This window comes from Thiomicrorhabdus sediminis, from assembly GCF_005885815.1.
Lineage (GTDB): Bacteria > Pseudomonadota > Gammaproteobacteria > Thiomicrospirales > Thiomicrospiraceae > Thiomicrorhabdus > Thiomicrorhabdus sediminis.
On the sequence record NZ_CP040602.1, the window covers coordinates 2,249,188 to 2,306,858 of the forward strand.

Genomic DNA, 57,671 nt, shown 5'->3' on the forward strand with positions numbered 1-57,671 from the left:
CGAAAATCGCTCTATAACCTTTACCATATTCTCAATCACTTCAACCTGTTTGGCGGTCACTACGAGCATCAGGCACTCAACAGCATCAAGCAACTATTGGCGCAATGCAGCACTTGATGGCGTTGTTTCGGCGGCAAACTTTGATGGCGCCTGGAAAACACGTATAATGGCGCCAATTTAATAATTTTATTGAAATATCCGCCAATTTAATTGGCGAATCGAACAGGAATTTTGCTATGAAACTGATTCTATTAGGCGCGCCAGGTGCCGGTAAAGGGACTCAAGCCCAGTTTTTAACCAAACACTACAATATCCCGCAAATCTCTACCGGTGATATGCTGCGTGCGGCGATCAAAGCCGGGACAGAACTAGGTAAGCAGGCTAAGGCGGCGATTGATGCCGGCCAATTGGTTACCGATGAAATCATTATCGGCATGGTCAAAGAGCGCATTGCTCAAGAAGACTGCGCAAACGGTTTTCTACTAGACGGTTTTCCGCGTACCGTTCCTCAAGCCGACGCGGTGACTGAAGCCGGGATTGAAATCGATGCGGTGATCGAAATCGATGTGGCTGACGATGTTATCGTTGAGCGTATGTCAGGACGTCGTTGTCACGTCGCATCCGGTCGTACTTACCACGTGGTTTATAACCCGCCTAAAGAAGAAGGTAAGGATGATGAAACCGGCGAAGATTTGATTCTACGTGATGACGATAAGCCGGAAGTGGTTAAAGACCGTCTGGATGTTTATCACAAACAAACAGCACCGCTTATCGATTACTACACTGATGTTGCCGCGAAAAACGACAAGGTGAAATACATCAAGGTTGACGGAACCCTACCAATCGACCAGGTTGAAAAAGCGATTGTTGAAGGCTTGGCTTAAGCCAGATAGCGGCTGAATACAGCCAATAAAAAACCCTTACTTACTGCCCGAACAGGTAGCTGAATTAAGGGTTTTTTATTGCTTAAAATATTACGGGCAAGTATCAGCCTTTAGCACTCAAGAATTTCTCTTCCATAACCTCTGCCAGCACCGGTCTACTGAATCCATAACCCTGATACTCATCACAACTGTTCTGCTGCAAGAACTCTAACTGAGCATCGGTTTCCACCCCTTCGGCAATCGTTGAATAGCCAAGACTTTCTGCCATCTGAATAATCGCCGACACAATCGCTCTGTCATCGTCATTGGTAGCAATATCTCGCACAAACGACTGGTCGATTTTCAGTTTATGGATATTGAACTGTTTGAGATAACTCAATGAAGAATAGCCGGTACCGAAATCATCAATCGCCAATCGAATGCCTTTAGCATGCAGCTTATTCAAGGCTGTAATCGCCCGTGTCGGGTTTTCCATCATCATCGATTCGGTCAACTCCAACTCTAGATACTCCGGTGGAATCTCATACTTTTTCAACAAAGCTTCAATTGATTTATCCAACCCTTCATTCTTAAACTGTAACGCTGATAGGTTAACCGCCATAACAACTGGCTGAAACCCTTTATCGAGCCAGCTGCGCAACTGTTTAAGCGCGGTCTCCAAGACCCACTCACCAAGCGGCAGAATCAAGCCATTGCTTTCCGCTTGAGGAATAAAATCCAGTGGCGGAATAATTCCCATTTCGGGGTGCTTCCAGCGAATTAATGCCTCCACCCCTTTCAAACGTTTAGTTTGTATATCAACTTGCGGCTGATATTCGAGATAAAACTGTTTCTGAGTCAAAGCTTCATGCATTGCCGAATCAATTTTAAGGATACGGCTGACATTAAGCTGCATCTCATTATCAAAGAATAGATAGGTGTCGATGCCAATCTGTTTGGCTCTTGCCAAGGCGGTGTCCGAACTCTGAAATAACAGCGAAAAGTCATTGCCATTTTCCGGATACATGGCAATCCCCATCGATGCGGTCATTAACACCTGTTCGGATTTGACCACAAAGTTATGTTTGAGCACTTCCTTTACTTTATTCACCAGTTGAATAATTTGCTGAGTATTGGTTGACGGCATTAAGATGGCAAACTCATCACCCCCCAATCTGGCAAGTGTATCTTTTGCCGAAATGGTCGATTTCAAACGTCTGGCAAACTCAACCAACACCTCATCACCGGCAGAGTGCCCTAGAGAATCATTCAGGTTTTTAAAACGGTCCAAACCAATTAACAGTAAACCGACCTGAAGTTTGAGTTGTCTGGCATTATCTAAAACATAATTGGCACGTTCCACCAGCAGTTGCCGGTTTGGCAATTCCGTCAAAATATCGTAATGCATCAATTTTTCTATGCGCGTTTGCGAAGCAAGTTTTTCTGTCAAATCGACAATAGATGCCAAGACATAGTTCTCTTCACTGCCTTTGATTGGTGTCAAACTGACTTCGACGCGGAATTCCTCACCGTTTTGACGTTTGGCAAACAACATTCGGTTTGCCGCCATCTCACGCTGCTGCATATTTTGCATATAGCCATCAACTAAAGACGAATGCTGCTCATGCATCGAATTAGGCACCAAAATTTCAATCGGCTGTGTAAGCAGTTCTTCATCCTTATAACCAAACAGAAGATTGGCTTTCTTGTTGGCCAGAACGATGCAGCCTTGTTTGTCTACCATTATCATTGCATTTGGCGAAGCTTGCAAAGCGGATCGAAACCGTTCATGCTCGATACGGCGATGAGTCACATCGGTGTGGGTACCAATAACCTCAACAATGTTACCGAATTTATCGCGTCCTTCTTTGCCTCGCGAATAAATCCAACGATAATCGCCATTTTTATGTTTGAAGCGCACCTCGACTTCAAACAACTCATTTTTTCCAAGTGTTTGCTTGTGAGATTGTATGGCCTCTTCAAATATGGCCTTATCATCAGGATGAAGCAGGCTTTGCAATGCAGAGAAGCTGTTTGCCAGCTCATGATCGTTATAACCGAGCTGGCGCTTGAGAATCGGTGACAAATAGACATAATCGCCACCCAAAGGCCAACGCCAAAGCCCGGTATCCGTTGAAGTTACCGCCAAATCCAGCGTTTCTTGCGATTCCTTAAGTCGATTAAAGGGGATATCGATGGCTTCGACAACTATCGCTCTATAGATCATAAAATAAGCGACTACCTTATAGAGGTGCCCCATAATGTTATAAACGCCGGTCATGGTCGAATACCAGGTGAAATAAAGCTCACTCATCGCTGTAACCAGCACCGCACCGATTAACAGCGGAACATGAAGGCTGCGAGGTCGGTTTAATTGTGTTAGCAATATTAAAGCGGTGAGCACATTCATACCGATAATGACATATTCGAGATTTTTCTTAAGATCCGTTAAGCCCTGTCCCTCAACAAACCAAACCGGCATTAAATCAATTCGGTAAATGACCAGCCATAAAAATACCAAGGTAAAGGTTAATGAAGCGATAAAAATTGCGGTTCGATTTAAATGCAACTCAATTTTACTGACCAGATAGATCGCCAATAACAACAGACCAAAAGCACTGATAAAACGTGCCGCCATCCAGAAATTCAAATGTTTTTGTACGTCGTTATGACTGAGAAAATCCGGCATGCCACCATAGGAAACGGCATGGAAATAATCGAAAATGCCGACATTAAAAAAGATTAATGAAAGCAACAACAAGCTGCTTGGCAGTTTATGGTTCGCCACATTCCAGCCAACAATAAAAACCATCAATGAGATAAATACCGAGACCATTTCCATAGCCAAATGTAGCGATAGATACGACGCCACATAGGTGTATTGCTCAGTTATATCAATAACACCTAAAATCAATTGAATTGAGGCTAAGACAGCAATAATCATTGCTACGCCCCAGAAGCTCGTCTGGTAGGCAGGATGCAAAGTTAAAAACGTTTTCGGCTGGAGAGCCAATTCCGTGTTGGGCATTTTTAATAATCCAATTTTCAAGTCCGTCACTGTCTGCTTAATTGATTTTGCACCGAATCATCATAAGGTCTTTACCATTCGATTGGCCGCAGTGTTACTTGAAGCTAGAAAGGGAGACAGATTTTAGGCAAATATCTCTATGTTATCAGTTATATCACAAATCACAGCAACCGGCATCGAGGGCAAGCATATAATCTCGTTACAGTACTCTATCACGCGACCTTGCGACTCAGACCTAAACTAATCAACCGTTTGATATCTATCATCTTTTTGAGCAATTATTGCCTAGCATTTGTCATTTACCCAAAAAAAAATGTTTTAATAAGACTATGCATACCATCTATAGAGCAGAACTGCAAAATGCAAACAAATGGGGAAACAAAACTTCTCAATCGACGTGCCTTCTGCTCTATCTAAGGTATTTGGCCAATTACTTACAGCCACTTGTTGATGAGAGATTATGCACAAAAGTGATGGCGGGCAGAGAGGGTTAACTCTTCATTCTGATAAAGCCTATAGCTATTAAACAATTACCGGTAATTTGACCGATGCTAGAGGCCAGAACGCCAATTTCAGGCATCATCGAGGAAGTATGTTGGAAAGCAGTTTTTTGGAATTCAGCGCCTTATTAGGCATTTCAGCAGTAATGGGGCTGTTAGCGTTACAATTGCGCCAACCCTTGATTGTTGCCTTTATCGCTGTAGGTATACTGGTTGGCCCCTCTGTTCTCGGCCTAGTCCAAAGCAATGAAAAACTTGAGCTGCTTGCCCACTTGGGTATTGCCATCCTACTGTTTGTAGTGGGCTTGAAACTAGATCTACAAATTATCCGAAGTTTAGGTTTGGTTGCTTTATTAACCGGCTTGGGACAAGTGTTTTTTACCTCTGTTGTTGGTTTTTTTATTGCTCTGGCTATGGGCATTAGCCCTATTGGCGCGCTATATATTGCAGTCGCGCTAACCTTTTCCAGCACCATTATTATCGTCAAGTTATTGTCCGATAAACGGGAACTCGATTCTTTACATGGGCGTATCGCCATTGGTTTTTTGATTGTGCAGGATATCATTGTCATTATAGCGATGATTACCTTAACAGCCATAGGCCAGTCTTCTCAGAGTGGCAATATTTCTTATGAAGTATTTTCTACCATACTTAAGGGGCTTGTAATGCTATTTGTGGTAGCCATTTTAATGCGTTACTTCATTCCGGGCTTATTAAACCGTTTAGCACATTCACCTGAGCTACTCATTTTATTTGCGATATCGTGGGCTGTACTGGGCGCGTCCGCAGGTTACCTGCTTGGATTTAGTCAAGAAGTAGGAGCATTCCTCGCGGGGGTTTCTCTGGCTTCTACCCATTACCGTGAATTAATAGGCGCGCGCTTGGTGAGTTTACGGGATTTTTTGTTACTGTTCTTTTTTATCAATCTAGGTGCCAATTTGGATATCAGCAATTTAGGTTTGCAAATTATCCCTGCCATCATGTTATCTGTGTTTGTATTGATCGGTAACCCCCTTATTGTAATGGTCATTATGGGCTACATAGGATACCGAAAACGTACTGGTTTTTTAGCAGGACTGACCGTCGCGCAAATTAGTGAATTCTCATTGATACTTGCGGCTCTCGGTTATAACCTAGGACATATTGATGAACAAGCGGTGGCTTTAATCACCCTAGTAGGACTGATTACAATCTCCGCATCGACCTATATGATAATCTACTCACAGAAACTTTATGAAAAGCTCGCTCCCTATTTAGGCATTTTTGAACGTTCAGAACCATTCAGGGAACTCGAACTTGACCAACAGCCCTCTCACAAGAAGACAGATGTCATTGTATTTGGCTTGGGACGTTTAGGCATGAAAATAGCGCAGAGTCTGCAAAACGAGGGTTTGAACGTGTTAGCCGTCGACTTCAATCCTGAACTGTTAAAATCCTCCTCGCAACATGGCGTTCCCACTAGGTACGGCGATGCAGAAGATCCGGAATTCATTCTCAATTTACCTTTATCTGAAACAAAATGGCTTATCAGTACTTTACCCGACAAGTCTATAAATATAGGCATATTGAAATGCTTGAAAGAATCCGGCTATCAAGGAAGGACAGCCGTAGCAGCCTATCGGCAATCGGACAGTGATGTCTTAATCAATCAAGGTGCCGATATGACTCTTATTCCTTACCAAGATGCTGCTATAGAGGCGGTAACTCGGATTTTAAACGCATCAGGAGGTAAATAGATTATGGACACTTTAAAGACAATCCTTTTTGTATCTGAAAAGGGTTTGCAACAAGAGCAGAATTTATTTTCATGGACTCTTGAGTTGGCGGCAAGACATAATGCGGTATTAAAGGTGCTTCGCGTTTTGCCAGCCGTATCGTCTAGTTTTGCCTCTTGGCTAGAAAACAGCACCCCGGAAAGTATGCAAAAACAGCAACAAGCAATGCAGATAGACGATATCAAGTCTTGGTTACAACAGGCTGAACAGCTAAAGGTTAAGACCACACTAGACGTCCAATTTGGGAAATTGTTCTTTAAGGTTATTGAACAAGTGCTGACAACTGATGCGGATTTAGTGGTTAAACTGTCTGATGATACCGACAGTATCGACAATACCTTATTTGGCAGTCAGGATCTCCACCTACTGCGTAAATGCCCCTGCGCCGTACTACTTCATAAAAACGGAAACAAACTGCCCTATAAAAACGTCGTAGCAAGTATTGACGTGGAGACCGATTTTCTGAGTGATGATTATGCTAAAAGCCCCCGTCCAACTCTGGACCCACAGCGCTTAAATTCACGTATTATGAATTGGGCGACACAACTTTATCCAGAAACTAACCTGAGAGTGATTCATGCATGGATGCCAGAAGGAGAGGAGTTGATCTATCATTGGAATACAGATTGGTCTGAGGAAGATATCTACGCATTTAATGAAAAGGAGCGTCATTTACACCAAAAGGCAATGGATCTGGAAGTGGAACCCTATTACCAAAAAGACCCTAATCTACAAACGGTATTGACCAAAGGGTTGCCACAAAAGGTCATTTCTGATTGGCTGACTCAGCACCCATGCGACCTTTTAGTCATGGGAACGGTTGCTCGTGTCGGTATTGCAGGATGGTTTATAGGCAATACCGCGGAAGAAATTCTACAACAGGTAAATTGCTCGGTTTTGGCCGTTAAACCTAAAGAATTTGTCACACCAATCAAGCTATAGAGAAAAGAATTGTTGCTGAACTAAATCCACAAAACCGATGCCAATGACCGAACAAAAATGCTACCCGTTTGGCCACAAAAAATAAAATTAACATATTTCAAAAATAATATTTGACAGTTCCCCCCCCCCCTCTATAAAATACGCCCCATCTGATTTAGGCCTGATAGCTCAGTCGGTAGAGCAAGGGATTGAAAACCCTTTTAGAGCCAATAATATTAAAATAAATAAAAATACAGATTATTATCAAAGCCCGTTTTTACGGGCTTTTTTGTACATAAAATAAAAATACAATCGTATCAAATTAAGCATGTTAATATTTTATACATTTTATTAACCAATACTTTTTGATACGCTATATGGAGAAAAGGACTAAACATCTGTAGGCAAATTCATGCGATTTAAAACCAACTCTCATGACAAAAATTGAGCAACTTTTACAGCACTTCTCTGAATCTGATAAGAGGCTGTTTCATCCTGTTATAGAAAAATTCACAGGTGGCAAAAACCCTCTTATTGCCCCAACACTTTCGCAGCTCCACAAAACCTCTCGAACACTTCTTCAGATTGCCCATGAAGAAAACGTAATACACTTCGATGAAACTGAACTAAACTTCATCAAAGCATTAAACAGCAAAAATACTGACTTGCTTTATGCCTTTGGGGAAAGAGGTGACACAAAGAAACAACACGCAATAGATCTCCGAAAATACCCGACCTACTATGCGTTAAACGCTCTGCACGAAAAAAGCCCTTTACTATTTCATGCCGTAACAAAAATCCTAGTCTGGAATTACGCGAATAATAACGAACTCATCCAGAGTAGAACCTCTTATCTCGTGGACACTCTGTTCAACCAAGAGCACCAAATCACTAACACGCTGTCCGAACTGATTAAAAGCCTTACTGAAAACAATGAGAACGCTGATCTTATTTTGATTGCTTCAAAAATCAGAAATGAAGCATTCCGAATGGCGCATGAACTTGATGATAACGAAAACAAGATTGCAGAAACCCTTGTCTACTTAATTGATCAGGCATTTTCGTCTCATCAAGCACAAAACCCAGATTTGCTTGAACCAGCCACCATTACTGAGAACGATACTCAAGATTCGCCTATCATTTTCAATCCTGCCCACTCTCAAGAAGACAGCACTGAGATTGAAGACATTTCAATTGAAATAGTTCCAAAAGATGTTGCGGAAAAGTCCACGTACTATCAACGTGGATATGCACAACAAACACAACTGAAGAACGCCAAGCGTGCTCAGTTTCTCGACAATGCCTCGGAAGTACTTACCAAGATTGAAAAAGAACACTTAATTTCCCTGGCGTTAGACGAAAATAGTGATGTGGCTTTTGCTGTTTTGTTTTCTCTGGCAACCCATGCAGAGCCGAGTTTTTGGTGGGACTGGCCTATTGGTTCGATTGATAAATCGCCAAGCACTGAGTGCATAATCGATATTGATAAATTCCTGTGGAGACATCCTGTTTCACTTGGAAAACGCTTTTGGAAGCCGACCGAAGAACAAAAACCTTTCGTGCACCCTAGCCAACAATACATCACCCTTCCTTTAGCAACAGAACTGTGTGATTTTATCGCTAAACGAAGTAACTCAAATCAAACCCTAGGCCAAATCCTTCATCTATCCAAAGATCAGATTAACGAGTCGTGTGATGTTTGGCTAAGGAAGAATATCGATTTTGGCCGCCGCATCACCATCTCCAAGGTTCGAAATTTCCTCTACTGGCAAATCATGATTAACCGTTTTGACGAAACGGCCGCCAGTTTCATCTGTGCACAACCTATTTTACAAACGCCACAAGGCAATACCTACACAAGCATTCAACAGACAGAACTTCAACGCATTTATACAGAAGCATTGCCACAACTGTCTTTTGGCATTGTACACACAGAATCTGACCCACTTATTGGAAGCAACTTGTTAGCAAAGGAATCATACCTGAAAGAGGTATTTAACCAGCTTGCCAACACCTCAACTGAAAAGGTCATTTCTGCCAATACAAACCCCTCGCTATCCAATCTGATAGACGCTCATAATGCACTCACAAGCTACTGCATTATGTTTGGACTTCTGGTGACTGCTCACCGTCCAAACATAGATCCATTTGCCCGTTATGCCGACATAATATGGGACATTCACAGCATAATGATTAGTGATAAAATCGTGAATGAAGGACATGCTACCAGAGTGGCTATTTTTTCCAGCTCTTTTAAAATCCAGTTAAAACGATATACAAAGCATCTTGTCGAACTTGCTGAAAGACTCCAGGCTTTTGACTATGTCGATGAAGCCAATCAGGTGATGGATCTTCTATGCGTTACTACGCCCAAACACCTCCCATTTTTCTTCTACCTGTCATGCGGTGACGAACAACTAACATTTCAAAGCGTATCAGAAAAAACGTTAACTGAGTACATCCCTGACTTTCAACTTCCTTTCAATTTTGGTCGACACTTTTTGTCATCCGTTTTACGCGATAAAAACATACCAGCTGAATTCATCAACTATCAGCTAGGACACCAAGGGCCAGGTGAAGAACCCTACAGTTCATCATCGCCATTATGCGCAGAAATGGTTTCTAAAGTTTTATTGTCCGTACTTGATGAAATCTGTGAACAACTAGAAATCAGAGCCATCCACGGCATTCAGACTAGCCAATCCGTTAAGCCCAAGGACACATCGAAAGCCAAAAAAGAGATTACCTTTGACTCAACTCATGAACTGGGCCCTATAAAACGAATCAAAGCATTTCGTGACTTAAAAAAAGCATCCCGAAAACTGGTAGCCACCGTGTTTCAAAATTACATTACCAGTCAAGAACACGACCTCCTCGAAGACAACCAAACCGTGATTCTCTCGGAAGCGGTTGACCGAATAGTTCAAGGCTCAAAAAACTATCTGGCTCAAAACCTGAAAGTATTTTCTTATCTACTAAAGCGCCATGCCAAAAAACACAATTTGAAAATCACCTTGCCAAACAAACTCCTCCAAATCAAAAACGAGGAGTCTCCTTTTGACTATTTGAGGTTACCGCTATGGCATAAAATGCGACTTGCCCGAGAAACATTTGTTAAATCGCTAGAAAGTACGGATTTTGAAAAGATTAGCAATACGGCCTTATGGGGCTACTTTTTCCTATCACTCATTCTGTTTTCGAGATTTACTCACAAACAGCGTTACCCTTTGATTGTTAACGCCATTCTAAGTGATGACCTGTGGGGACATGAAGAAAAGCTTTATCTAGACTTAACAACGCGTGAAAACCAAGTACAAAGAATCGCCCTGGAACCCGTCACCGCGCTGCTGGCAATCAAATTAATTGAGAGACGAAATTGTTCACCCCTCAAGCCCCTTTCGCTTTTACAGGTTCAAAAGACCATCGAAAAAACCTTAAGATCCGTTGTGCATGATGAATCGATGACATTTAACGAGCTTATTACCGGCGCAGAAATGGATTGTAAACTCTTTATGCCGGGGATTTTGGCGGCTGTGCAATCCGGTGAAAGAAAGACCGCATCTCTCAACAAAGAGAGTTTTTTACGCGTGGTCACGGACACGCGTCTTAACCTATATGAAGAAAAACAAAAGCACGCACCAGAGTCTAAACCTAATCTTGAATTACTGTCGCTATTACCGGTTATTTCAAAACTGCCCTCTTCTCATCAGGATTATCAAACGCTGGAAAAGATGTTAAAAGGGTTCCGCAAATATTTGAACGAGCCCGGACGACTTAATCGAAAAGAACTCACCACTAAAATTAGCTATGAGCTACACAGATTAAATACATTTGAAACGCCTCCACCACAAATCGTTTACTTAATCGGTATGTGGGCGGCAGAACGTTTAAATTCACCCGGGGAAAAAAAGGAATCACTCAGCTTCAGCACCGTATACGATTATTTTTTAATTCTGGATAGACGACTACTTGAACACTTCATGCATCGTGACGTACTCAGTGAAGAACTAGACAGCCTTATCGAGACCTATAACGCCATTATTCTTTCACATACTGACGAAGATCAGTCTTTGGCTGCCGCTCAGATTATCAATTTCCATAATCTGGTCTGCTCAAAATACTTAGGGCTTTCTGAAATCAGAAAAGACGAATTGGAATTCGCGAGCAGTCATCAAGAGGAAAGCATTGATGCAAACTTCATAACGATTGCTGAAAAAACCAAAATTGACAACTACTTAACCGCTAAAGACAGATACTCTCATGATCTAGGGTTACAGTTTTCTTTGATTCTAACCTGCTATGCCAAGCTGGGGTTTCGCGCCAATGAACTCTTCAAATTAGAATCTCGAGATGTGATTCACGCCAACCATGGATACAAAGGCTACTTCACCTGTAGACATAATCGCCACGGCAGACAAAAAAATGCCAACAGTCATCGCAATGTTTTTTCAACGGGGAAACTGACACCAACCGAAAGTGATGTGCTGCAAAAATGGATAACCATCAGAGCACCCCAATCTGCGGACCATTTTTGGATTTATGATTCCGATACCAAAGAACAAAATAAACTCGCTTTTCAACGCACCTTAACAGAAGCGGTTCGCATCATCACCGGAGATATTTCTTTATCTATCCGAAACTTGCGCCATACCGCAGCCACGCTTGAGTTTTTGGGATACTTTCAATATCTGAATGATTTTTTGAATAACCCAATTGATGACGTGTGTCATTCATTCCAGATAGATTCCTGGTATGAACAAGATGTTGCCAATTACATTAATGACCGATTTAAAAACACATACCCGTCAAGACGCTTTGCCTATCGCATCGCCCAGTTGTTAGGGCATGGCTCACCCTATACCACGCTAAAAAATTACTCTCATTTTTATGAGTTTGTCATACCGATGTTCCAACATCGTGGATTATCTGAGGTCACAAACCAAGCCATTGTGAATCTCACCCCTGTTTATAAGATTGAGAATCTTCGCAATATAAAAAGCCGCATCGGCAAAAAAACCACATCAAACAAACCTGATATCCTCGCAAAGCAAGTGCTAAATGACGTGGCGCGAAAAGCCCTCTCGGGCTATCAAAATATTCACTCGGCAATCACTCCACTTCGTGCCAGAGGCAAACTGCCTCGGCCCGAGCCAGCTAATCGCCAACCCGATTTAAGCATTATTCAAATTTACGAAATACTTTGTCTACTTGCGCGCAATAATATCGATGACCTATTAATTGCAGAGCGATTTAACCTCAGCCAACAACAGCTTACTCAACTCAAGGCGGACTGCCTCGAACTTTTTGAGCGTACCGGCCTGAATCCGGGAGATTGGCAAGGCGAAGATTTTGAAAGCCCGATGTCTTCAGAAGAGGGTGAGCCATTACCGAACGCGATGCCTTTGAAAGACTCTTTAAACCTGTTAAGCAAAATCAATACGTTGGCATGTGAAAAAGATGAGGAATTTACAACGCTCATACAACTGTGGGAACAGTACGTTCAGCCACAGAAAAACTTTTGGTTTTTCGAAAAACGCTTTCAGCAAACAGAGATGATTCGATTACTCAACGAAGTAATCGATATACCGTGTGATTTGATTGTACTGACATCCGATGCCGAAGCGTTAAAAACAGTGAAAGAGGAACAATTTGAAGACAGCATTCGCATTCGTTATGCAAAACGGGGCACGTCCTTACCTATCGCTCGCTTGCGTCAACCCCACTTGAACAAGAAAATCAAAGGCGTTGCCATCATCAACCAGAATGACACGCGCTTTTTAAACAGTGAACTTAACCAAGTGTTTTTCTTAGCTCGCTTGAGACTCGATTGGCTCTAAAAAAAGATCCGACTGAGGATCATTGTTATGATTTAGGTTCGCCTCATAGATCTCCATTGCCTCGCCCTTACCAAAAGAGAAAAACACCTCTTTGGGGGTAATCTTTCGATTTTTGCCATTACCAGCATTCAACTGCTCCAAGTTGGAGAAAGAAATGTCAAATGGGCGGCTCGCAAGCAAATGGGCACAAAACATCGCACTATGATTTTTGTTGCCAAAGGATAAAGGTATCAATAACTTTCTGGTGTACCCATTGGTATCTTCAATTTCAATTTCGGCTGTGCTTTTTTGAATACCGATAATATTTGCCTTATAGCATTCTTGATAGAAATCAAAACTGGCGATTTGCGAAATTTGCTTTATTCTGCTGCTCGTCAAATTGGTTATCAAAGGCTGGTCTGTATTGGGCGCACAAAGACCAAGGCTTTCAATTTTCTTTAAACTTGCTTCATCCCGAATCAAGCAGCTTTTACTCTTGATTTCTTCGAGCTTTTCATTCATCTCTAAAGCAGCCCCATCTGAACTGCTTTCAGCATCAAATTCATTGGCGATTTTCGCCACCTCTTCCATCAATTGAAACTCGAGATCCTTCAAATCTTGGTACTGCTCTTCTACCGATCCCCAAAGATCTCCTTGAAATTTAAGTACCTGAAATTCGACGTCTGCAATACTGGTTTGCGTGTCGATAAATGCAACAATTTTTCCCTTCTGAAAAGCTTTACCATCATTAGGGTCTGGCAACTTCATAGCTTCTATGAGTTTCAAAAAGAGATGTTTCATCTGCCTGACTTCCTGATTAGAAATGGCATCCATCTCCTTAACACTCATCACGTAAAGAACCTTTCCATCGTCTGCAGGCATAAAATCGGTGGGCACCGAAATCTTCTCTAAGACCCTATATGAAACTGTATTTTCCACGTATCGAATCACCTTATAATTGAATTAAACTTTTAGATTACCCAGTCAGATTTTTTGCAATCAACTTGACTTGAGCACCCGACTAACATGTGAATTTCTAACACCGTTTGCCCATACGAACTTAGGCCTAAACATAAGTCGGTATACAGCAAGCAGCATAAAAAAGATCAAGCCAATAAACATCTCCCCGAGACTCCATAACTTTAATTTTTCCGTCGCATCCGTCAAATTCAACTGTGATTTTTTCTGATCAAAAACACTTTGATCACAAGATATCGTATTGGCATAAGGAATGAGCGCAGAACCATATTTTTCGAGATAATGAAGAACTCCCAGATAGCATTCGACTTTGTCTACGCGTTGTTCATCGACGGGGACGTTATATGTCTTCTGAATCCAGGCAGAAAATTCCGCTTGGTGCTGATAGTAATTTGTATAAAGACTGTGAACAAAAATGCCTAGCATCAACCCAACAAACAACAAAACGCCTAAAAAGATTTTCGACAATAGGCTTTGATTGTAAATTTGTTCGAATTCTTCTCGATCTGGAATATTGCCGCCTTGTTCACGTTGCAGCAACGCTCTTCTCTGTAATTCAGCTTGAAGAGTGATTACAGCCGTAAAAAGAATGAGCACAAAGATAAAAAGTCCTAAAAACTGAATCAGAAATACATTCATTCAAACCTCCCCATACAACACGAAACCACTTGAATCATAACTGAAACCGAGGCATTTATAAATAAAAAAATAAAACTGTAACCACTTGTTTTAAATACAGTTTCTCAACGCGAGCCCAGATTTATTTTAATTCTCAGTGAGAGTGATTTTTAGATGTTATTAAAAGGTGTTTTTTACTGCAAACCGACGGTTTTAAGAGACAGTAATTCATGGAAAAGGGCACTGGGTGCTTGTGCTACTGCTAACAATTAATTGGATGTTTTAACAGGAGCATTGTCGTTTTGTGCATATTCTTGTATCAAGTAACCACTAATTATCGACGCAAATTCCCCTCTCATTGGCGATAACAATCCAGTTATTGCCGTTACTTGTTCTCCACTGGTTGCCATTTCAAATTCCCAACTTAAGGCCATAAAAAAGCCACTCAGTTGAAAGTGGCTTTAAAGAAGTAAAACTTATTTTTTTCTTAACTTTCGCATTGACTCTCCTTTGAATTCAATGCGATATGAACCTCCTGTTATCCTATCTAAAATTGCGTCAGCAGCGGTTGGATTACCAGAAGATAAATAGTCGTGCCATTTACTCATAGGTAACTGGCTGGTGACAATTGTCGATTTAGTTGTTGATCGGCTATCGATAATTTCTAGCAAATCTCCTCGTCCTTGGGTATTAATTGGTGAAACACCGAGATCATCAAGAATCAGTAAATCGACCTTGGTTAACTTTGCCAATTTTGAATGGAAAGTTCCGTCCACATGAGCTAATTTGAATTCCTCAAGTAAAATTGGAAGTCTCTGAAAGCTAACTTTCAATCCTTCTCGACAAGCTTTTTCACCAAGAGCACAAGCTTTCCATGTCTTCTCTGTACCAGCGGGTCCTGTCAGAACAAGATCAATTCCATGCTTTAGCCATTCAAGATCTTTTAATCCTTCCACCATTGGGCAAATAAAAGAGACACCTTGTAAGGCTATATCCTGCTTTAATGACGTCACCAACAATAAAAGCCGTTTCAATTGGCAAAACCTAATTTGAATAAAAGTCCGTGCGTGTCATCAACTAAGCCATCAGAGACATCAATGCGACCAGCGACATGGCTTGAATCATCGTTGCTCAACATCCACTGCGTTGAGCATCCCCGAGTAAATTCAACACTGAGATAAGGCAAAGTTTGGGAAAAATTATGAACAATCAACGATTCATTATTGATTTTTTAAACTGCCACAAAGTAATAAATAGCTCACATTTGATGAATACACTTTTCATAGTCTGCTTCTATTTACACTTTGAGACAGTTATTTCATCACTTCAATTAAAAATTCTTTACTCATCTTGAATGAGGCATATCCCTTTCATCCATCATTTGGCCTTGACTGTGAGGCATATTTCCTTCATCCATCATTTGGCCTTGGTCACGAGGCATATTTCGTTCATTCATCATATGCTCTTGTCCAGGAGGCATTCCTCTTAAAGGCACTCCCCTCTGCTTTGCCCGCTCTTCCATTCTCATATGATTTAAACGTAAAATTTCCTCTCGTTCTTCAGGAGTTTTAGCGTGCTCCATTTTATGCTGATGCTCCCTCTTTTCTTCAGGGGTCATTAAATGCCAGCCAATTATATGGTCACCATCCATGGACTGAATAGCATGTGTCCGTGGATATGCATGATCCGATGCTAATGCATTACCGCTTAGTAAGCCTAAGCTTCCAGAGACAACTAGAATAATTAAATTTTGTTTCAACATAACATTATCCTCATAAACAGGTTGCTTTAGACATCTAAAATTGACCAACACAACCCTTAATCGGTCACTAAAAATAGTTTTAGATGGATCAAAACTTTGATATAAACCTCCTTTATTGATAACTACATTTATTAAATCTTTACTCTTTTTAACCTTAATGCATTGGCGATTACAGATACAGAACTAAAACTCATCGCTGCCGCTGCAATTATTGGTGAAAGCAGCAAACCAAAGAAGGGGTAAAAAACTCCAGCAGCAATCGGAACACCAGAAGCGTTATAGATAAAAGCAAAGAATAAATTTTGGCGGATATTCTTCATCGTAGCGCGGCTCAATTTATGCGCTCTTACAATGCCATTTAAATCACCTTTAACCAACGTTATAGTGGCGCTCTCCATTGCTACATCGGTTCCCGTTCCCATAGCGATACCTACTTGTGCTTGGGCTAAGGCCGGCGCATCATTCACACCATCCCCTGCCATGGCAACAACATACCCCTCATCCTGAAAACGTTTTATCCAATTCGCTTTATCCTCTGGTAACACCTCCGCTTCAATTTGGTCGATGTTGAGCTTACGACCCACTGCATTTGCCGTGTCTTGGTTATCTCCGGTCAACATCACAACCTTTATACCTTCCGCATGAAGTGAATTTATCGCCTCTTGCGTTGTGTTTTTGATCGGGTCAGCCACAATCAACATTCCGGCAAACACTTCATCAATTGCAACAAACATCACGGTTTGACCTTGTGATCGATAATCCAAAATAGCTTTACTTAAATGACCGAGTTCAATATTGATGGATTCCATAAATTTTTGATTACCAATCGCTACAGTCTGACCATTAACATTGCCCGATACCCCTTTACCTGTAACAGATGAAAAATCTGAGACTGGACTGAGCTTTATTGCTTCCTGCTCTGCTGAATCTACAATTGCTTCTGCCAATGGGTGCTCACTTGCTCTTTCCAAACTAGCCGCAAAATGCAAAACCTCCTTTCTTTGATAGCTTGATTCCACTTCCACCGCAACCAACTTGGGTTTTCCCTCTGTAAGGGTGCCCGTTTTGTCCACAACCAATAAGTTAACCTTTTCCATCATCTCTAAGGCTTCTGCATTTTTGATGAGTACTCCGTACTGTGCACCAAGTCCAGTACCCACCATAATAGACACAGGGGTAGCTAACCCCAGAGCACAAGGACAAGCAACAATCAATACTGTAACCGCACTCACTAATGCATAGGCCAAACTCGGATCTGGACCAAACGCCCACCAAGCAAAGAAAGCAACAATTGCAATGATTACAACAACAGGAACAAAATAAGAGGAAACGATATCCGCTAAATTTTGGATAGGGGCTCTAGAGCGCTGTGCATTAGCGACCATCTCAACTATTTGAGAGAGCAGAGTATCCTTCCCCACTTTTTCAGCCTTCATTAACAAGCTACCGGAGCCATTAATCGTCGCACCAATCAAATTATCATTAACGGACTTTTCAACGGGAATGGGTTCCCCACTGACCATCGACTCATCTACGAAACTCTTTCCTTGAGTCACAAAGCCATCTACGGGCACTTTATCTCCCGGTTTGACTCTTAAAATGTCACCAACTTTGATCTCAGTTAATGCCACTTCTTTTTCAGTTCCATCCTGCTCTAATCGCCAGGTCGTATTGGGCGCTAAACCTAATAACTTTTGGATTGCTTGATTGGTTTTTGATCGAGCTTGCAATTCGAGAACCTGCCCTAACAGAACCAATGCGGTAATCACCGCTGCCGCTTCGAAATAAACATGTACCAAACCAGCTTGAGACTGCATATCAGACGGGAAAACATGAGGAAGAAGTAGCGCAACCACGCTATAGGACCATGCAACGCCCACGCCAATCGAGATTAACGTGAACATATTTAGGTTCCAGGTTTTTATAGAATTCCATCCCCTAACAAAAAAAGAAAGCCCTCCCCAGATCACTACAGGAGTAGCTAAAATGAACTGAACCCACTGAATCTGACGAACATTTAAACTAGCAGGTAAGGTTTCAGGAAATAAATCCATCCACATTGCCAGAATAAATACGGGAACAGAAAATAAAGTACTAACCCAAAAACGACGTTTCATATCTTTGAGTTCAGAAGCCTCCCCTGTACTTTCAGACAAACCAGTCAGGATGGGCTCTAGCGCCATTCCGCATATCGGGCAGTTACCTGGATGATCTTGCACAATTTCATGATGCATTGGGCAGGTATAGCTCACCGGACTGCTATTGGAAATACTTGCTGATATCCTTTGTTCAGAAAGGTATTTTTCTGGATGATGAATAAACTTTTGTTGGCAGCTCTCACCACAGAAATAAAATGTCTGTCCTTGAAAATTATGAGAATACTTATCATCACGAACCCTCATTTCACATACAGGATCAATGAATGTTTTTTTTGTACTTGATCGCTGAGACGTCATCATAATTTTCCCCTCATCTATCTGTGCTAACTGGTTTTAAATCACGCATTACTTCTAAGCAATTAAGAGAGAAGTGTTTTTTTCTGCTCCTCAAACTCTTCTTTTGTAATCTCTCCTTTTGCATAGCGCTTTTTTAATATTTCAAGAGCCGATTCTGAATCACCACGTTGCTGAAAAATCACCTTGAGGCCTATAAGTACTAATACAATTAAAATTAACCAGAATATCCACATATGCCCTCCCATAAAGTTCAGCATAGACTCGTCATAAAATTCCATAAAGCAACTCCCCATAGTTGATACATTTAAGCTATTGACCTACACCACAATAAATTGCCCCATCATTCCCGCATCTTCATGTTCCAAAATATGGCAATGGTACATATAAGCATCAGATGAACTTGAATATGGGCCTGTTGGCAACAAAATTTTTACCGTTTCATCCTTATGAACGGTTACAGTATCTTTTAATCCCAATTCCCATGAAAGTGGAGGCTTTCCATTTCTTTCAAGCACTTTGAATTGTGTGTTATGTACATGAAAAGGATGGTGCATCATGGAAGGGTTTTGCAGTTCCCAGATTTCAAAGGTGTTTACTTTGAGTGTTTCGTTAACGACATTCATATCCCAGCTTTGCCCATTGATAGAGAAACCGCCGTTACCAAACATCATTTGAGGACCCATTTGCATTTCTAAATTCATTTTTCGAGTTTGGGCGACTGCTTGATTAGACCAATCTGGAAGTGGAACAAGCTGGCTAAGAGTTTTAGCTTTAACCCGTTCCGAGTGTCTAGGATCGATATGCATTAAATCGAATGTTTGATCTAAGTTTCCACGATCCATGCCTCTCATCATACCCATTGATAGGTTTCCGTAACCTTTAATTGTACGCAGAGATATGGACTTTCGATCAGATAAATCAACAATGATTTCCGCTCGTTCAGATGGTGCCAAACGCACTCTATTAGTCGTGATGGCTTGGCTCAAAAGGCCGCCATCAGTGGCAATTAATTCAAATGGTCTTAAATCAGAAAAAACCAGGTCATAAAATCTCGCATTAGACGCATTGTGTAGGCGGAGGCGAATGCGGGTTTTCTCTGGTTCCAGTACAGAGTTAGCAACTCCATTAACTAGCATTACGTTACCATGCATTCCTTGCATTTTATTCATGCGCTGATTGTTGTAGTAGAATTCTCCTGCTTCATCAAATGAACGATCCATTATGATGACAGGATAATCATCAACGCCATATTCATGCGGTAGGTTTAATGCTTTATCACGTTCCTCATCAATAATTTGCATTTGTCCGCCAAGGCCCTTCCAGACTTGCACACCGGTTTTATGGTGAGTATGAGAGTGATAAAAAAGAGTGGATGGTTCATTAATCACTTTCCATTCAGCATTCCAAGTTTTGTTAGGTGCAATTTCTTGATGCGGGCCTCCGTCCTCACTAGCCGGCAGAATCATCCCGTGCCAATGCAATGCAACAGGTTCATTGAGTTGATTATTGACTTGCATTTGTATGGTTTGCCCTTTTTTCATTTGAAGGACGGGGGCAAGGAATGGTTGGTTGATACCTAATGTCTGAGTTGTCGTGTCAGGCAGGATGCGAGTTTCACCCTGCTGTATTTTTAATTTAAAGACCTGTTTGCCATGATCACTTTCGCCTCTTTCAACAGGTGGTAAATTGAATGTACGCAATGGAAATTTTGCGGTTAAAAATTCTGTGTCGGCAGAAGGTTGAGCACTTATTCCAGAACTATTTAAGCCTGTTAAAATGCCTGCTGCTGTAGCAAAGCTCTTAGTAATAAAGTCACGTCTTTTCATAGTGTTCTCCTTACTTTAGGCCGCCACGGCTCAGCCAAGCCTGATAAATTTCGTCTGACCAAAAATTTTGGAAATAAGCAATCGCTTGCAATCGCTCTGTTTGCGATAATTTATCTTTGAATCCCGGCATAGTGCCTCCCAAAGGAATGCCACCATAGACAATGGTACGATTGAGAATTTTTAAAGGGTGATGCCAAGCGTGCGCGGAACCATTTAAAGGTGGTGCTGGGTATTTGCCATTATCCAGAGTTTGTTTCCAATCTTTCACCAGACCTTGTGCCTGATCTCCGTGGCATGCTGCACAATTGGCTAAGAATACTTTTTTACCCATTTGTACATCTGTAGTTGAATACCATCGTTTTGTTGTTTCTTTTTCAGAATAAACGGTACTGTTATTAGCACTACTAGTATCATTTTCGGATGATTTCGATTGTGTGTTTGTATCTGTACAAGCAGACAATAAAGAAGTACTTAAAAGAATAAACAAGTATTTCATACAATTTCCTTAGACTTGTATAAGTTAAGGAAGCTTTAGTTTTTACAGCCTCCTTAACCGAATAAAAAATTAGAACCAGAAACGAACCCCAGCGACTAAGCTGGTTTCTTGTTCCTTACCGCCTTCAGCCTTGACATAGTCTGCTGTTGTGCCAAAGAATTGGTTGTAGGTCAAACCAATATAAGGCGCAAATTTACGGGTGATTTCGTAACGCAGACGTAAGCCTATATTTAGGTTGGATAACCCCGAACCTGTGCCCATTTTTTCGTTATCAAAAGAATATGCACTTAGCGCAATACTAGGCGTTAAAATCAGCTTTTGAGTGAATAACGCCTCATATTCCGATTCTAAACGAATCCCCAGGCCATCAGAGTTTGCCAATAAAAGCGCATTGGTTTCAAAGAAGTAGGGAGCAAGACCTTGCAGACCAATAGCAGCCCAGGTTTGGTTGGCTTCAGGTGCCGTGTCATAAGCCAATCCCAGTTGTAAATCCCAAAACTTTTCTACGGGTGTTGAATACAGCAGTTGGTTTTCAGATTCGTTCTGCCCTTGAACGCTTTCACCTTCGGACTTGAGGTATAGCTTATGCCAGTCTTTACCTACCCATGCGCTTGCCGCCCAACCTGTCGGGTTGTTTTCCTGATTGCTTATTTCCAGGTTATCCACGATTAAAGAGGCCAGTAATGGATCTCTTTCGCCGCCCGCTTGGGCAATCCCTGTTATCAAAGTTGTTGCAAAAAATGCTTGAATCAAAATAGAAACTGGTTTTTGAATTAGATTTTTCATGATTTCATCCCTTTTATTTCACCGGTTATCGAATTTGTACGCGTCTAAACATGCCCATCATGTGATAGAGCATGTGGCAGTGGAATGCCCAATCGCCTCGCGCATCCATCGTCACGCGGTAACTTATTTTCGCGCCCGGTTGTACGACTATCGTATGTTTTCTCGGAATATGATTTTCATCCCCGGTTTCTAAATCACTCCAGACACCATGAAGGTGCATAGGGTGATTCATCATCGTATCGTTAATAAATGTGATACGAATTCGTTCACCGTATTGGAACTTTAACGGCGGTGCTTCATCAAAAGGAATACCATCAATCGACCACATATAACGCTCCATATTCCCTGTTAGGTGCAGAACGAGTTCTTTGCTTGGTTTTGGTTCATGACGGGTCGGGTAGAGGTTTTTAAGGTCGGCATAGGTCAGAACCCTGCGACCGTTATTACGCAACCCTACGCCGGGATCATCCAAACGATACTTGGCCCCCATAGCACGCATATCAATTTGTGGCCCCTCTTTTCTAGGCACCTCTATTTGTGGAAGTTGAGGATTCATATCCATTGGAATCACAGCTGAATCCAAATCAACATTCATTGCCTGTGCATTGTGAGAGTGTTTGGAGTGGTCAACGTCACTTACATCCATGCCCATTTTCATTTTTTCCATCGCTAACGCGTGGCTGTAATCAGGGGTTTCATGTGCCATTGGCGCATTATGATCGGAATGACCATCAGAGTGATTATTCATCGAATTCATGTCGTGTCCCGAGTGATCCATGGTGTTATTATTCATTGAACTCATATCGTGACCGGAGTGATCCATAGAACTGTTGTTCATTGACTCCATATCGTGACCGGAGTGATCCATGCTGTTGTTGTTCATTGAACCCATATCGTGACCGGAGTGATCCATCCCCATATCGGTCATGGTTAGAATCGGTAACGGATCCATTTCGGGTGTCTCAGCAATCTGATTAGCATCCGTAGTTAATGAACCGATGGCATAACCTGTACGGTCAATGGATTGTGCAAAAATGGCATAAGCTGTTTGTTTTGAATCCGGTTCGACGATTACGTCATAGGTTTCTGCCACACCGATTCTGAATTCATCCACCTCTACAGGTTGAATGAGGTTCCCATCGGCAGCAATGACCGTCATTTTTATCCCAGGAATGCGAACATCAAAAAATGTCATCGCGGCGGCATTAATAAAACGTAGACGAACTTTTTTGCCAGCCTCAATTTGTGCACGCCAGTGAGCGTTAGGAGATAAGCCGTTCATCAGATAGGTGTAGGTTGCACCGGAAACGTCAGATATATCGCGATCTGTCATTTTCATGGTGTTCCACATTTTTCTATTTTCCCAAGCTTTGGCAAAGCCAATTTCGCTGACTTCGTTAAAAAAGTCACCAACGGTTCTCTGACCAATATTGTAGAAATCTCCCATTTTTTTCAGGTTGGCATAGATGGTCTCTGGTGCAGTATCAGACCAATCAGAAAGCTGTACAATGTAGTCATAATCCGATTGCACAGGTTCACTTTCTTTGGGAAGGATGACAATTGCACCGTATACGCCAGTCTGTTCCTGGTATGCGGAGTGGCTGTGATACCAGTAGGTACCCGTTTGCTGAATCGTAAATTGATAGGTATAGGTCTCGCCTGGTTTTATGCCATCAAAACTGAATCCAGGAACACCGTCCATATTGGTTGGCAAGATGAGACCATGCCAGTGAATAGACGAATCCACATCCAATTCGTTTTTTACTCTTAAGGTGACGGTATCGCCTTCTCTGAATACCAATGTAGGGGCTGGAAGTGAGCCGTTGACCAAGGTTGCCACACGTGTTTTACCGGTGATATTGACACGTTTTTCTGCAATGGTTAAGTCAAACTCGGTCCCACTTAAAAGAGATTGTCTTGGGTAAAATTTCTCTGTGTTGTTTGAGATAAACTCATTGTTGGCTAGAGCTCGGGGAATTTGAGCCCCCAGAGCAGCCGCTGTCGAGGCTAAGGTAACGCCTTTCACAAATTGACGACGTGATAGTTGATTATTTTGAATATTAGTCTTCATGACCTAACTCCTTAAAAACAAAAGTAAAAAATTACAATTCAATGTTTTAAGGCGAAAGCAGAGTTTTTGCTAAACGATATTTAGGTATACGTTTAGGTTAATCTTAGGTTTCTCGCCTTGTTAGGCGATAGAGGAAGGTGGAGGGGTTTCAGGTTTAGTGAAACGTGTATTGAATTCGAATACTTGCGGTTCAACGTTAGAAACAACAGTAGTTTCATTAAGCCCAGCAGGATTAAGATTATTTAGATAAATTGTTGAGCTGTGAAGAGAGAGACACAAAACATCGACACAAGAATCTGTGCAGCAACTCTGAACATGCGTCACGTCACTATTAAAATGCATACATCCAACGTCTTTAGGCATATCTTGCATATTTGTATGCATCATTTGCATTTGCATTTTTTCCGCGCCATTAATCATGGACATATCTATCCCAGCCCATGCTGAACCAGCAAGGCTTTGAATGAGAAATAACATGATTAGGAACTTTTTAAACATGATGTCATCTGAGTTATATGTTTATTATTAAATTCTAATACTACTCTTTTTGATTTAATAATCAAGAGCTTTAAACGTAGCATTCTGCAACAGGGCTCTTTTAGTTTTGTTAAAGTCTAATAGTACTAGGCTCCTAATCATAGTTGAACATGAACAGCCTGTTTATGCCGAGTAAAACCAACAATATCGATCAGTTATATAAAATTGCTCAGAAATCTCACGTCCGTAATCCCCTATATTTTTATTTACAGATGAGAGCTAATTGAGTTCAAAGTGTAACCAAATAAATAGCAATAGGTGGGGAAATTAAAACAGCAAACTCTGGATACCTCAATGCAGCAATACTATGTGCCTTTAAACGCTAATACTCAGTTTTGGACAAAAGAGTATAAAATACGTGAAAGTGCTTCAGTTTGAGGTCTTATTTATCAGATGAGGCATTCATCCGCCAGAAATGGTTCCTAGCACGGTTTGGGAATTAAAGAGATTACTCAAGTCTTCTAAAAAGCACTTAGCCAGTATTGGCAAGGGCTTTTTCTTTTTTGACTGAATCTTTTGAATCGCAGTTTCAAGTAATAACTGCAATTTTCTAAATTATGCTGCAAGTAAATCTACTTGCAGCCCCATAAATAATTCATTAGGTGTCTTACCACCTCGAGTTTTTCGAGGTCGGTTGTTTAATCGTTCCATGACCATTTGAGCTTGCTCTATTGTGACATCTCGCAAGTCTGTTCCCTTTGGAAAATACTGATGTATCAGTCCATTGGTGTTTTCGTTAATCCCTCTTTCCCAAGAAGCATATAGATGGGCAAAATAAATATCAGCTTCCTGTGCTTTGGCCATCTGTTCATGTTCTGCGAACTCTTTGCAATTGTCGTAGGTTACGGTCAATACTCGTTCTTTCAAGGGGCTTAACACCTCAATCGCTGCCTGTTTAAGTTGCTCGGCGTTTTTACCTTTTAGTGGCACAATCACCGTGTAGAGTGTCTTGCACTCCACTAGTGTCAGTAGTGCGCCTTTATGACCCTTACCGATAATCGTATCGCCTTCCCAATCACCAATACGCGATTTTTGTTCCACGATTTTAGGACGCTCGTCAATCGATACTCGATTCACAATCTGACCTCTTCGGTCATACTTACCATAACGCTTACGGTAGGGCTTATTCGCGATGCGTAAGTATGTATGCAAGGTGCCATTATTGGCTTTATCTCGGTAGAAGTATTGTTACATCGTTTCGTGATGAAGTTTCAAACCACGATGCCTTTCGAGATAATTTGAAACCTGTTCAGGGCTTAAATCCTGCTCTATCAATGTTCCTATCCAGTTTTGTACTTCTGTTGTCAGCTTGATATGTTTCTTAGCGGTACATCGACGTTCTTCTGCCAACCTATGAGCCTGCTGATGTCGATAACCTCTCATTCCTTTATTGCGTTTTAACTCGCGACTGATGGTTGAGGGATGTCGATCAAGGTTACGTGCAATAGCTTTTTGTGTAAAACCTTCTTTCAAAAGTCCATAAATCTGGTATCGTTCACCTTCAGTCAATTGGGTATATTTCATGTGCTAATCTCTTGGTCGGGAAAAGCCAATGAGTTTACCTCAACTGGCTTTCCTTTCTAGATTGCACTTATTATCCGAAACTGCGAATTAAATTTGGCAGATAAAATGCTTCTAGTGTTATCAGGCCTTACCAGAAATTGATTGGCTATCTAGGGCGACTCCAATAAAAATTTTTATTTTTTAAAAAATTGCTGTTATAATCCTGAATTGAATAGACAAATGATATTTATTGCGTCATGTTGAAAATTAATTCAAATACAAAAAAATTAATTGCCTTAATCTTAGCTACGCAGCTATTATTGGCGATGTTTTTTGCCAATTTTCATCTAGGCATGACAGAACATGAGTTTGGCGAAAAATCGCATTACCATCTTTCACTAAACGACCATAATCATCACCAAGATACTGATTATTTCAATGCTATAGCAGAATCATTCTCACATGAACACCATCATGCAGGTGAAATACACATTCATCTTAATCTTATTGCATCAACCAGTTCAGTTCTAACTCCTCTAATCCCGCCTAGCTCGGAAGTAATCCCTTTATTGACTTCTGAAATCGGTTCATTTAGCCATCAACCTCTTTTGCCACCTCCAAACGCCTGATTTCATAACAAAACACACCCTTGCCAAGACTGAATAGTTTTAGGTTATAGCGTTTATAACTTAATTAATCAGCATTTCATTCAAGAGCACAACAGAGCTTTGCTATTTGTCAAAATAACGACAATCAAGGCGGCTTAATGCTCATGGCAAAAAATACTAATTGTTAATTATGAGGCCGTTATGAAAACGAGTTCGTTTAGACCCACGTTATGGAAAATAACTGTGGTCTTATCTGTTTGCTTATGCTCAAAATCAGCTCTAGCGATTGAACCTTTAAGCGATATAACACTTAAGCAAGCTATAAAAAATACTTTAGACAATAATCCGGAGTTAAAAGAATATCCCTTTAAAATTCGCTACCAGAAAGCGCTTTCTAGACAAGCGGAAATTAAGCCTACCCCCCAAATTTCTCTAGAAATAGAAAATATTTTGGGCACTCAAAACTATTCACTAGGTGAACAAAGTGAAATAACGCTAACTTTGAGCCAAAACTTTGAGTTGGGCGAGAAGCTTTTCCATCGTTTAGCTCTTTCTCAGTCGAAGGAAGATAGCAATCACCTTGAATTTGAGCTTGCCAAGCTAGATATAGCTGCAGAAACAAGTCGACGTTTCTATGAAGTCGTCTATCTTCAACAATTATCGAGACTAATCAACGAGAATCTTTCTAAACAAAAGTTACTTTACAAAAAAATAAATAGATTGGCCCAAGAAGGCATTGCAGATCCCGTAGATCAAAGCAGGATTAAATTACTGCTTAAACAATCTAATCACCATTTATTGTCAATCTCTAAACAAAATGACTTAGCCAAAATTCGTTTAAGTGCCATGTGGCAGAGTGATATTGACTTTGATAACGCTGTTGGTCTTTTTGATAGCAACTTTCATACACCTTCGAAAGCAGGTTTACTCAATAAAATTGAAACCTCACCTTCTCAGCTCCATTATTTAGCACTTCAACGGATGGCTGATAACAACCTAAAGCTTGAGAAGGCAAAAGGGGTTCAAGACATAACTTTTGGAGTTGGCATAAAACACAAAAATTCTGATGCAGCGCAAACTATTAACTTTGGCATGTCTATGCCTCTTGCATTCAACAATCCTAATCAGGGCCGTATAGAAGCGGCAAAAATTAAGTTACAAGAAAGTCGTACTCTGCAAAAAGAAAGTACACAAAAACTTAAATTAAAAATAACTGAATACTGGATGTCCCTGAAAAATATAGAGGCCTCGTTACAAGACATCGATAGCCAGTTGGTACCAGAATCTGAAAAGTTACTCACAACAAGTTTGGCCGCTTATCAACGCGGTACTACCTCACTATTACAGGTAATGGAAGCACAACAAATTTTGTTTGAGCTTAGAACAAAACAGCTTGATCTCAATAAGCAAAGACAACTTGTACTGCTTGAAATTGAACGGCTTGTTGGTACGCAACCTATTGCGCAATAGAAAGGAATTAATATGAATTTAAAATCGATACTACTAGCAATCTCTTTTGCTACCGCTGGCGCAACGGGATATGCGTTATATTCACAACTTCAGCATCACGATAATAGTACAGACAATCAAAATGACGTTCATGGAGAGCATTCAGGCCAAAGTGAGCATAATGATGATGTGCACAGACAAGATAATGAAACCGAAATGGTGGAAAAAAAAGGGAAGCATGGAGGCAAGCTGCTGTCTGATGGAAAATTCTCGATCGAAGTGACCATTCATGAAGCAGGCGTTCCACCGGAAATGAGGGTCTATGCATATGAAAATGGTCAACCTATTGATTTAACACAAGTTGAACTTTTCATCACATTGGATCGCCTCGGTGGTAAGCAAGAGGTTTTGAACTTTAAGCCTGAAAAGGATTACTTATTGGGTAGTCAGGTTATTGCTGAACCTCACTCATATGACGTGAAAGTTTCAGCTCAATATGCTGGCAAGCTATATGAATGGGAATATGAAAGCCATGAAGGGCGAGCTTACATTTCGGATCGTTTGTTTGCTGAATCAGGTATGCAAACAGAGGTCGTTGGATCACAAACCATTAAGCAAAAAAGAGAACTTTTTGGAATTATTGTGGTGCCTCAAGATCAGAAAACAAGAGTATTTTCACCGTACCCCAGTAAAGTTAAAAAAGTGCACGTAAAAATTGGGGATGAAGTTCAAAAAGGGCAAATATTAGCGACCTTACAAAACATTAAAACATTGCAGACATATACGATAAAAAGCAGTACTAATGGCCTGATCAGCAACCTGTGGTCAAATACTGGCGAAATCGTTCAAAACGATCCTTTAATGCAAGTGTCAAATCTAGACAAGGTATGGGTTGAACTATCCGCTTTCCCGAAAGACATCGCGCGTTTAAACGTAGGACAAAATGTCGTGGTTAAATCCTTGGATGAGGCTCACCAAGTTTCAAGCACGTTGGACTATCTATCACCGACGATGACTGATGGTCATATCGCACGCGCTAGAACGGTGATTGATAATTCTTCAGGTTATTGGAAGCCTGGAATGCATATTAAAGCGCAAGTGACCGTTGGTGAAAAAAAGGCCCCCCTTGCTATTAATCAAAAAGGTCTGCAGAGTTTTAGAAGCATGCCCGTTGTATTTGCAAAATACGGTAATGATTATGAAGTGAGAATGCTTGAGCTTGGCGAAGAAGATGAGCACTACATTGAGGTACTGGGAGGGATAGAACCCGGCACTGAGTATGCCACTGAAAACAGCTTTTTAGTCAAAGCAGACGCGTTGAAAAGCGGCGCGTCTCATGACCACTAAGGAGCTGCTGAAATGATACATTTTTTAACAAAGTTCTCTGTAGAGAAACGTTGGTTGATTATGATGTTCACCCTGTTACTGGTTGGATTAGGAATCTATAACGCACAAAAACTTCCTATGGATGCCGTGCCTGACATTACTAATGTTCAGGTAATGATCAATACAGAAGCGGATGGCTTCACCCCATTGGAAGTTGAACAGCGCATCACTTTTTTAGTTGAAACAGCGATGTCCGGTATTCCTAATTTAGACTATACTCGCTCACTTTCGCGATATGGCTTGTCGCAGGTAACGGTCATTTTCAAAGAAGGTACAGACATCTACTGGGCCAGACAGCAAATTAGTGAACGTTTACAACAAGTCAATCTGCCACAAGGCCTGAAACCGTCAATGGGACCGATAGCAAGCGGATTAGGAGAAATCTTTACCTATGCTATCGTTGCTCAAGAACAGGCCAAGAAACCGGATGGTTCCAATTACACCGCTGAAGATCTGAAAATCATCCAAGATTGGATTATCCGACCTCAAATGGTTAAGGTACCAGGGATAACTGAAATCAATACCGTAGGTGGTCATGAACGTCAGTATCAAGTTGCACCAAATCCCGAGAAGTTACTCGCCTTCAAAGTGACGCTTGAACAAGTAATGGATGCTCTCTATAAGAACAACCAAAACATAGGTTCAGGTTATATCGAGAAGAATGGTGAGCAATGGTTAGTTCGTTCTGCAGGGCAATTAAAAACGCTGGAAGATATTGAGAATTTAACGGTGGCAAAACTTGATGATGCCCCTGTAAATTTAAAAGATGTCGCTACCGTTAGCATTGCTAATCCGCTTCGAACGGGTGCTGCGACTTTAAATGGTCAAGAGACGGTGTTGGGAACAGCTTTCATGCTACTGGGTGAAAACAGTCGAACGGTAGCTAAAGCGATTGCAAACAAACTGGAAGAGGTTAACTTAAGTTTGCCTCCCGGTGTGGTTGCAGAGCCTCTTTATAACCGTACTACACTGGTTGATAAAACTATTGCAACAGTAGAAAAGAACCTTTTCGAAGGTGCGGTTTTAGTTATTGTTATCCTTTTCCTGTTTTTAGGAAATGTTCGTGCCGCAATTATCACTGCTTTAATCATTCCGTTGAGTATGTTATTTGCCATATCTGGCATGGCTGCAAACCGAGTATCTGGAAACTTGATGAGTCTTGGCGCAATTGACTTTGGGTTGATTGTTGATGGTGCGGTCATAGTGACAGAAAATGCACTATTACGGCTAGGACAACAACAGAAAAAATTAGGTCGATTACTCAGCTTGCAAGAACGGTTTGAAGTCATTATCAACAGCACTCGAGAAGTATTTCAACCAGCGGTATTTGGTGTTTTCATCATCATGCTTGTTTATATCCCGATATTCGCTCTTAGCGGTGTTGAAGGCAAAATGTTTGAACCTATGGCCTTTACCGTTGTTGCCGCATTGATGGGTGCTTTAGTACTGACTGTCACCTTTATTCCCGCAGCAATTGCCATTTTTGTTAAAGGGCAAGTTCAACATAAAGAAAACCTGATTATGCGTGGCGTACGACGAGGTTATTCTCCACTTCTTCGCATGGCAATAGACGCTCCTGTAGCCGTTGTTATGTTAGCCAGTTCAATTGTGATTTTGGCAAGCATGCAGGTTAATAAAATGGGCGTTGAGTTTATGCCTCAACTAGATGAGCATGACATAGCGCTACACTCCTTAAGAATTACTGGAACAGGATTAGATCAGTCTGTTGAAATGCAACATGTGCTAGAAAAAAACATTACGAAACTGCCAGAAGTAAAGTATGTTTTTGCCAAGATTGGTACCCCAGAAGTCGCCACTGATCCTATGCCGCCAAATATCGCGGATACGTATTTGATTCTCAAGCCTAAATCCGAATGGCCTGATCCAAATAAAACAAAAGCAGAGTTTGTTGGTGAATTACGAGAAATCATTACTCAGGTTCCGGGAAACAATTATGAAATCACTCAACCTATTGAGATGCGTTTCAATGAATTGATTTCCGGTGTCCGCTCTGATGTTGCGGTTCGTATCTATGGCGATGACTTGGATACATTGGCACAAGTTGGTGAAAAGACAAGCAAAATGCTTCAAGGGATTGCAGGTGGAGAAGATGTTCGTGTGGAATCGACCGAAGGGTTACCTCTTATTAACATTGAACCAGATAGAGAACACTTGTCTCTAATTGGTCTCAGCATTGCCGATTTACAAAATTCGGTACAACTTGCAATCAACGGTCAGCAAACGGGATGGATCTATGAAGGGGATCGACGCTTTAAATTAGTTGTCCGTCTTGACGAAACTTATCGTACAGATCCACGCGCTATCGAGCGTTTGCCAATTCCTATTCCAAACTCAGACAATCAAGAGCTGAAATATGTGCCTTTAGGAGAGGTCGCCGAGGTTCAAATCACAGAAGGCCCAAGTAAAATCAACCGTCAAAATGGCAAACGTAATATTGTCATTACAGCCAACGTCAGAGATCGTGATTTGGGTAGTTATGTCGAAGAAGTTAAATCTAGTATTCAGGAAAATCTAATATTACCTTCAGGTTACTGGATTGAATATGATGGTACTTACAAACAATTACAGTCTGCTCAAGAACGACTTTCTTGGATTATTCCGTTGGTTTTATTGATGATTTTAGGTTTGCTTTATAACGCCTTTAACTCAATGAGAGATGCTTTAATTATCTTTACTGCAATTCCACTGGCTTTGAGTGGAGGTCTCTTTGCTCTGGAATTGAGAGATATGCCTTTGTCACTTTCGGCCATGGTTGGTTTTATTGCGCTATCAGGAATAGCGGTTTTGAATGGTGTGGTTTTACTCTCCTTCATTCGACAGTTGCGAGATAAAGGTCTTGACCTATTAACCGCTATTCAAGATGGCGTTTCGCAACGCTTAAGACCTGTGTTGATGACAGCATTAGTTGCTAGCCTTGGTTTTATTCCTATGGCCCTCAACTCAGGTGCAGGTGCCGAAGTGCAAAAGCCGTTAGCAACAGTCGTTATTGGCGGCATTATGACCTCAACATTACTGACTTTAGTTGTATTACCTGCCTTATACCAACTCGTTTACTCTTTTAAAAAAATTAAACTTACAAAATAAACAGGAAAAATAAAAAATGTTACAAATAAATACTAAACAAATATTTAAAGCAATGTTTCTTTTCGCAAGCACAATATTAATTGCTACTGGTTGCGCCAATACTGCGGTTAAAAACCAAAATGATATACATATCTTAAAAGTAAACTCTTCTAAAGCCAAAATCCTTAATGCGGAACTCTTCCAGTTGGGCGATAAATGGGTCTTGAAAGGTCGAATCAACCGCCTTCCTTCCTATAGAGGGCCAACTTATGGACATTTGCATATTTCTGTTATAAATCATCAGGGAAAAACTTTAACAGAGCATGATGTGAATTATATGAGAGAGAGTCGTAATTCAATTACAGCTAGCTTTAGGAAGGAGTTAACAATTAACTTAGCAGCTAACAGCACCATAAAAATTACTCATTTCCCAACAAAAACTCATTAAAAACCTTCCTTTGATTGCCTTATTCACAGGCAATCAAAGGAACAAATAGATTTTGTGCAAAATAACAAGCTATTTGGTGCTCTACAAGTAAAATACACTGATAATTTCAGAGATTATTTCACTTCTCGAGCTTGCCACTCTGGATAACCTTCAATCAAACGTTGGGCCTCATACCCCTTTGCATGTAGGGTTTCGATAGCCTGCTGTGACCACATACAATAAGGCCCACGACAATAGATGATGACCGGTTGCTGCGGGTTCAGCTGAGAAATACTTTTTGGCAATTCATCAATAGGTATATTGATAGCACTGGGAAGATGTCCCGCTGAAAATTCGTCCTGTGGGCGCACATCAAGCAATGTAAAAGGCTGATCGGAGAGTTGCATTTTTTTTAAAGCTTGCAAAGAAATAGGTTCAAACGGTGTATCTGGCTTGATGTGTTCGGCTAATAATGACTGCATTTCTTCCAGTTGGGTTTCAGCAACCTCTCGAAGGCTTACAATTAAGCGAAACACAGAGTCGTCACTTAAGGCGTAAATGATGCGTAGACCTTCGCGACGGTTTTTTACCAAACCAGCCTGCTTGAGATTCTGTAAATGCTTCGAAACATTGGCAACACTCAGCCCCAGTTTTTGATGGAGAGTATCTACATCGCACTCACCCTGTGTAAGTATATCCAGAATCATCAGACGATTAGCTTGACCCAAGGATTTACTCACCTGTGCAAGTTGCTCAAATAAATTGCGTTTAAGTGGTTGAGATGACATTGTTCAAAATTCTTCTATACATAGAAAATTCATTCTATATGAAAAAACGACAGTTACACCATCTAAATGATGTGTAATGCCGGATTGCTGTGAGTCGAATCTATTTAGTTGCAATGACCGCAAAGTGCCACGGACAGCTATCACTAATGTCTGGGTTTCGAACCAGATTGAATCCAGCTTCCAGACACCACTGATTCACAGTTTCAGGAGTTGGTCGTAACGCTAAATCGGGTCCACGGGGCGTTTCAATATCGCTACGCCAATGAATAATCAGAAGATGTCCTCCTGAATCTAAGATGTCATAAACATGGCTTAATAAACGCTGAGGATTGCCAAAGTGTAACAAGTTAAATGCCGTTACCAAACTAAGCGAACCAGAATCCATTCCAGTCCCCTCTGATAAGACATCCTTACAATGAATCTGCAATCTATCTGGAGTGAAATCATTAAACCGCGCTTGCAAAGCTGAACATATTTCAGGCTCAATATCATAGGCATGGATTTTTCCTTTAACAGATTCCATCAAAGCCTCGGTAAAGGTGCCATAACCCGCACCGAGTTCAGCTACATCTCCTGCCAGATATGCATCTGGTAGAAGTGTTTGCATCAGTCCGGTAGGGTCAAAAAAGCTTTCCCATAAATCTTGTTCTGGCATGTCGCTTTGCGGAACTTTCATTTATAGCAATCCATTGAGTTAAATTTCGGCAATTAACGTTATTGCCAACGTGACTCTAAACGAATACCTGTATAAGCGCCAGCGAGGATAGATACTAAGGCGACAAATGACCCTAAAGCAAGCGTCGCCGAGCCGGAAAGACCATGACCGATTGAGCATCCCATTGCCAATACAGCGCCAAATCCAACCAACAAGGCTCCAAGGCTTGAAATGATAAAGTCTCTGCCTGATGAAAAGCCTTCCAATTTAAAGCTTCCTTGAAGTAGCGAGCTGATAGCCGAGCCAATGACCATGCCTAATACAGCAATTACGCCAAAACTTACTAACGCCCAATGCGTTTCAGATAGCCAGTAAACGACATCGCCCATCGGAGCGGCAAACGTAAATGATTGAGTGCCTAGTCCCGCTGGTGGAGTATCCATAAAAGACGCCTCACCTTGAATATACTCAGCATAAGTACCACCTGTAAGGCTATATCCTGCTGTAATCACACCACCAATAATCAAAGCCGTTGCGATTGGCTTAGCCTGTTTAAATGTAGAGGATTTTAGCAACCAGAAGAAGACGCCAAGGCCGATTAATACACCCAAAATCCAACGCAATGTAGCTGTGTACTCACTTTTGCCACTGACGATGCTGGCAAGATCTTGCGCACCGCTTTGTTCAAAAGTTACGCTCAACGGAGATACAATTGGCAAGACCCAATTTGCATAAAAATCTGTGCGTGTTATCAAATAGGCCATCAGAGACATCAATGCAACCAGCCACACGGCTTTAAAGCTTCCTTGTCCAACACGTACCAGATTACGCATCCCGCATCCAGCCGCTAAAACCATGCCGAAGCCGAAAATGAACCCGCCAATGATATAGCGTCCCCAACTAAATTCAGCACTGCGATACGGAGGCATCGTCTGTGAAAGATCTACCCAGCCGGCACCCTCAACAATCGATGTGAAAATCATGGCCGCTGCTATTGCGCCGAAATAAGTTCCTAAACGGGCAAATTGTTTTTGACTCATCCAATCACGCATACCACCGACAGGACAAAACGCACTGCGTTGAGCGGTAAACCCGAAGATTACTGCTAATGCCAATATACCAATGTAATAAGGCCAGAATGCCGTTAATAATTCCATATTTGTTTTCCTCGGTGCATCCAATAAATCTCGCTTATGAGACTCAAGGATGTCTATTACTTTTTATTTCTTATTAAAGGTTATGATTTTTGGCTAGGGTTAAGATTGAAGGCCACAATGCCTTTCATCGCGTCCGGCTCTGGTAGAACTGTTCCCGCGACCTGTTTTACAAACGCTTCACGGTCCAGCTTTAGCGTAGCGTTGTAACGTTTTTCAAAACCAAGGGTAGACATAGGTTTCCCGCTGATGCCTGCACCGCATACACTGCCTGCTTGAGCCCCTGGCAGAATTTCCATGGTGTCCGACAGAGGCAGGATACGTCCGTGAATAGAGTCGTATAGCTTATTGGCCATTTCCTCTTCTCTTCCGTGAAGATCCGGACGCCCGACACTGCCTACAAACAATGTGTGACCCGTTACCAGAAACCAAGGCTCGTCTGCTCGGGAACGGTCTGTCACCATTAATATAATGCTGTCATCCGTATGTCCCGGTGTATACATGACGTCGACTTCTACGTTTCCAGCTTTCACGATTTGACGGTCATCCAGTGGCATAAAATCGCACTGTGCAGGAGAATCTTTGTGCAAGGCGTATTGCCCACCACTTCTTTGTGCTAACTCATAGCCTCCAGAATAGTGATCTGCATGAACATGTGTATCGATAACGTAGGCTATTTTGATGCCCTTTTTCTCCGCCACATCCAAATACAAATCAATTTCATCTTGATGAACATCTACAGCAATGCCTAAACCTTGGCCAACACAACCTAACAGATAAGACAAAGAACCCGGTTCTGATGCCGGCGTATGCTGAAATAAAAACATGAGTATATTCCTCTATGACTTCCAAAAGTTCTAAATGCATGTTGAATGCACACTGCTTAGTTAAGCACCAATATTCAACCATTTAGTTGAATATAAGCCACTATACCCACCTTCAATTCTTTATTCAACCAAATGGTTGAATAAAGTTTTTTATGCTTCATCAATTCTTTTAGGGGAAAAAAGATCCACCTGGTTTGCTTTATTTAGCCATAGCCCGTACCATTCAACCAATCAGTTGAATTATATTTTTCTCAGGAGCAACACATGTCTCTCACTTCAAACATCGAACACGGCATCCATGTCAACCTACAGCAAATCATTCAGCAGTTGATACAGGTGTTTCTTGTTGGCCTAACCATTGGAATGACCCGCACCGTTGTGCCGGGACTAGCAGAAAGTGAGTTTGGACTCGTAGCACAAGCTTTTATGAGTTTGGCTTTGTTTGTCGTAATCTTTGGGCTTGTTAAAGCCATTATGAATTTGCTGGCCGGTCATCTTAGTGACCGTTTTGGCCGTCGCCGCTTATTGATTGCTGGTTGGCTTCTAGCTATACCTGTCCCACTTCTAATTTTTTATGCTCAATCGTGGGCATGGATATTATGGGCGATGGTTTTTCTGGGGCTTAACCAAGGTTTGTGTTGGTCAATGTCTCTTAACAGCAAACTGGATTTGGCAAAAGCAAGCCAGAAAGGTTTGATCAACGGATTTAACGAATTCTCAGGTTACGCAGCAGTAGGTATTGCTGGCTGGATTACTGCCTATTTGGCGGAACAGTATGGTGCTCGCGAGGCGTTACTCGGATTTGGGTTAGTTGTCATCGGTCTTGGGTTATTTCTAGCATTATGGAAAGTAATCGATACCCACCCATGGTCAAAATTGCATCAAGAAGTTCACCGAGAGGCCTTGGCAGCTAAAGGCGAAACCGTCAGTAATGAGCCGGTTTCACTGAAAAGTATGATGATTTATGCCACATTCAAGCAAAAAGAGCTGATGGCCCTCAATCAGGCAGGGCTTGTAGAGAAATTCATTGATGCACTGGTATGGGTTTTTATGCCGGTATTCTTAATGAGTCAAGCTCAAACTCTAATTCAAGCCAGCGCAATTATCGCTATTTATGGTGTGGTATGGGGTGCATCACAGTTGATTACCGGACCTCTATCCGATAAATGGGGGCGCCGTGGATTAATCGTAGGAGGCTTTTGGCTTTGCGGAATCAGTAGCCTCTTATTTGTCTGGGTTGAAAGCGTTTGGGCATGGTCATTATTGGCGGCTGCAATGGGCTTTGGAATGGCCATGCTTTACCCGACATTGGGTGCCGCTGTGGCGGATGTTAGCGAACCTAAATGGCGAGCCAGTATTTTGGGAATTTATCGTTTTTGGCGTGATTTTGGTTACGCAGCAGGAGCTTTACTAATGGGGATCTTGGCGTTCTATACTGAATCGATCGTTTGGCCTTTCTATTTCGTGGGCGTAATGATGTTATTGTCCGGCCTGTGGGTCAAACTTGCGTTAAAACCTAATGAGGCGTAACAGTTTATAAATTTAGGATGATAAAGATTTTTGAATACTTATATGTATAATTTTTAACATAAAGCCCTTATCGTTGATAAGACATGGTTTTTATTCCAATCAAAGGAGATAGGTTATGAAAAAAACATCGACATCTTTTCTTTCATTCTTGTTAGGTATGCAACTACTACTGTCTGCATTCTCAGCCCATGCGACAGAAATGAAAGAGATTAAGCAAACTTACAATGGTCTAACGGTCAATGCAAACCTGATGATGGTGGACGGAAAAGGTTATGGCGATGAAATGGTATTGCTAACACATGGTACATTAACGCATAAAGACCGTTCCACCTATGCACAACTACAAAAAAATCTAGCTTCACAAGGTGTTAGCTCGCTTGCAATTAACCTTTCTCTAGGGGTGAATGATCGACATGGCGAGTACGATTGTGCCGTGCCTCACACTCATAAACATACTGATGCGCTTCAAGAGATTGGTTTTTGGCTAAACTGGTTAAAGAAGCAGGGCACTAAGCAAGTTACCCTAATGGGGCATTCGCGCGGTGGGAATCAGACTGCTTGGTACGCGGTCGCGCATGACAGTGATGCAATTAAGGATGTGGTATTGATTGCACCTGCTACTGGTGAACAGCAGTCTGCTGATGAGTATGAACATAAGTATGGTAAGCCTCTTGAACCAATCTTGGAAAAAGCCAAGGCACTGGTTGCAGAAGGAAAAGGTGATACCATGCTCAAAGATACAGACTTTATCTACTGTAAAAAAGCTCAGGTAACTGCGGCATCATTTGTTGATTACTATGATCCAAAACCACAGTTTGACACCCCTACAGTTTTACAAAATGTTAAAAAGCCGACATTGGTGATTATGGGAAGTGCAGACACTGTCGTGCCTGACCTTCCAGAAAAAATCAAACCTCTTGTGGATTCTGGGAAGGTAAAGACCTTGATGCTAGAAGATGCTGACCACCTTTTCCTCGATTTTGCGAATGAAGATATGGCGACAGCCGTTGTGGAATTTATTCAAGCTAACTGACTTTAACTTTTTCAATCCTACCGCCCTTTCTTATCAAGGGTGGGAGGAAAGTGTTTTTACTTGTTTTCAGCAAATGGAGGCTGTATGAAAGTACTCTTGATTTTCAATAAAGAGCCTTATGATGGTACTGATGTCACTTGGAATGGCTTGAGACTAGCTAACCAATTACATGAAGATAATCATGAAGTCAGAATATTTATTATGAATGATGCGGTTGATTTAGTCCGAGACATAAATGTTGACAATCAAACCTATGATCAAGATCTGGTCTCCATTCTGAATAATCTTATTGAAAAAGGAGTTGAAATAAAAGCTTGTGGAACCTGTATGTCGCGTTGCGGCATATATAAAAACAAGCCATATATTCTCGGCGTTGACAAATCTACTATGAAAGACTTATCTAACTGGGTGACAAGTAGCGACAGGGTCATAAATTTATAATATTTTTCAGCCAATTAGCAGCAACCATTTGTATCTTTTGAAGTTGCACAACAAGTCTATTTCCCTTATCTACGCTAGTTGCATTACAGCAAGATGAGCTGGTTTGTCTCGCTCTATCTGCAGCAAGGCAATTGGTTTTCACACTATCCAGATAAAATACCAGTTGTGTACCTGTCTTTTTATAATCAATAATCTCAAATAGTGCAAACAATGACATTTCACCAACTTCTACTTGATATTCAATTATGACTACCGATTCACTTTCACCAGAGTTCAATACACTCTGACTCTGTTCTATAATTTTCAATACCCTTGAGCTAGTCAGTTTGTGATCTAAATCATCACCTAACCATAGTTGAAAATGAACAGCCTGTTCATGTCGCGTAACACCACCGCAATCAATCAAATTACGGCTGACCACTCAAATATCTGTTATATGAAATTGTGTAGGAATCACACGTCCATCAGGCAATATAAATTTGATTGAACGTTCTGATACTTCTCTCATTAATTCGCGAAATAAATGAAATTTCATATAACACCTCGTTCAAAGTGGATCCATTTAAATAGCAATTTATAGGAAGGGTAAAACAGCAATTACTGGGGAAATTGTTACAGCAACACTATGTTATTTTGACCAGTAATACCCACTTAAGCTTAATTGGTTCAGTGAATCGCCACTAATTTAGGGGAGGGTTACACCCCCATCTCCTTTCTTAGTTCTTTTAACCAAATTGCAGGTCTTTCCACACCTTTCTTTAAATATTCGCTTTCTATGTCCCTTGCCAAGCGAATACCTTCGGGACCTTCGCTTATTAAACTAGAGAATAGCTGGCGTATAGCATCCTCAGGGTAATCAGGAGTTGAGCCGTTTAGCATTTTCTTCCAGATATCATATGATTCATACGGTTGTGATTTACTAATTTCTGCAATAGTAGACAATAATTCATATGAGTTATGAGACTCATCGGAATAAGGCGCAATTGCATGTAGTAGGGTTCGTCTTTCATCATCGATATGATCAACAAACACAGCCCAGTGACACAAACCAGAAGCAAGTCGCCTCCCATCACGAGTTTCTACGTCTATAAGGTTTAGAATTCTAGGCCAGAGCTCATAGACTTTATTGCGAAGATCGATATCGTCCCTTTTCCGTAAGGTCCATATAAACCATATCAAATGACTAATCTCTTTTATTTGTCCACGTTCTAAGATAACCCTTATTAAACTATCTTTATCATCAATACTTTCGAAATCATTTAGATAGGCGACAACAATATTCTCTATAGCTCTTTCTTCTACCTTGTCTTTAAGGTTTTCGTCATCTAAGGCTTTTAATAAGTCTCCATGTGATTTTAAGAATTTAAATATTGGTTCATAGACTGTTCCAACATATGAATACCCCTGCATTGCACAAAGCCATTTAATGTAGTTATTCTGATCAAAGATAGTATCTAGATTATCGATAACCCAATCTTTAGACATGTACAAAAAGTTAGGCAAGTAATTAGTCACGAGCGTAGAAAATTCATATTCAGGATTATCGGAATCTGCCAATTTCAATTCCGTGTCATAGCGTGGCTGAAAATGATTCCAGATTTCTGAATGATCTTTATTGTTACGCTTGTCTGAAAGTCGACACAAACGTAAAGCCAAATTTATTAAAGCCTCAAGACAATGTCCTCTTGGGCTATTTATGGCTATAGAAACAGCATCACTACCTGTATTGAACTCATGACCAGTTTCGTTATCTAATATAATATTGATTATATCCTCGGCGATTTTTGAGTATTCTTCACCAAAAGCATGCTCATCTTTTCTTGTGCCAGACTGTATTAGACGACCTATACTGCTTATGATCCAGTACCTGTTAGCAACGAAGTGTTTTTGTTCTTTTGTATTTTTTTCATGCCAGAAATCTTCATGTTTTATTACATAGAAACAGAAAGTTAATAACTCCCCCCAAAGATCATTCCATGGAAGTTTTGCGTCTTCATTCCATAACTCAGCATATGCCTCGATTACTTCGTGAATATATGCCAATTTAAGATCAATGATTTTATTTAAATGCAAGTAATACTTAAGAGGCTCAGATTTAACTAATTGCCTGACGGATTTAACCAAGCCCTCTAAACCAGGCTCACGAAAGACTCCAGGATCTTCATACCCTTGGAGCGTTCTGATTAGGTCATCAATTGATAACGCCTTAAGATCATCAAGCGGTATAGGTGATTCATTACCACCCCTGCCTACAGACATATAGCTTGAAAAATCAGGGTGTTCAGGTTCTGTTTTAGCTATTTTAATATTATGCTGATATAGCTTCTCTTCATTCTCTCCGTGTTCACGGATGGCAGCTAGCCATATTGCATGGTTATAAGCTGTTGCACCTTCATGAGGATTGTTGTCATCATCAAATCGCTCAATACTTGATATTAGAGACAAGGTGGTTTCTCTTTGTTCATTATTGAAACGATGGTAATTACATTTAAGAAAATGCCACATTTCATGCCTGTAATTACTTTCAAGATATATTTCATCTAGTAGCTTGTCAGTAACACCTGAAAGTATCTGATAATTGGCGTTAGTAGCATGAATGGCAAGCCTATGAACTATCTGGTAATCCGACTGAAGCATATTGTTAACGAATTGGTATGCTTCATCAGGTTTTGATTTTAAATAGCTACCTAGAGAGTCTCTGTATGCATGTACGAGTATATTTTCCGCATCATCTCTGTGCTTGTTTTGTGTGTGCTCTTCTATAGCTGGCCGCCATATTGCAGACCATTGATCATTTCCCTGGTCTACAATGATAGCGATTAGTTGCTTCTCGAATAGTTCTATAGCTTCTCTGCCGAGATGCAATCCAGAAAGCTCTGCCACTTTCGTAGTGATTTTCTCTGCATGGTAATAATCAAATCTGAGAGCAGCCTCTCGCTTAGTGCGTTCACCCAATTTTCTTTCGAAAATGACTATTTTATACAGATAATCAAGTATCTTAAGTGAAACCTTGAGAGCATGCTCATTATTAGAATTTAATAATGAAGGCAGCCACTTTTCGCCTATTTCCTGAGCAACAAGGCCACGTTCGTATATATCATCGAGCCAATAGTCAATTATCCATAAGTCATCAACAGCAATATATTGATATGGAATGTTTGTTAAGACTTGGGAAAATTGCCACCAAGTTTTGTAATTGCTAAAGTCATTTTCCTTTGCATATTTGGTGACATCTATGAGTATTTGTAGAAATAATTCGCAATATTTCTGATTATTATTAATAGATAATTCATGAGAAGTCTTTACCAAATAATCGGTAATAGGCCAGACAGATATATTTACGTAACCTTCTTCCTTTGCTGGAACAGGTGCGGGATTATTGCTAGGGTTGAAGTACCCCCTTTCATTTAAGGAGTTAAACCACTTGAGTCCTTTCACTTTTCTAAAAAAAAGAGGCTGAAGATCTACGTTTTGTTCAACACGTTGCAGAAGATCTAGTTCTTTGGCTGTTAGATCAGTCATCACCCAGAACCTCATCCATAAAGTCATTGTCGACTGCTAGAGGTGGTTTTCTTATCTCAATTAGGTTTACCCAGGATTTAACAATTCCTTCTAACTGATTATAGTTTTCATGGTCGCGAACAAACCCTAACAGATGAACGCCGAACGATTTTTCATAATAATTATGGAGGTTCTCATACAAAGGCCTTTGACTTAGAAAAAAGCCTTGAAGGGCGAAACGCCTTCTGTCTCTAGTTTGTGAGACTGAGCCTCTCCTCAAGATATGTTCAAGTATCTCAGCTTCTTCTAATCCATACCCAAGAAATAGAACGGTCTTTTTCTCGAATAATTCCCCTAAAAATTCCTGAACATTCTCATTATCATAGTGTTCAAGGTAATCCTTTGTTGTTACGATCATAGTACTGGGATTACTTTTTGCTCCATGCAAATGTACAACAGTCCCGGGTTCATTTAAAAGTTTTGCAAAAAAGTTATCCCTTTCAGAGACCCTGCTTACAGACACAGGAGTGGTTGAACCATCTTTGGTTTCTAAGAATCTTGGTGCCAATAATTCATCATAGTTGGTTGTTACACATGGGCATCCAATGTCATTTATAGATTTATAAATACTATCGCCTTCAGGTTTGTCCTTTAGGTGCTGGGCAATATTTAGATTGTAACCATTTTCTTTTGCAATTAAGTCTGCTATTGATAATTGTTTCTTTGGATCTAGGCTCTTTAATTGTTCTAATTCAGAATAATTCAAAAGCTCATTATCTCTTAAATCTTCTAGTACTAAACCAGCCAAATCACTCCAGGATGGCAACCCAAGAAGCATAGATGCGCCTGCACCGACGAAAAATACTAACTCACCATTTAGGCCAGCCTCAATTATCTCATCAGGCGGGCTAAATATTTCACGCAAATCAGGTGCTTTACTCATTATGATTGATGCTCACTTTCCCTGTTAGAAGGTCTTGCATAAGGCCGGGCTGAATCGCCACTAATTTTGTAAACACTTTAGTAAGCCACAATCTATCCCAACACTGTAATTATTACTTAATATCATTATCTATGAATCACCCTATATTTCAAATGTTAATCAAATCTTTTTAGCCACTTAATTAAGTGCATCATCAATGAATTTGAACCTTGTGATGAGTAGATTTCTTTTGTGCTCCTAAACACAAACAAAAATAAAACTGAAATTAACCCAGCTAACACGGATATAAAATATTCAAAGGAATGTGGATTATGGTGTTGCTGTTCAAAAATCTCCAAGTCACAAGGCTTACTTGGTGAAATCGCTATCAGCCCAGAAAAGACTCCTGAATTAGGGTAATGCAGATAGCCTCGATAACACTGTAGACTAGCTACTACATCTTCAGAGACACCATAATTTTCTGCCAGTTTCGCTTTAATTGCATTTTGCTCTTGATAATATTGAGGCGCATATTGAGATATCGCCCAGATAGACCAAATCACTATCGCAAATGAAAACACGCTAAAGACACGCTCAATCCAGATAATTTCTTGTGTGTTGTGATAAGCCATAAAGCCCTCCTTTCAATGAATGAATAACACCTTTCTCAATGAGAATATCCTATTTCGCAATTCCGTCAAATTTTGAGCCATTAACGAAAGGTTTATGGATAATTCAATTCAAACGGTTTAGATAATGCTTATTACAACCAATACTCAGCTCCGCAAAATGGAAGTAATCCGGCTTGTCCTGAAAAGCCATACTGTTTAATGATGCCGATGTACTTAAGCGGTCTGCCATCTTGATAGCATTGCCTGTGACATAGCGGCACATTCCTTGAGATTCTTTCCAGGTCAACAGATACTGCAAAGCCTCAGCTCCTGACTGCCAATACTCCTGTAAGGTGTTAAGAGGTTCTGCAAGCATCATTAACGTGAATTGTTCATGATCGATAAGCCGTCCTGCTGAGGTATGTTGAATAAGCCCCAGTGTTTTAACTTTGCCGATATCATGAAAAAGTGCGGCCACCACGGCGACTTCTTTTTCTTTAGTTGAGATATCCAACAAAGCCTCCACCGTCTGCTTGGTCATAAACGCGCACTCCAACGAGTGCATCAACAATCCTCCTGGAAAGCTGTGATGATGCCGCTTACTCGCCGGGATACTGACAAAAGTGGTCATTAATGAAGTATCCATCAAGACTTCTCTGGCAAACATGCGCAGTGGAATGACTTGCAGGCTCTCAATGAGGTCAAACAACTGATATAACGATCCAAAGTCATAACAGGCTTGATAGATGGGGAATAACTGCTCAAGTGTTAAGGTGCTTTTAAATAGACGCCAATTCAAAGCCATTTCGTTCGCATCTAACTCCACCCAAAGATATAAAGACTCGGTACTTTGTAGATGCAAGCTCTCGTAACGCTGACAGATCGAGCTGTAGAGTTGATTATCGACATTAATATAGTGCGTTAGGTGATCTTGGTCTATCAGGCTGACCTGACACCAACCGTAATCCGAACATCCTAAGTCGTGTCCAAAAACACCCGCATAACCAAGACGCTGCTTTCCTTTACCAACCTGCAAGTGGTTTTGTTCGCTATATGTGATGATAGGCTTCATTGATACACCTCCATCATTAACTGGTCTTTCAATCGGCTAATCAAGGTATCCAGTGCATCATCGGCATTCTGGATACCAGAAAGCTGCTCATAGACCCATAGCTGTAAAGCCTTTTTATTGGTTGAGCATTCACCATGACCCAAGACAAAGGTTAAATAATCGCCGTCATGAATCTTAAACAGATACATCAGGTTGTTGACCAATCTATTAACGACTCTAGGGTCTTCTATCGGATAGACGCCCTCCTCTGAAAACGGGTTAGTGATAGATGGATGCTGTCGTGTTAAAAATGGGGTTTGAATTAGATTACGGTTCATCATAGCGTACCTCCAAAATGAGATGGATTACCTGGATTAAGAAACTGATCCCAAAAAGCCGATTCTTCGGCTTCAGCTTGATTTAGATCAACTTCATCACTGACGGTAATAGTCGTATCTTCTGTGTCTTCCTTTTTCCCTTGACCATGAAAGCCGTCAATATTGGAAGCAAGCAGCCGTTCCATTGCCGAGCCATCTTTTCGCGTCAAGTTCGGCACATAACGCGCATAGACACTAAACAACATGGTGGTGGTACTATGCCCCATCTGTTTGGCAATCCAGTTTGGGTTTTCACCCGCGGCCAACCAAAGGGTGGCAGCGGTATGACGTGTTTGATATGGCTTGCGATATTTGATCTTGAGATAGGCCAATAAAGGCGTCCACACTCGTCTTAAAAAATTAGGTGTATGAACCGGAGAGCCGTTATTGGCGTAAAACACCAAGTCGGACTCTTTATTTCGGTTTTTATACCGATCTTTAAGACAGTTAAACACTAATGTCGACATTTCTATCTCTCGTTGAGAACCATCATTTTTGGTGTATTCCCAGCGTCCCATAGAAAAGGTTTCTCTAACGAGAATCTCCCGCCGTTCAAAATCGACGTTTTCCCATTTGAGGCCATCAATCTCACCGGTACGCATGCCGGTAAAGAACCGGACTAACAGATAGTCCCGCCAATCCGGTCGTACACTGGCTAAAATCAGATTCACCTCTTGAATAGAAAAAGGATCAATATGCACCTTTTCTTCTTTAAGTGGTTTGATATTGAGATGAGGTGGCGTAAAATTGAATCGGTCAGCCGCTTCATTCATAATCATATTAAGACACTTAATAAACTTGTTAATGGTCTTAGGCTTTAACTTACCGTCCGATTGTTTGGCGACGTTAGAACGGTATTTTAAAATGTCACTTTTGGTGATTTGGCTGACTTCCATTTTTCCAAAATGGGGAATCAGTCGACTTTTCAAATACCGCCAATAAGTCTCTGCGGTCGATTTTCGCCATGTTGGCTCCATTTCAGAAAACCACTCTTTGGCAAAATCCTTAAACAAAGGTGTTTCTCTATAACCTGGCCGCTGTCTAGCTTCAATCTCTGCTAATTTTTGCACCATAGGACTATTCGGAAAATATTTTCCATATTGAAACGCCCCCAAAGTAATCTCCGCTTGAATACGCTCCATAATCATTTCTAACTTTTTACGGTTAGCTTTTGTGTCTGGTAAAGAGGTATATTCACGACACCGATTTTTACAATATTGGAAATCAAAATATAAATTTCCGGTATTCGATTTAACTCTTATTTTTGCCATATATTAATCTCCCAACAAAAATTTGATTAATGTAGTCCCAGACATAAACCGCCATTAGCCATTGGAACTGCAAAATCAGATGATTCAGAGGCTTTATACATATCCTCTTCAATGTTCTCCCAGATGAATAAAATTTTTCGTTGCCCAAAAGGTCTAATGTAATGGCGACCTTCCAGTAAAACGCTATCTTTTAATTCATTACGGATGGTTCGCGGGTTGTACTTAATGCGTTCAGACAATTCTTCAGTAGTTAAATATGTAAAATCCATGTTAAAATCCTTTTCTAAAAACTAAACAAATAAATTCAATTCAATCGAAATAAAATTGATTTAGAATAGATTTTACATACATAAAATATATTTACAAGCATTTTTATTCATTTAAATTAAATAAAATTAGTTCTAAATAGATTTTTCCACTTAAAGGGATTGAGCATGATTAATTCGAACTTATCGACACTAATGGGAAGTAGACGCCTAAAGGTAATTGATGTGGCGCGAGAACTAGGAGTTAATAGGAGCTCGATTGATTTACTGTATAACAACCAAGCTAAACGAGTTGATTTGGAAACACTGGACAAACTGTGTAAATTCTTTGAATGCACACCAAATGACATTCTCAACTTCACAAATGAAGACAAATAAAGTCTTCATGTCAAAACCCACTGAAGACAAGACAAAACGTCTCCAATTTGTCCCTTTTTTGTCCCCAACAATTATTTATAAAAATAGCGAAATAATATTTGACAGTCGCGAAGCCCGTCTATACAATACGCTCCATCTGATTTAGGCCTGATAGCTCAGTCGGTAGAGCAAGGGATTGAAAATCCCTGTGTCCCTGGTTCGATTCCAGGTCAGGCCACCATCTTTTCAAGTTGTTTTGTGTAAAATAACTTACATGCGGGAGTGGTGGAATTGGTAGACACGCCAGATTTAGGTTCTGGTGCCTTTGGTGTGAGAGTTCGAGTCTCTCCTTCCGCACCATATTCAAAAGCCTCGGTTACATTAGTAATCGGGGCTTTTTTATTATCTATACAAAATCACTGGTGACGATACCAACGAAGTTAACTGACGGCGGCCTGGTCGACATAAAGTTTGTTTTGCCGCCCTTTCAACAAAGCAATCGGCAATGGTTGCTTATCAACCAACCACTGTTTTAAGGCATGATTTTTACCAGCCCCGGTCACCAGCTTTATCAAAAGACGGCTTTTACTGAAACTGATATAGTTCAAACTGACGCGCTCCGCAGGAGGTTTTGGGGAATGCTTATCTATAATAATCGGCGCGCAATTAAACCCTTTGGCATCGGCCGGAGTGCAATTGATCGGGGTCACCAGGTCACTTTCGTTATGTCCCGGAAACAGGCTCGCAGTGTGGCCGTCTTCACCCATTCCAACCAGCGCCAAATCAAACTCATCAACCGAGAAAATTTTACAGGCATAAGCATAGGCAGCCGTTTCCGCTCCCTGTTCGACCTCGATAAAATGCCTGTTCTGCTCTGGGATCAAAGAACCTTGCAACCAATGAACAAGCAATGCCTGACTGTTGCGTTCCGGGTCGGCCAATGGCAAGACTCGCTCGTCTCCCATATAGATCTGCCATTTACTCCAGTCCGTTGCACTTTGCGGTAAGGCCGACAACAACTGATAACACAAATTCGGGGTAGTACCACCTGCGGTAATAAAATGAAAAGCCGATTTTTCCTCAATCGCCTGATTAGCGATTTCCACAATCTCGGCAACCAACTGTTCCGCCAACTGCCGGCTATCGGCGAATACCTTGGCATTATCAGGCAGATACGGGTTCAGATTAGACTCACTCATTTTCCTAACCTTGGGTTTCCGCACAGTGCGGATTAATATAGGTTCGCCAACTCTGCTCAGGATGATCAAACAGTTTTTCAGAACCTTCCGGCCCCCAGGAACCTGCCGGGTAGGTATCGATATAATCGGTCTGATTAGCCCATTGCGACAGAATCGGGTCGACCACATTCCACGCCGCCTTGACCTCATCAAAACGCAGGAACAAAGAACGGTCGCCTTTAATCACATCCAACAGCAGTTCTTCATAGGCATCAATTTTAGTCAGCGGATCACATTGCATTGCCGCATCCAAACTGATTTGCTGGGTCTGGATCTCCAAACCGGGTTGCTTGGCAATCATTTCAATCTTAATGGATTCATTCGGCTGAATACCGAAGACAATCCAGTTCGGTTCCATTTTTTTCACTTGAGAGTCGCGAAAGAACTGCTTCGGCGGATGCTTGAAACAAATGGAGACCAGCATTTTCGACTGCTTCATATTCTTTCCGGTCTGGATATAAAACGGTACCCCTTCCCAACGCCAATTATCAATATAGACCTTCATCGCCGCATAGGTCTCGGTGACCGAATCTTCGGCGACGCCGGGCTTCGAGATAGCTGCAAACACTCTCGCCGTTGACATTGCCGCGAGCGTATTGGGGCACGATAGGCGGAAGAATTGACCTGATTCTTTTTAATCGGTCGAATGGAGCGTAACAGTTTAACCTTTTCATCACGTAAAGCTTCTGCATCCATCGAAGCGGGCGGCTCCATCGCCACCAAAGCCAAGAGTTGCAACAGATGGCTTTGAATCATATCTCGCAAAGCGCCGCTATTATCGTAATAACCGGCACGACTGCCGACCGGCTTGTCTTCAGAATGGGTAATCTGAATATGGTCTATCGCATTTCGGTTCCACAAAGGTTCCATAATGGCATTGGCAAAACGAAACACCAGAACATTCTGTACCATCCCTTTACCTAGATAATGGTCGATACGATAGGTCTGCTCTTCGGATAACGCCTGACTGATCCGGTTTTGCAGGGAAATTGCCGACTCAAGGTCATAACCGAACGGTTTTTCCAAGACGACACGTTTCCAGCCATTGGTTTCATCCAAAAGATCATTGTCATTCAAAGACTGGGTTACCTTGGCGAACAGATCAGGGCCTAGTGACAGATAAAACGCAATATTATGCGGGAATTCCGCCTGCTGTAAAAAATCCGCCAGCTTGGCAAAACCCAGTTCATCGTTAATATCGAGTTGGAAATAACACATACGTTTGGCAAAACGCTGAAACACCTTCTCGTCAATACCTCCGCGCGCCAAAGGTTCGATCTGCTCACGCAAATCTGCCATCCAATCATCCAGCTGCAAATCTCGGCGGCCTATGGCGACAATGCGCATCTCATCAGGCAGTCGATTGACGCTATCGAGATGATAGAAGGCCGGCATTAACTTGGTCAGCGATAAATTACCTGTGGCACCAAAAACAACATAGGTACAGCTATCCATAATGCAAAGCTCCTTTAGACCTCGTAGGTTGTTGAACTGACATCGCCACCCGACTCAATCCAATCGGTATGGAAAAACTCTCCACGTGGAGCATCGACGCGCTCATAGGTATGAGCTCCGAAATAATCGCGTTGTGCCTGCAATAGATTGGCCGGCACCACTTCACTGCGATAGCCGTCAAAGAACGCCAATGCCGAACTTAAGGCTGGTGCAGCGATCTGGCTTTGAATGGCAAACACCAGCGCTTTACGCCATTGCGGTTCGGCTTGTTTAATCGCCTTTTCAAAAAACACTGCCTGTAGCAAGTTTTCCAGTTCCGGTTTTGCCTCGTAAGCTTGTTTGATCTCTTCTAAAAATCGGCTGCGGATAATACAGCCGCCACGCCACATCAAAGCGATGCCGCCATAATTCAATTGCCAGCCATAGGCTTTAGCGGCTTCTGCCATCAACATATAGCCTTGAGTATAGGAGATGATTTTTGAGGCATATAGAGCATCATGAATCGCATCAATCAAGTCCGCTTTTTCCGCTTCACTGTAATTTGCCTTATTCTCGGTTGGATAGAGTTTAGCCGCCGTGACACGCTGGGTTTTCAATGCCGATAAACATCGCGCATAGACCGACTCGGTAATCAAGGTAACCGGGATACCGAGTTCAAGAGAACTGATACCTGTCCATTTCCCGGTACCTTTTTGGCCGGCGGCATCAAGAATCTTATCCACCAGCGGTTCGCCGTCTTTATCCTTGAAGGTCAAAATCTCGGCGGTAATTTCAATCAAGTAGGAGTCGAGTACACCTTGATTCCATTTGGCGAATACCTGCTGACATTCATCGGCCGACATTGACAAGCCTTCACGCATTAGCTGATAAGCTTCGGCAATTAACTGCATATCACCGTATTCAATGCCGTTGTGCACCATTTTCACATAGTGTCCGGCTCCCTTGTCGCCAACCCAATCACAACAAGGTTCTGTACCGGCCTTGGCGGCAATCGCCTGAAAAATCGGCTTGACGCTTTGCCACGCCTCGGCATTACCACCAGGCATAATAGAGGGGCCAAAACGAGCGCCTTCTTCGCCACCGGAAACACCGGTACCGATAAATAAAATGCCCTTTTCCGCCAAGCTTTCGGTGCGCCTATTGGAATCGGTATAAAGTGAATTGCCGCCATCAATAATAATGTCACCGGCATCAAGTAAAGGCACCAACTGATCAATAAAGGCATCGACCACTTCACCGGCCTTAACCATCAACATCACTTTGCGCGGAGCAGCAAGACTGTCGACAAGCTCCTGTAGCGAATAGGCGGCGGTGACGGGTAACTCATTGACACGACGATTGATAAAATCATCGGTTTTTTCTGAAGAACGGTTGTAAACACAGACATTAAAACCATGTTCAGCCATATTCAATACTAAGTTCTGGCCCATTACCGCCAGTCCGATCAGTCCAATATCTGCGCTTGCCATTGGTGACTCCTCATATTTCATGTTTATTCGTTTACCGCACGGGAATTGTTTGCTTTAAAACTTGCTACCAGAGGTTACTAATCCAGACCGTCTGGTAAGGTGCCAAGGTGATTTGCCCATATAGGTCCTCTATCATTTGACCGCTAATCAACTCTTTCCATTCATCCATATCAATCAGGTTAAGCTGGGTTAGATTCAATACCTGTGGCTGATTGGTAACATTATTGACGACAAAAATACTCTGATTGCGCATTAGACTCTGACGCCAGAAACCAAACAGGCCATCATCCAAGTGCAATGTAAACTGAGTGGCATTCGGGTGGAAGGCAGCCTGTTTTTTACGCAATTCAATCAAGCCTTTCATACCACTTAGCACCTGTGCATGCAGACTTTGCGGATCATCTAACAAGGGCTGCAGTTCTTCCAAAGGCCATTTCTTACGGTTGATATCTCGATTATGCTCCGTTTTTGCCAAAGTTTCATAATCATTTTCGGTAGCTAGGAATGAATGAATATAAATCGCCGGCACTCCTTCCAAGGCTATGGCAATCGCATGAGCACATAGCATTCGCGCCACCTGATATTCATCTTCCCCCTCATGGGTACCTTTAAAGGCATCGATCAGGGATATATTGATTTCATAAGGGCTCTTTTCACCGTTCAAGCCGGCGCGCCAAGAAACCTTGGCTCCGAATGACTGTAAGCTATGAATCATGTTCTGGATCTCTTCCGGATCAAGAATCCCCTCGGCCGGACGCACCCCAATCCCGTCATGACTGGCGATAAAGTTCAGATAGGTTGTCCCCATCTGTGCCGGTGGCATTGACATCAACCAAGTTTTCAAATGACGGGCAGAACCGCTTAACATGGCGTTAATTAATAGAGGTGGCAAAGAGAAGTTATAGACCATATGGGCTTCATTGGCATTACCAAAATAGGTCAAATTCTCTTTTTTCGGTACATTGGTTTCAGTGATGATAATCGCGGTCGGCAAACGGTATTCAATTAAGGCGCGCATCAACTGAATAGCCTGATGCGTTTGCGGTAAATGGATACAACTGGTACCAATCTCTTTCCACAAGAAACCGATGGCATCCAAACGGAAGATGCTCGCGCCATAATCGATATACATGGCGATTAAACGCATGACTTCGATAAACACATCAGGATTGGCGAAGTTCAAATCGATCTGGTCATGACTAAAGGTACACCAAACATATTTGTCACCATTTTTTGTAATGGTGTGACGCAATAACGGCGTAGTTCGCGGACGCACCACCGCCGATAAGTCTTCATCCGGCGAGGCTTGCACAAAGAAATCCTCATAGGTCGAATCGCCATCAATAAACGCTTTAAACCAAGGGTGTTCACTGGAACAATGATTCACTACCAGATCGGCCATAATTCGATAGCCATGGCTAATCTCTGTGACATCATGCCAATCGCCGAGCTGTGGATTGATTTTTTCATAATCGGAGACGGCAAAGCCGCCATCGGAACTGTATGGGTAATATGGCAAAATATGCACCATCGAGACCGATTCCTGCAGATTGTTATCGAGCATGGTCTTTAAGGTGTGTAGGGGCTTTTCGCCTTCGCTGATAATAGAATCTCCATAGGTGATCAGCATAATGTCCTGCTGATCCCAATGCGATTTATGCGGAACAGGCAGCTGCACAGTTTGCGCATCAATAGCGCTGATGGCGGTCAATCTTTGTGCTAATTCCAGTGCATCGCTTTGCGGATAGAGGCTCTCAATCAAAGGTACAATCCGTTCCATTAAGGCGCCATAGGCGGGCGTGAATTCACTGTATGAATGTTGCATATCTGCCTCTTATATTATGGGTTTTGACAATTTACAAACGTGGACTCTATTTAGCGTACTGCTGCATATCCGCATCTACAGCGGCAATAATATCGTCCATTATGTCCGGAAAAGCTGCCGACACCCTGTTCCAAGATGGAATAAACGGGGTTTCCATTGGCGACTCCAAAAAATGTTTTCCGGCTTTGATTATGTTTTCCGAAAACAGTTCAACAGCACACTCTTCTTTATGCACATCAAGCGTCAAACCATTCATAATCGCATCGTTACGATAAGATTCGATCAAATCCAGAGCGATGCGGTAATAGGTTGCCTTCAAGGAACGGAAACCCTCTTCGGTGAAAGTCACCCCTTCTGCCGCCAGCTTTCTAAAAAACGCCTTACTGATATCAATCGACATTTTCGACAGACCTTTTTTGGCGTCTTCCGCGGAAAGATCTTGATGCTTATGGTCATAAATATCGGCAATATCGACTTGGCAAATACGGTTAGAACTGATATTGCGCTTCATCTCCGACAAAACGCCGATTTCCAATCCCCAGTCGGATGGAATACGCAGGTCGGAAATCACCCCCTTGCGGAAGGCAAACTCACCGGCGAGCGGATAACGATAGGAGTCGATATGACTTAAATACTCATCGGCGCGCTCATTGACTTCACCGGCGGTTTTTTGTAAGGCGCGAATCAATGGCGTCACCAGCAAACGGGTCACGCGACCATTCATGGTCTGATTGGCAATTCGGGTATAAAAACCTTTGGCAAAATCATAGTTAAACTGTGGATTGGCGACCGGATAGATCAATTTCGCCAGTAAAGAACGGTCATAGGTGACAATATCGCAATCATGCAAAGCAACCGATTCGACCTTATTGGAACCCAAAACATAACCGATCATATACCACACATTACGCCCTTTGCCGGGGGCTTCCGGCGCAATCCCCTCTTCGACCAGTTTTTTGTGGATCGCTTTCATGCGCGGCCCATCATTCCAAATGACTTTGACGTTTTGTGGCAATACCGAGAAAAACTCCAAAGCATGTCGGTATTCGGATTCATCGGCGCGATCTAGGCCGATAATTATCTCTTCCAGATAATCGACCGATTTGAGCTCTTCCACAATGGTTTTTAATGCCGGGGTTTGAAGTTCAGAATACAGGCTCGGCAACACCAATCCCAATGGGCGTTTTTTACTGAATTTTTTTAAGTCAGCTTCCATCTCTTCCAGCGGTCGATCCACTAAATTATGTAAGGTAGTGATAATGCCATTCTGATAAAAATCCATAAAAAACTCCTTCCCATCTTTGGGATTCTTGTATTTAAGACAGCTTTATAAACGTGCAAACCATCCGTGATATATCCTATTAACCTGTTTCAACATCGCTGACATTTAATCTGTCAACCAATTCATAACCGCTTGATTCCAGCCCTTTGGGCCAAAATCATCCGACAACACAACCTTTGCGTGATTGACTTTCGGCGGCGCATTCACCGGAGAGCGAATGATTACCGGGCAATCACTGGCTTCAAGTAAAGCGATATCGTTATTACCATCCCCCAAAGCCATGGTTTCAATGGCATCCTGCCAATCCTGAAAATAATAGTTGCTCATATATTGCAACGCCTGGCCTTTATTGCTCGGCCCCATTAAATGGACAAAACGCCCGCCCTTAATCAATTGCCAATGAAACTCCGCCAACATCTCCTGAAGCTGATAGAGCTTAGTTTGAGAATCCTGCCACAATAAGGGTTCACTAAAATATCTCTGCTTGGCTTGTTCCGCTTTATGCAAAGGCAACCCGGTGGATTCGGCAACCTGTTGCGCACTCATTTCGGAAAAACCGATGCAATCGATATTTAATTGCTCGCGATAATTTCTGAACAGTTCAATCGCATCGGATAATTCCATCTCATTCATAGAGATATAGTCATAACCCTGTTCGGATTGTTCCACCTTGGTATGACTTGGTAAACACTCCGGCTTTAATTGACCTGGCGGCCAGAAAATCCCCGCACCGTTTTCAACGATAAACGCATAGGGGTTGTCGATCTCTTGTTTTAACTCAATTACCTCAGCCGCTGTTTTACTGGTTGTCATAATCCATGGAATGCCTTGCGCATTCAGTTCTGAAATCGCCGGTAAAGCGGCACTGAAATCGTAATCATGATGATCGAGCAATGTGCCGTCCAAATCGGTAAACAGTAGCTTTCTCACTTAACCATCCTTGGTTATTGCGGTTTAGCATTGCTAAACACCTTTGGCCTCTAAACCTTGAGGCCCTAAAAATAAAAACCGTTAAACTGGTCATCTGCCATTGCACTTTTATAAGGCAAAATAACAACAAATAAATCTATTAAGTGCAATCCGCGTGCCAACCTAGATAAACAAGATCTTTTCTGGCAATGCAAAGCAGTGTGTAAAAACAGTAACCGGCATTTATCAACAGGTGTTAACAATAATTAATAAAATCCAAATTAACTTTTTATTAACAATACCTTACTAATAAAACACCACCGAATCCAAACAACATTAATCAAAGCAAAATTCATTTTCAACTCAATATGCATCAGAACAAAAAAGCGAGCTATCATCGTTGCAAACAGGGCGCTACTTGCCGTTATGGCTACAATGACATTCGCTAAAACGCACCAATATAATGCACAAAACAATATCCTTTGTTATACGCTGAATGGCACTATTGACTAAAGAAATGACCGAACCGAAAAACGCTTAAATATGCTATCCTTATGACAATTTATTAAGCCAGTACAAGAACCGCGTTGAAGCGCCTTACCTCTTCTGCTGAAGCAAACCTTTCCCATAAACAGGAGCACAAAATGCCTTTACTAGACAGCTTTACCGTAGACCACACCATTATGAAAGCGCCAGCTGTGCGTGTTGCCAAAACCATGACGTCGCCATCAGGCGACACCATTACCGTATTTGATTTGCGTTTTAATAAACCGAATGAATCGATGATGGGCGAAAAAGGCATTCATACACTGGAACACCTGTTTGCCGGTTTTATGCGTGACCACCTGAATGGTGACAAGGTCGAAATCATCGATATTTCACCAATGGGCTGCCGCACCGGTTTCTATATGAGCTTGCTGGGTTCACCTGACGAGCAGCAAGTCGCCGATGCCTGGTTGGCATCAATGAAAGATGTATTAGCGGTTGAGCGAATGGAAGACATTCCAGAGTTGAACGAATACCAGTGCGGAACCTTTATGATGCACTCACTGGAAGAAGCGAAACAAATTGCCAACGACATTATCAGCCACGGTATCGGCGTTAATAAAAACCAGGAATTGGCGCTTTCGCAAAATAAACTGGAAGAACTAGGCAACCACGCTTAATTAAGGATTGGATATGAGCAAAATTGCCATTATCGGCGCAATGGATGAAGAAGTAACCCTTCTGCGCAGCAAATTAGAGAATATGCAAACCGAGCTTCATGCCGGTTTTGAGTACTACAGCGGCACTCTGCACGATCACCAGGTCGTATTACTGCGCTCAGGTATCGGTAAGGTCAATGCGGCAATCAGCACGACCTTGCTATTACAGGTTTTCCAGCCCGATTATGTGATCAATACCGGTTCTGCGGGCGGCTTTCATACCGACTTGGAAATTGGTGATATCGTGATCAGCAGCTCGGTATGCCATCACGATGTCGATGTCACTCCATTCGGCTATGACCTGGGACAGATCCCTGGTTTACCGACCTGCTTCCTACCGGACAGCAAACTTGTAGAGGCGGCTCAACAGAGCATTGAAGCCTTGCAAGAAGTCGCGCACATGCATGGTTTGATTGCTACCGGTGATCGCTTCATGCATGACCCGGATGATGTCAATAAAACCCGTGACAGTTTCCCGGAAATGATTGCCTGTGAAATGGAGGCGGCTGCGGTAGCGCAAGTCTGTCATACCTTTGACAAACCGTTTGTCATTATCCGCTCATTATCTGATATTGCCGGTAAAGAAAATGCCGTCAGTTTTGAAAAATACCTTG

Annotated in this window: 47 protein-coding genes, 2 tRNA genes and 1 pseudogene (2 of these 50 only partly in view); 18 read left to right on the forward strand and 32 right to left on the reverse strand. The window is 41.7% G+C overall.

Annotation, left to right across the window (positions count from 1 at the left end):
- On the forward strand, positions 1-117 hold the 3' portion of the coding sequence (locus FE785_RS10210; protein WP_138565645.1) for a fructosamine kinase family protein. The gene continues 780 nt to the left of window position 1, outside the view; only the last 117 of its 897 coding nucleotides appear in the window; the start codon falls outside the window, past its left edge; it ends in the stop codon at positions 115-117.
- Between the two features lie 119 nt (positions 118-236).
- Positions 237-884, forward strand: coding sequence for an adenylate kinase (adk, locus tag FE785_RS10215; protein WP_138565646.1), 648 nt, complete (start codon positions 237-239; stop codon positions 882-884).
- Between the two features lie 103 nt (positions 885-987).
- On the opposite strand, the gene FE785_RS10220 is transcribed toward adk, so the two are convergent.
- A complete protein-coding gene (locus FE785_RS10220; RefSeq protein ID WP_168188960.1) occupies positions 988-3,807 on the reverse strand; it encodes an EAL domain-containing protein in 2,820 nt (939 codons plus the stop codon).
- Positions 3,808-4,483: 676 nt separating this feature from the next.
- Between FE785_RS10220 and FE785_RS10225 the strand changes: the two genes are divergently transcribed.
- The 3 genes from FE785_RS10225 (at position 4,484) to FE785_RS10235 (ending at position 12,924) form a co-directional block, all read left to right on the forward strand.
- Positions 4,484-6,127, forward strand: a complete 1,644-nt coding sequence (locus FE785_RS10225; protein ID WP_138565648.1) for a cation:proton antiporter — start codon at positions 4,484-4,486, stop codon at positions 6,125-6,127.
- Between the two features lie 3 nt (positions 6,128-6,130).
- Positions 6,131-7,108, forward strand: a complete 978-nt coding sequence (locus FE785_RS10230; RefSeq protein ID WP_138565649.1) for a universal stress protein — start codon at positions 6,131-6,133, stop codon at positions 7,106-7,108.
- Positions 7,109-7,521: 413 nt separating this feature from the next.
- Positions 7,522-12,924 (forward strand): hypothetical protein, encoded by a 5,403-nt coding sequence (locus FE785_RS10235; protein ID WP_138565650.1) that lies wholly within the window; start codon positions 7,522-7,524, stop codon positions 12,922-12,924.
- Here the strand turns inward: FE785_RS10235 and FE785_RS10240 are convergent.
- From FE785_RS10240 to FE785_RS10295, 12 genes and pseudogenes are all read right to left on the reverse strand, one after another.
- Entirely contained in the window at positions 12,895-13,842 is a 948-nt protein-coding gene (locus tag FE785_RS10240; RefSeq protein ID WP_138565651.1) for a hypothetical protein, read from the reverse strand. The genes FE785_RS10235 and FE785_RS10240 overlap by 30 nt on opposite strands.
- Before the next feature lie 60 nt (positions 13,843-13,902).
- On the reverse strand, positions 13,903-14,520 hold the full coding sequence (locus FE785_RS10245; protein WP_138565652.1) for a hypothetical protein: 618 nt from the start codon (positions 14,518-14,520) through the stop codon (positions 13,903-13,905).
- 455 nt (positions 14,521-14,975) lie between these two features.
- Positions 14,976-15,533, reverse strand: coding sequence for an ATP-binding protein (locus FE785_RS10250; RefSeq protein WP_202978305.1), 558 nt, complete (start codon positions 15,531-15,533; stop codon positions 14,976-14,978).
- 311 nt (positions 15,534-15,844) lie between these two features.
- On the reverse strand, positions 15,845-16,261 hold the full coding sequence (locus FE785_RS10255) for a hypothetical protein (RefSeq protein ID WP_202978306.1): 417 nt from the start codon (positions 16,259-16,261) through the stop codon (positions 15,845-15,847).
- A 131-nt stretch (positions 16,262-16,392) separates the two neighbouring features.
- Positions 16,393-18,720, reverse strand: coding sequence for a heavy metal translocating P-type ATPase (locus tag FE785_RS10260; RefSeq protein ID WP_238696266.1), 2,328 nt, complete (start codon positions 18,718-18,720; stop codon positions 16,393-16,395).
- Positions 18,721-18,779: 59 nt separating this feature from the next.
- Positions 18,780-18,995: an SHOCT domain-containing protein gene (locus FE785_RS10265; protein ID WP_138565653.1), complete on the reverse strand. Its 216-nt coding sequence runs from the start codon at positions 18,993-18,995 to the stop codon at positions 18,780-18,782.
- A 39-nt stretch (positions 18,996-19,034) separates the two neighbouring features.
- The gene (locus FE785_RS10270; RefSeq protein WP_138565654.1) at positions 19,035-20,543 is read right to left on the reverse strand and encodes a multicopper oxidase family protein; all 1,509 of its coding nucleotides are present in this window, start codon (positions 20,541-20,543) and stop codon (positions 19,035-19,037) included.
- A 10-nt stretch (positions 20,544-20,553) separates the two neighbouring features.
- Positions 20,554-21,039, reverse strand: a complete 486-nt coding sequence (locus FE785_RS10275; protein WP_138565655.1) for a c-type cytochrome — start codon at positions 21,037-21,039, stop codon at positions 20,554-20,556.
- Positions 21,040-21,108: 69 nt separating this feature from the next.
- Positions 21,109-21,825, reverse strand: coding sequence for a copper resistance protein B (locus FE785_RS10280; RefSeq protein ID WP_138565656.1), 717 nt, complete (start codon positions 21,823-21,825; stop codon positions 21,109-21,111).
- A 25-nt stretch (positions 21,826-21,850) separates the two neighbouring features.
- A complete protein-coding gene (locus tag FE785_RS10285) occupies positions 21,851-23,896 on the reverse strand; it encodes a copper resistance system multicopper oxidase (protein WP_138565657.1) in 2,046 nt (681 codons plus the stop codon).
- A 120-nt stretch (positions 23,897-24,016) separates the two neighbouring features.
- Complete coding sequence (locus FE785_RS10290) at positions 24,017-24,373, reverse strand: hypothetical protein (RefSeq protein ID WP_138565658.1); 357 nt, start codon at positions 24,371-24,373, stop codon at positions 24,017-24,019.
- 615 nt (positions 24,374-24,988) lie between these two features.
- A pseudogene (locus FE785_RS10295) lies at positions 24,989-25,957 on the reverse strand (IS30 family transposase).
- A gap of 236 nt (positions 25,958-26,193) precedes the next feature.
- On the opposite strand from FE785_RS10295, the gene FE785_RS10300 reads away from it, so the two are divergent.
- The 5 genes from FE785_RS10300 to FE785_RS10320 all read left to right on the forward strand — a co-directional run bounded on the left by FE785_RS10300 (position 26,194) and on the right by FE785_RS10320 (position 32,911).
- The gene (locus tag FE785_RS10300; protein WP_138565659.1) at positions 26,194-26,565 is read left to right on the forward strand and encodes a hypothetical protein; all 372 of its coding nucleotides are present in this window, start codon (positions 26,194-26,196) and stop codon (positions 26,563-26,565) included.
- 180 nt (positions 26,566-26,745) lie between these two features.
- On the forward strand, positions 26,746-28,014 hold the full coding sequence (locus tag FE785_RS10305; RefSeq protein ID WP_138565660.1) for a TolC family protein: 1,269 nt from the start codon (positions 26,746-26,748) through the stop codon (positions 28,012-28,014).
- A gap of 12 nt (positions 28,015-28,026) precedes the next feature.
- Positions 28,027-29,340 carry an efflux RND transporter periplasmic adaptor subunit gene (locus tag FE785_RS10310; RefSeq protein WP_138565661.1) on the forward strand — a complete coding sequence of 438 codons (1,314 nt, stop codon included), beginning with the start codon at positions 28,027-28,029 and terminating at the stop codon, positions 29,338-29,340.
- 12 nt (positions 29,341-29,352) lie between these two features.
- Positions 29,353-32,484: an efflux RND transporter permease subunit gene (locus FE785_RS10315; protein ID WP_138565662.1), complete on the forward strand. Its 3,132-nt coding sequence runs from the start codon at positions 29,353-29,355 to the stop codon at positions 32,482-32,484.
- A gap of 16 nt (positions 32,485-32,500) precedes the next feature.
- On the forward strand, positions 32,501-32,911 hold the full coding sequence (locus FE785_RS10320; protein WP_138565663.1) for a hypothetical protein: 411 nt from the start codon (positions 32,501-32,503) through the stop codon (positions 32,909-32,911).
- Between the two features lie 113 nt (positions 32,912-33,024).
- Here FE785_RS10320 and FE785_RS10325 read toward each other — a convergent pair whose 3' ends face one another.
- The 4 genes from FE785_RS10325 to FE785_RS10340 all read right to left on the reverse strand — a co-directional run bounded on the left by FE785_RS10325 (position 33,025) and on the right by FE785_RS10340 (position 36,314).
- A complete protein-coding gene (locus FE785_RS10325; protein ID WP_138565664.1) occupies positions 33,025-33,678 on the reverse strand; it encodes an ArsR/SmtB family transcription factor in 654 nt (217 codons plus the stop codon).
- Positions 33,679-33,778: 100 nt separating this feature from the next.
- Positions 33,779-34,354, reverse strand: a complete 576-nt coding sequence (locus FE785_RS10330; RefSeq protein ID WP_138565665.1) for a class I SAM-dependent methyltransferase — start codon at positions 34,352-34,354, stop codon at positions 33,779-33,781.
- Between the two features lie 38 nt (positions 34,355-34,392).
- Positions 34,393-35,490, reverse strand: coding sequence for a YeeE/YedE family protein (locus FE785_RS10335; RefSeq protein ID WP_138565666.1), 1,098 nt, complete (start codon positions 35,488-35,490; stop codon positions 34,393-34,395).
- An 80-nt stretch (positions 35,491-35,570) separates the two neighbouring features.
- Positions 35,571-36,314, reverse strand: coding sequence for an MBL fold metallo-hydrolase (locus tag FE785_RS10340; RefSeq protein ID WP_138565667.1), 744 nt, complete (start codon positions 36,312-36,314; stop codon positions 35,571-35,573).
- Between the two features lie 264 nt (positions 36,315-36,578).
- Here FE785_RS10340 and FE785_RS10345 point away from each other — a divergent pair, with 264 nt between their 5' ends.
- The 3 genes from FE785_RS10345 to FE785_RS10355 all read left to right on the forward strand — a co-directional run bounded on the left by FE785_RS10345 (position 36,579) and on the right by FE785_RS10355 (position 39,318).
- Positions 36,579-37,844: an MFS transporter gene (locus FE785_RS10345; RefSeq protein ID WP_138565668.1), complete on the forward strand. Its 1,266-nt coding sequence runs from the start codon at positions 36,579-36,581 to the stop codon at positions 37,842-37,844.
- A 115-nt stretch (positions 37,845-37,959) separates the two neighbouring features.
- On the forward strand, positions 37,960-38,877 hold the full coding sequence (locus FE785_RS10350; protein WP_138565669.1) for an alpha/beta hydrolase: 918 nt from the start codon (positions 37,960-37,962) through the stop codon (positions 38,875-38,877).
- A gap of 84 nt (positions 38,878-38,961) precedes the next feature.
- On the forward strand, positions 38,962-39,318 hold the full coding sequence (locus FE785_RS10355) for a DsrE/DsrF/TusD sulfur relay family protein (RefSeq protein WP_138565670.1): 357 nt from the start codon (positions 38,962-38,964) through the stop codon (positions 39,316-39,318).
- On the opposite strand, the gene FE785_RS10360 is transcribed toward FE785_RS10355, so the two are convergent.
- From FE785_RS10360 to FE785_RS10395, 8 genes are all read right to left on the reverse strand, one after another.
- The gene (locus tag FE785_RS10360) at positions 39,305-39,739 is read right to left on the reverse strand and encodes a DUF6428 family protein (RefSeq protein WP_138565671.1); all 435 of its coding nucleotides are present in this window, start codon (positions 39,737-39,739) and stop codon (positions 39,305-39,307) included. The genes FE785_RS10355 and FE785_RS10360 overlap by 14 nt on opposite strands.
- A gap of 275 nt (positions 39,740-40,014) precedes the next feature.
- Entirely contained in the window at positions 40,015-42,840 is a 2,826-nt protein-coding gene (locus FE785_RS10365; RefSeq protein ID WP_138565672.1) for a hypothetical protein, read from the reverse strand.
- Entirely contained in the window at positions 42,833-43,762 is a 930-nt protein-coding gene (locus FE785_RS10370; RefSeq protein ID WP_138565673.1) for an SIR2 family protein, read from the reverse strand. The genes FE785_RS10365 and FE785_RS10370 overlap by 8 nt, the downstream gene beginning before the upstream one ends.
- 155 nt (positions 43,763-43,917) lie before the next feature.
- Entirely contained in the window at positions 43,918-44,373 is a 456-nt protein-coding gene (locus FE785_RS10375) for a hypothetical protein (protein ID WP_138565674.1), read from the reverse strand.
- Positions 44,374-44,476: 103 nt separating this feature from the next.
- Complete coding sequence (locus FE785_RS10380) at positions 44,477-45,424, reverse strand: TraI domain-containing protein (protein ID WP_138565675.1); 948 nt, start codon at positions 45,422-45,424, stop codon at positions 44,477-44,479.
- The gene (locus FE785_RS10385) at positions 45,421-45,744 is read right to left on the reverse strand and encodes a hypothetical protein (RefSeq protein WP_138565676.1); all 324 of its coding nucleotides are present in this window, start codon (positions 45,742-45,744) and stop codon (positions 45,421-45,423) included. The genes FE785_RS10380 and FE785_RS10385 overlap by 4 nt, the downstream gene beginning before the upstream one ends.
- Positions 45,741-47,051 (reverse strand): site-specific integrase, encoded by a 1,311-nt coding sequence (locus tag FE785_RS10390; RefSeq protein WP_138565677.1) that lies wholly within the window; start codon positions 47,049-47,051, stop codon positions 45,741-45,743. Before FE785_RS10390 ends, FE785_RS10385 begins: the two co-directional genes overlap by 4 nt.
- 26 nt (positions 47,052-47,077) lie before the next feature.
- On the reverse strand, positions 47,078-47,320 hold the full coding sequence (locus FE785_RS10395) for a hypothetical protein (protein WP_138565678.1): 243 nt from the start codon (positions 47,318-47,320) through the stop codon (positions 47,078-47,080).
- Positions 47,321-47,485: 165 nt separating this feature from the next.
- On the opposite strand from FE785_RS10395, the gene FE785_RS10400 reads away from it, so the two are divergent.
- From FE785_RS10400 to FE785_RS10410, 3 genes are all read left to right on the forward strand, one after another.
- Positions 47,486-47,695: a helix-turn-helix domain-containing protein gene (locus FE785_RS10400; RefSeq protein WP_138565679.1), complete on the forward strand. Its 210-nt coding sequence runs from the start codon at positions 47,486-47,488 to the stop codon at positions 47,693-47,695.
- A gap of 144 nt (positions 47,696-47,839) precedes the next feature.
- A tRNA-Phe gene (locus tag FE785_RS10405) sits at positions 47,840-47,915 on the forward strand.
- A 35-nt stretch (positions 47,916-47,950) separates the two neighbouring features.
- Positions 47,951-48,034: transfer RNA gene (locus FE785_RS10410), tRNA-Leu, on the forward strand.
- Positions 48,035-48,114: 80 nt separating this feature from the next.
- Here FE785_RS10410 and pgl read toward each other — a convergent pair.
- From pgl to FE785_RS10440, 7 genes are all read right to left on the reverse strand, one after another.
- On the reverse strand, positions 48,115-48,873 hold the full coding sequence (gene pgl, locus FE785_RS10415; RefSeq protein ID WP_138565680.1) for a 6-phosphogluconolactonase: 759 nt from the start codon (positions 48,871-48,873) through the stop codon (positions 48,115-48,117).
- Between the two features lie 4 nt (positions 48,874-48,877).
- On the reverse strand, positions 48,878-49,480 hold the full coding sequence (locus tag FE785_RS10980; RefSeq protein ID WP_338065094.1) for a glucose-6-phosphate dehydrogenase (NADP(+)): 603 nt from the start codon (positions 49,478-49,480) through the stop codon (positions 48,878-48,880).
- Positions 49,414-50,367: a glucose-6-phosphate dehydrogenase (NADP(+)) gene (locus tag FE785_RS10985; RefSeq protein ID WP_338065095.1), complete on the reverse strand. Its 954-nt coding sequence runs from the start codon at positions 50,365-50,367 to the stop codon at positions 49,414-49,416. The genes FE785_RS10980 and FE785_RS10985 overlap by 67 nt, the downstream gene beginning before the upstream one ends.
- Before the next feature lie 14 nt (positions 50,368-50,381).
- Entirely contained in the window at positions 50,382-51,836 is a 1,455-nt protein-coding gene (gnd, locus tag FE785_RS10425) for a decarboxylating NADP(+)-dependent phosphogluconate dehydrogenase (RefSeq protein ID WP_138565681.1), read from the reverse strand.
- Positions 51,837-51,900: 64 nt separating this feature from the next.
- Positions 51,901-53,661, reverse strand: coding sequence for an alpha-amylase family glycosyl hydrolase (locus FE785_RS10430; RefSeq protein ID WP_202978307.1), 1,761 nt, complete (start codon positions 53,659-53,661; stop codon positions 51,901-51,903).
- 46 nt (positions 53,662-53,707) lie between these two features.
- Entirely contained in the window at positions 53,708-54,943 is a 1,236-nt protein-coding gene (locus FE785_RS10435; protein WP_138565682.1) for a glycosyltransferase family protein, read from the reverse strand.
- 105 nt (positions 54,944-55,048) lie between these two features.
- On the reverse strand, positions 55,049-55,873 hold the full coding sequence (locus FE785_RS10440) for an HAD-IIB family hydrolase (protein ID WP_138565683.1): 825 nt from the start codon (positions 55,871-55,873) through the stop codon (positions 55,049-55,051).
- 623 nt (positions 55,874-56,496) lie between these two features.
- Between FE785_RS10440 and luxS the strand changes: the two genes are divergently transcribed.
- Positions 56,497-57,018: an S-ribosylhomocysteine lyase gene (gene luxS / locus FE785_RS10445; protein WP_138565684.1), complete on the forward strand. Its 522-nt coding sequence runs from the start codon at positions 56,497-56,499 to the stop codon at positions 57,016-57,018.
- 13 nt (positions 57,019-57,031) lie between these two features.
- Positions 57,032-57,671: the 5' portion of a 5'-methylthioadenosine/S-adenosylhomocysteine nucleosidase gene (gene mtnN / locus FE785_RS10450; protein WP_138565685.1), read on the forward strand. It continues 56 nt past the right edge of the window; 640 of the gene's 696 nt are visible here — the first part of the coding sequence; it begins with the start codon at positions 57,032-57,034; its stop codon lies off the right edge, out of view.

What these genes read in the sequence shown, in the direction of transcription:
- FE785_RS10275 (WP_138565655.1), bottom strand. Translation starts at nt 21,039, where the DNA reads ATGAAATACTTGTTTATTCTTTTAAGTACTTCTTTATTGTCTGCTTGT.
- FE785_RS10305 (WP_138565660.1), top strand. Translation starts at nt 26,746, where the DNA reads ATGAAAACGAGTTCGTTTAGACCCACGTTATGGAAAATAACTGTGGTC.
- gnd (WP_138565681.1), bottom strand. Translation starts at nt 51,836, where the DNA reads ATGGCAAGCGCAGATATTGGACTGATCGGACTGGCGGTAATGGGCCAG.
- FE785_RS10270 (WP_138565654.1), bottom strand. Translation starts at nt 20,543, where the DNA reads ATGAAAAGACGTGACTTTATTACTAAGAGCTTTGCTACAGCAGCAGGC.
- FE785_RS10285 (WP_138565657.1), bottom strand. Translation starts at nt 23,896, where the DNA reads ATGAAGACTAATATTCAAAATAATCAACTATCACGTCGTCAATTTGTG.
- pgl (WP_138565680.1), bottom strand. Translation starts at nt 48,873, where the DNA reads ATGAGTGAGTCTAATCTGAACCCGTATCTGCCTGATAATGCCAAGGTA.
- FE785_RS10230 (WP_138565649.1), top strand. Translation starts at nt 6,131, where the DNA reads ATGGACACTTTAAAGACAATCCTTTTTGTATCTGAAAAGGGTTTGCAA.
- FE785_RS10385 (WP_138565676.1), bottom strand. Translation starts at nt 45,744, where the DNA reads ATGATGAACCGTAATCTAATTCAAACCCCATTTTTAACACGACAGCAT.
- FE785_RS10330 (WP_138565665.1), bottom strand. Translation starts at nt 34,354, where the DNA reads ATGAAAGTTCCGCAAAGCGACATGCCAGAACAAGATTTATGGGAAAGC.
- FE785_RS10235 (WP_138565650.1), top strand. Translation starts at nt 7,522, where the DNA reads ATGACAAAAATTGAGCAACTTTTACAGCACTTCTCTGAATCTGATAAG.
- FE785_RS10265 (WP_138565653.1), bottom strand. Translation starts at nt 18,995, where the DNA reads ATGGAATTTTATGACGAGTCTATGCTGAACTTTATGGGAGGGCATATG.
- FE785_RS10375 (WP_138565674.1), bottom strand. Translation starts at nt 44,373, where the DNA reads ATGGCTTATCACAACACACAAGAAATTATCTGGATTGAGCGTGTCTTT.
- FE785_RS10300 (WP_138565659.1), top strand. Translation starts at nt 26,194, where the DNA reads ATGTTGAAAATTAATTCAAATACAAAAAAATTAATTGCCTTAATCTTA.
- FE785_RS10365 (WP_138565672.1), bottom strand. Translation starts at nt 42,840, where the DNA reads ATGACTGATCTAACAGCCAAAGAACTAGATCTTCTGCAACGTGTTGAA.
- FE785_RS10430 (WP_202978307.1), bottom strand. Translation starts at nt 53,661, where the DNA reads ATGCAACATTCATACAGTGAATTCACGCCCGCCTATGGCGCCTTAATG.
- FE785_RS10335 (WP_138565666.1), bottom strand. Translation starts at nt 35,490, where the DNA reads ATGGAATTATTAACGGCATTCTGGCCTTATTACATTGGTATATTGGCA.
- FE785_RS10390 (WP_138565677.1), bottom strand. Translation starts at nt 47,051, where the DNA reads ATGGCAAAAATAAGAGTTAAATCGAATACCGGAAATTTATATTTTGAT.
- FE785_RS10985 (WP_338065095.1), bottom strand. Translation starts at nt 50,367, where the DNA reads ATGGATAGCTGTACCTATGTTGTTTTTGGTGCCACAGGTAATTTATCG.
- FE785_RS10255 (WP_202978306.1), bottom strand. Translation starts at nt 16,261, where the DNA reads ATGTTGAAACAAAATTTAATTATTCTAGTTGTCTCTGGAAGCTTAGGC.
- FE785_RS10340 (WP_138565667.1), bottom strand. Translation starts at nt 36,314, where the DNA reads ATGTTTTTATTTCAGCATACGCCGGCATCAGAACCGGGTTCTTTGTCT.
- FE785_RS10350 (WP_138565669.1), top strand. Translation starts at nt 37,960, where the DNA reads ATGAAAAAAACATCGACATCTTTTCTTTCATTCTTGTTAGGTATGCAA.
- adk (WP_138565646.1), top strand. Translation starts at nt 237, where the DNA reads ATGAAACTGATTCTATTAGGCGCGCCAGGTGCCGGTAAAGGGACTCAA.
- FE785_RS10380 (WP_138565675.1), bottom strand. Translation starts at nt 45,424, where the DNA reads ATGAAGCCTATCATCACATATAGCGAACAAAACCACTTGCAGGTTGGT.
- FE785_RS10260 (WP_238696266.1), bottom strand. Translation starts at nt 18,720, where the DNA reads ATGATGACGTCTCAGCGATCAAGTACAAAAAAAACATTCATTGATCCT.
- FE785_RS10245 (WP_138565652.1), bottom strand. Translation starts at nt 14,520, where the DNA reads ATGAATGTATTTCTGATTCAGTTTTTAGGACTTTTTATCTTTGTGCTC.
- luxS (WP_138565684.1), top strand. Translation starts at nt 56,497, where the DNA reads ATGCCTTTACTAGACAGCTTTACCGTAGACCACACCATTATGAAAGCG.
- FE785_RS10325 (WP_138565664.1), bottom strand. Translation starts at nt 33,678, where the DNA reads ATGTCATCTCAACCACTTAAACGCAATTTATTTGAGCAACTTGCACAG.
- FE785_RS10370 (WP_138565673.1), bottom strand. Translation starts at nt 43,762, where the DNA reads ATGAGTAAAGCACCTGATTTGCGTGAAATATTTAGCCCGCCTGATGAG.
- FE785_RS10280 (WP_138565656.1), bottom strand. Translation starts at nt 21,825, where the DNA reads ATGAAAAATCTAATTCAAAAACCAGTTTCTATTTTGATTCAAGCATTT.
- FE785_RS10345 (WP_138565668.1), top strand. Translation starts at nt 36,579, where the DNA reads ATGTCTCTCACTTCAAACATCGAACACGGCATCCATGTCAACCTACAG.
- FE785_RS10310 (WP_138565661.1), top strand. Translation starts at nt 28,027, where the DNA reads ATGAATTTAAAATCGATACTACTAGCAATCTCTTTTGCTACCGCTGGC.
- FE785_RS10400 (WP_138565679.1), top strand. Translation starts at nt 47,486, where the DNA reads ATGATTAATTCGAACTTATCGACACTAATGGGAAGTAGACGCCTAAAG.
- FE785_RS10395 (WP_138565678.1), bottom strand. Translation starts at nt 47,320, where the DNA reads ATGGATTTTACATATTTAACTACTGAAGAATTGTCTGAACGCATTAAG.
- FE785_RS10290 (WP_138565658.1), bottom strand. Translation starts at nt 24,373, where the DNA reads ATGTTATTTCTCATTCAAAGCCTTGCTGGTTCAGCATGGGCTGGGATA.
- FE785_RS10355 (WP_138565670.1), top strand. Translation starts at nt 38,962, where the DNA reads ATGAAAGTACTCTTGATTTTCAATAAAGAGCCTTATGATGGTACTGAT.
- FE785_RS10225 (WP_138565648.1), top strand. Translation starts at nt 4,484, where the DNA reads ATGTTGGAAAGCAGTTTTTTGGAATTCAGCGCCTTATTAGGCATTTCA.
- FE785_RS10315 (WP_138565662.1), top strand. Translation starts at nt 29,353, where the DNA reads ATGATACATTTTTTAACAAAGTTCTCTGTAGAGAAACGTTGGTTGATT.
- FE785_RS10320 (WP_138565663.1), top strand. Translation starts at nt 32,501, where the DNA reads ATGTTACAAATAAATACTAAACAAATATTTAAAGCAATGTTTCTTTTC.
- FE785_RS10435 (WP_138565682.1), bottom strand. Translation starts at nt 54,943, where the DNA reads ATGGATTTTTATCAGAATGGCATTATCACTACCTTACATAATTTAGTG.
- FE785_RS10220 (WP_168188960.1), bottom strand. Translation starts at nt 3,807, where the DNA reads ATGATTATTGCTGTCTTAGCCTCAATTCAATTGATTTTAGGTGTTATT.